Consider the following 56309-nt stretch of genomic DNA (forward strand, 5'->3'; position numbering starts at 1 on the left):
ATGGTTCCCCCAGGGACACGCGGAGCGCCGGGCCGCCAAGACTGAGGGGACTGTCATGTCGATGATATCGGCGCGCATCGAGCGCCTTCCGTTCGCACGCTTCCACAAGCATCTGCTGCTGATGGGCGGGCTCGGCTACATGTTCGACGCGATGGACGCGGCGGTGCTGGCCTTCATCCTGCCGGTGCTGCGCACGGCGTGGAATCTGTCGAGCGTGCAGATCGGCGTGCTCGGCAGCAGTACCTATATCGGCTTCCTGTTCGGCGCCTTGTTCGCCGGCACGCTCGGCGATTTGATCGGCCGCCGCGCGGTGATGATGTCGGCGCTGGCGCTCTATTGCGCGGCATCGATCGTGAGCGCGATGGTGGACAGCTGGCCGACCTTCTTCGCCGCGCGCGTCGTCGCCGGCATGGGCACCGGCGCGGAGAGCGCGATCATCGCGCCTTATCTTGCGGAGTTCGTGGCGCGCCGCTATCGCGGCAGCTTCACCGGCGCACTGGCCGGCTTCTTCTCCTTCGGCTTCGTCGCCGCGGCCTTGCTCGGCTACTTCATCGTTCCCGCTTATGACAATGGCTGGCGGATCGTGCTGGTCATCACGGCGGTGCCGGTCGTCATGCTGTTGTGGTGGCGGAGGGCCCTGCCGGAATCGCCGCGCTGGCTCGAAAGCCGCGGGCGGGAGAAGGAAGCCGAAGCCGTGCTCGACCGGATCGAAGCGAGCTTTGCGCGCGCAGGCCATGTCCTGCCGCAGCCGGTGGTCGAGGCCACGGCGCCGGCCGGAGCGACCGGAACGCTGCTCGCCAACTTCGCCGCGCTGCTGGCAGGACGGCAGGCGCGCATCACCATCATGACCTGGATCATGTGGCTGGCGATCACCTTCAGCTATTATTCCTTCTTCGTCTGGATCCCTGGCCTGCTGGTCCAGAACGGCATGAGCATCACCAAGAGCTTCGCCTATTCGATCGCGATCTATTGCGCGCAGATTCCCGGCTATTTCAGCGCGGCATATTTCAACGAGCGCATCGGCCGGCAGGCGACGATCGCGACCTACATGGTGCTCGGTGGCGCCAGTGCGCTCGGGCTCGCCTTCGCGCAGACTGACCAGCACATTATGCTGGCGGGAATCTTCCTGTCCCTGTTCATGAACGGCACCTATGCGGGCGTCTATGCCTATACCGCCGAGGTATTCCCCACGCCGGTCAGGACCACGGGCGCCGGGCTTGCCTCCGCAATCGGCCGCATCGGTGCGATCGTCTCGCCGATCCTGGTTGGCTATCTCTATCCGAATTTCGGCTTCGCCGGCGTGTTCGGCGTCACCACCACGGTGCTGCTGCTTGGGGCAGTCACCGTTGTGCTGATGGGCGTGCCGACGCGCGGCCGTTCGCTGGAAGAGATCGCGGCGGGTGAAGTGGCATGACGCGCACGAAAGTTACAGCTGATCCCTTGCTCTGCGCCGTCGCGGCGGCGCAGGGGAGGGTCGATCAGCCGGATGCGCTGTTCGGGGCACTCGACGAAGCTATGAAGGCGGCGATCGGGCACAAGCTGTTCACGATCCTGACTTACGATGGCGACAGCGGAGAAGCGGCGCGGGTCTATTCCAATCTCCCCGGGCCGTATCCGACCGGCGGACGCAAGCGCCTCGCGCCGGGCCCGTGGACCGAGGCTGTGCTCGACCGCGGCGAAGCCTATATCGGCCGTACGCAGGATGATCTGAGCAAGGTGTTCTCCGACCACGAGCTGATCGCCTCGCTCGGCTGCGAGAGCGTGCTCAACATGCCCGTGCGCTGGCGCGGCCGGACGCTCGGCTCGCTCAATCTGCTTCACGAGGCGGGCTGGTACGGCGAGGATGACGTCGCCGCGTGCCTTCCCTTTGCCCAGCTCACCCTGCCGGCGCTGCTTGCGCCGGCCTCGCTCTGACAGGATTCCGCGATGCCCAGCATCCTCTTCAAGAACGCCGCACTGCTCGATCCGCTTCAGCCGGACTTGCTGGCAGGCCATGACGTGCTGGTCGAAGACAATTTGATCAAGGAGGTCTCTGACCGCCCGATCCAGGCCAGCGCCGATCGCACCATCGACCTCAAGGGCAAGACGCTGATGCCCGGCCTGATCGACCTGCATGTGCATGCGATCGCCGTCGAGCTCAATCTGGCGCAGCAGGTGCACATGCCGAACGTGCTGGTGACGCTGCGCTCGACGTTGCTGCTGCGTGGCATGCTCAGGCGTGGCTTCACCACGGTGCGCGATGCCGGCGGCGCCGGCCATGCGCTGAAGCAGGCGATCGAGACCGGCTTGACCGACGGACCGCGGCTGTTCGTCTCCGGCCGTGCGCTCAGCCAGACCGGCGGCCACGGCGACATGCGGGCACGATCGGATTACCTCGCCAGCGACGCACCATGTCCGTGCTGCGTGCGCGTCGGCGCGCTGGCGCGCGTCGCGGACGGCGTCGACGGCGTACGCAAGGCCGCGCGTGAAGAACTCCAGATGGGCGCCGACCAGATCAAGATCATGGCCTCCGGCGGCGTCGCTTCCCCGACCGATCCGGTCGGCGCCTTCGGCTACTCCGAGGACGAGATCCGCGCCATCGTCGAGGAGGCGCGCGGGCGCCAGACCTATGTGCTTGCCCACGCCTACACCGCTGCCGCGATCGAACGCGCGGTTCGCTGCGGCGTGCGCACCATCGAGCACGGCAATCTGGTCGATGCTGCGACCGCGCGGCTGATGGCCGAGAAGGGCGCCTACGTGGTGCCGACGCTCGTCACCTACGAGGCGCTGGCCAACGAAGGCGCCCAATATGGCTTGCCGCTGGAGAGCGTGGCCAAGATCGCCGACGTCCGCGACGCCGGCCTGCGTTCGCTCGCGATCTACCGCGATGCCGGCGTGAAGATGGGGTATGGCAGCGATCTGCTCGGGCCGTCGCAGCGCCTCCAGAGCGACGAATTCCGCATCCGCGCCGAAATCCTCGGCCCCCGCGCCGTCATCGCCAGCGCGACATTGATTGGCGCCGAGGTGCTCGGCATGGAAGGCAAGCTCGGCCGCATCGCGCCCGAGGCCATCGCGGACCTGCTGGTGGTCGACGGAAACCCACTGCGCGATGTCGCCTGCCTGCTCGGCCAGGGCGAGCACATTCCACTGGTGATGAAGGCGGGCAAGGTTCAGTTCGACCGGCTGAACGCGTAAATTCCCGACACCGTGTGCCGACGCGTCTTATTTCGAGATGCGCACGACCATCTTGCCGAGCGCCCCGCGCGTCTGCATGGTCCTGAACGCTTCCCGGAAATCATCCAGTGCGAAGACGCGACCGACCACAGGCTTCAGCTTGCCCTCGGCCAGCCAAGCCATCAGCTCCGACATCAGGCGCTTCTGCACCTCGGGCTCGCGGATTGGAAGCTGCGCGAGGTCGACGCCGAGCAGGGCGCCCCCCTTCAGCAATGGCAGGTTGAACGGCAAAGCCGGGATCGCGCCGGCGGCAAAACCGACCACGAGATGACGGCCGCGCCAGGCGATGGAGCGAAAGGCCTGCACCGAGACTTCGCCGCCGACGGGATCGAAGATCACGTCGGCGCCGTGTCCTCCGGTCAATTCCTTCAGCGTGTCGCGCCAGCCGGGCTGCGTGTAGTCGATCACAGCGCCAGCGCCGTGCTGTCGCGCGAATTCGCGCTTGTCCGGGGTCGATGCCGCCGCGATCACACGGGCGCCGAGCAACTTGCCAATCTGGACGGCCGCTATTCCCGTGCCGCCGGCTGCGCCCAGCACCAGAAGCTGCTCGCCTGCGCATAGCGAGGCTCGCGCGCTCAGTGCATAGAGTGCGGTCAGATAATTGGCGCGAAACGAGGCGGCGACCTCGGCCGCGACGCCGTCCGGCAGGGGACAGAGCGCTGCGGGGCTAACGACGATCTCTTCGGCAAGCGCGCCCGAGCGCGTCATCCCCATCACGCGCATGCCGGGTTGATAACCTCCCGGCGCGCCGGGTGCGTCCGTCACAACGCCTGCAAACTCGGTCCCGGGAATGAACGGCAGGGGATACTTGGTCTGATAGAGGCCCTGAATCTTCAAGCCATCGACAAATCCGATTCCGGCTGCCTCCACCCGGATGCGCAATTGTCCGGGCTCCATGGGCGGGTGGGGGATGTCCTTCAGCTCGATCTGATCGATGGGGGCGTATTGCTCGACGACGACGGCTTTCATGGCGGACCTCTGCGGTTCCAGTTATTCTGACAGGTCCGGACGCCAGTCTCTTGCGTCTACCGCCACATCCCCCGCATCCGCGCCCCGATGTCGACCTTCGGCCCTTGCGCGGGGGTGCGTGCCGCGCCTGCCGCGGCCTTCGGCCAGGCGGTGCGCTCGAACAGATAGACGAGGGATTCCGGGATGAAGCGGGTCCGCGAGGCGTAGACGTGGCGGTCGCCCTTGGCGGCCTGGCCGTGGACGAAGAAGCGCTGCGGCACGACGAGGTGGAGATCGTCCTTGGCGCGCGTCATCGCGACATAGAGCAGCCGGCGTTCCTCCTCGAGCTCGGCAGAGGTTCCGGCACCGAGATCGGAGGGCATGCAGCCGTCGACGACGTTGAGCACGAACACGGACTTCCACTCCTGGCCCTTGGCGGAATGGACAGTGGAGAGGATCAGATAGTCCTCGTCGCGCAGCGGTGGTCCGGATTTGTCGCTGGTCGCGTCCGGCGGATCGAGGGTGAGCTCGGTCAGGAATTTTTCGCGGCTGGAATAGCCGCTCGCGATCTGCTCGAGCTGCATCAGATCGGCGCGGCGCGTCTCGGAATCCTCGTGGATGCGATCGAGATGCGGCTCGTACCAGAGCCGGACGCGCTCGAGATCGACAGGCCATTCCGAATAGCGCAAATTCTGGGTCGTGCGGACGAAGGCGGTCCAGTCGTCGCCGGTGCGCGCCGGCACCGGAAGCGCCCTGAGCGCGGCAAGCGGGTCCATGCTCTCCGCCATCTGGTCGAGCACGCGCTGCGCCGTCGCGGGGCCGATGCCCGGCAACAGATGCAGGATGCGGAAGCCGGCGACGCGGTCGCGCGGATTTTCAGCAAAGCGCAACAGCGCCAGCACATCCTTGACATGCGCGGCGTCGAGGAATTTCAGCCCGCCGAATTTGACGAACGGGATGTTGCGGCGGGTCAGCTCGATTTCGAGCGGACCGGAATGCGAGGACGTGCGGAACAGCACCGCCTGATGCTTGAGCAGCGCGCCTTGCTCGCGATTGGCCAGCACCGCTTCGACGATGTAGCGGGCTTGGTCGGCCTCGTCATGCACGGTGACGAGGTGCGGCTTCTGCCCGGCGCTGCGGTCGGTCCAGAGGTTTTTGGTGAAGCGCTCGCGCGCCAGGCCAATGACGCCATTGGCCGCGGCCAGCACGGCTTGCGTCGAGCGATAATTGCGGTCGAGCGTGATCATCTCGGCGCGCGGCGAAAAACTCTGCGGAAAATCCAGGATGTTGCGCACGGTGGCGGCGCGGAACGAATAGATCGACTGCGCGTCGTCGCCGACGACGGTCAGTCCGCAACCGTCGGGCTTGAGCGCCAGCAGGATCGAGGATTGCAGTCGGTTGGTGTCCTGATACTCGTCGACCAGCGCATGATCGAAGCGGCCGCCGATCTCTTCGGCAATCAGCGCATCGCTCATCATCTGCGACCAGTAGAGCAGGAGGTCGTCGTAGTCGAGCACGTGCTGGGCCTGCTTGGCCTCGACGTAAGCCGCGAACAGGCCCTTCAGCTCGGCGGCCCAGCCCGCGCACCAGGGATAGTGCGCCCCCAACACCTTCTCGATCTCCATCTCGGCATTGACGCAGCGGGAATAGATCGAGAGGCACGTGCCCTTGGCCGGAAAGCGGCTCTCGGTCTTCGACAGGCCGCGCTCGTGCCGGACCAGGTTCATCAGGTCGGCGGAATCCTCGCGATCGTGGATGGTGAAGGCGGGATCGACGCCGATCCGCTCGGCATATTCGCGCAGGAGCCGCGCGCCGATGCCGTGGAAGGTGCCGGCCCAGGTGAGGGCATCGCGCATGATCGCGGCATTGCTCTCGCCGAGCACTTTTCGCGAGATGCGCTCGACCCGGCCGGCCATCTCGGATGCCGCGCGGCGGGAGAACGTCATCAGGAGGATGCGGCGTGGATCGGCGCCGGCCACGATCAGATGCGCGACGCGGTGGGCCAGCGTGTTGGTCTTGCCCGAGCCGGCGCCGGCGATGACGAGCAGGGGGGCGCCCACGGTCGCGCCGTCGGCCACGCCATGCTCCACGGCGCGGCGCTGCTCCGCATTGAGCGTGTCCAGATATGTCGCCACGAATCGCCCCGGTGAAACCGCAAGAGTCGGCGATCTCGTTGCGAATCGCAATGCGGCTGGACGGAACCTAAGTTAAGACCTAGGGAAAAGGCGCTCCGAAGTTCCAGCCCGAAAGTGCGGCATGACCGAGCTCAAGCCCGAACAGTTCGAGATGCGGCGGCTGGAATCGCTCAGCAACACCATTTTTGGCGTCGCCATGACGCTGTTGGCCTACGACCTGCCCAAGGCCGCGGTCTTCTCCGGCGCGCCGGACTGGAACGATCTTGCCCGGGTCTATTCGGGTAAGCTGATCGGCTTCGCGCTCAGCTTCATCATCGCCGGTGTGTTCTGGATCAGCCATCACCGCCGGCTGGCGCGCCAGCCGGTGGGCAGCCGCGGTGCGGTGATGCTCAACCTGTTTTTCCTGCTGTCGATCGTGCTGCTGCCGGTGACCAACGGCCTCTACACCAATTACCCCATGAGCAGTGCGGTCGCCGTGCTCTACGGTCTACACCTCACCGCAATTGCCGGCCTCAATGCCTGGCTATGGTGGACCATCATCGGCGGCTGGAGCCGCGAGATCATGGCCTCGCTGTTTCCGCTGCTCGTGTTCATTCCGGGCACGATCGTGGCGGCCTTCGCGCCGCATGTCGCGCCCTTCCTGTGGTTCATTGCTTTCGGCGGGCTGCTGATCCAGCGCTTCTATGTCGCGCCGAACCCGTCGGCTGGCACGTAAAGCTTGACCGGGCGGATTTCGTAGACCGCCGACGGGTTGACCTCGCGCAGCTTTCGCGCCGCCGCAATCGCCTCCTCATCCGTGTCGTATTCGACGAGGTGGAAGCCGAGAAGCTGCTCCTTGGTCTCGGCAAACGGGCCGTCCAGCACAATGCCGGCGCCGGGACCGCGCAGGGTGCGGGCCTTTCTTGTGTCATCCAGACGGGCGGCCGGCCCAAGGTGTCCGCTGGCCCGCAGCGGCGCCTGAACCTCGATGACCTTGGCCACCACCGCGGCGTCCTGCTCCGGCGTCCAGGACAACAGCTCGTCTTCCACATGATAGGCCAGGATGGCGTAAAGCATCGTCACCTCGTTGATTTTTTGCAACGCACGTCCAAAGGACGTATCACCGCGGCCGCTGCCGACAATCCCCCTCCACAAAATATTGCGTCATGCAGGTCCCGACGAAACCATCCTGAAACCCGATTGCGGCGCCCCGGAGTGAACGCCGCCTGAAGCCGATGCGACTGATGACCACTGAGAAGGCTGAGGAATGCGGAGGCGGCTATGTCGGGTCATACCATCAAGATCATCTGCGACGCGCGGCGGGCGGCAGAATCGGAGCCTGCCGATCTGCACGACCACACGGGTCATCACCGCTATTACGGCAGCTCGGTCGAGAACGGCGGCGAGCGCATCGTCGAAAGCCGCCGCGGCAAGCGTCCGCGCGCGTCTAACGTCTGCGGCTTCTGAAGCCACGCGCCGTGAACCGACACGCCACAAATGATGGTCCTGCAAATTTCGATCGCCGCGCTGCCGTTCCTGCTTTCGCTCGCGAGCCGGAGCAGCAAGGCGATCGCGCCGTGCCTGCTCGCGAGCATCTTCACCGTGCTCCTCGGCGATGAGCCTCACCGGGCGGTCATCGCCTGGTGCGTCGGCGTGCTAATCGCCGCCGTTGCCCTGCGCGAACGGCTCCGCGCGACTTGAGACGGCACTGTCACGGCGCGCTCAGGACCTGCTTGACGAGCGCCTCCCGCAACGTAGCCAGTTCGCCGCTTGCCTCCATCTGCGCGATCACGTTGCCGACCTTCGGCACCAGATCGCGATGACGTTCATGCAGGTAGTGATAGATGTGGATGCGCTCGAGCGGTGGCGCGAGCGGGTAGATCCTGGCCTGCAGATTGAGCTTCCTCACCGCGACGAGACCGCTGAAGAGGTCCGTGACCATGACGTCGAAACGGTCGGCGTCGAGCATCTTGACCATGCTCTCGAGGCTGGTTGTCGCCGTGACCTGGGCCAGGCCGCGCGTGCCGGCTTCCGAGGAGCCGACGCCGCGGACGATGCCGATGCTGTAGTCCCTGATCGAACTCCAGCCGGCGACGTCGAAATGCAGCTTCGTCGTGAACACCGCGGGCTCGATGTAGTTGATCGCCGGCGTGACCTGGACCAGCGTCGGGTAGTCGCGGGACAGCGTTCCGATCCGCTGGATCTCGCCGTCGACCTCGCCGGCGCTCGACAGCGCGAGCGCTCGTTTGCCGGGGACGTCCTCGAATTCGAGCTTGATGTTGAGCTTGGCGTAGACCGCGCGCAGCATCTCGCCACCGACATATTGATCGGGGATGCCGGCGATCCGCGCCAGCCGGATCAACTCCTGCGCCTGCGATGGAGCGGCTGCGAGCAACGACAGGCAAGCGACGGCTATCCGCCACATCACGCGTCTCCTCGATCGTGCATTGCTACCACTGGATTCGGAGTCCCGCGAAATCTACCGGGGGTGGCGCCTGAGCGCCGACTGCAACTGTCATCCCTCGCCCGCGGTGCAGGCGACTCCGAACTTTAACCGATGTCATTCTAGCATGCGAAGTGGTAGTTTCTGCGAGAATCCTGCTGCTGGGCGCAAGATATGACCCCGCCGACCTCAAGCCGCCCATGGGCCGACAGGATCGCGACGCCGGTCGCGTGACGGGAAAGTCTCAACGATCGAATTGCTCGCGGCCGCGACCGGCCGGCCGGAGCAGGGTGTCGCCATTGCGGGGACGTGGTGCATGGGCAACTCAGGCGACGAGAATTCCAAGCGCAGCCGCGCCGTTGCCCCGGCGGCTGCGAAGCCGGATTTGAACGGGATCGGCGCTGCGCTTGCGCCGGCGATGATAGGGGCGTTGTTGTCGCGGATATTCAACTGGTCGCGGAGCGGCGTCGGGCCGCGCCTGCTGGCCGCCGTGCTGCTGTTCAGTTCGATCGTCACGCTGATGCTGACCGCGCTTCAGCTTTATCTCGATTACGATCGGGAGGTCGGCGTGATCGAGACGCGGCTCGACGAGATCGGCCGGAGCACCACCGGCAGCCTCGGCGAGAGCCTGTGGAATCTCGACCAGAACCAGCTTAAGCTTCAGCTCGATGGCCTCCTGCGGCTGCCCGACATCCGTGCCGCCGAGGTGCGCGAGATCGCCGATCGTCCCAATCCGATCCGTGTCGCGGTCGGTGAGCCGGGTGCCCGGTCGATCGTGACGCGCGACTATCCGCTGAACACCACCGTGCAGGGCACCGCGCGCGCGATCGGCGTGCTCCACGTCGAGGCGACGCTGAGCGACATCTACCAGCAATTGCTGAACCGCGCCCTGGTCATTCTGGCGAGCCAGGCGGCGAAGACCTTCCTCGTCTCGTTGTTCATCATCTACATGTTCCATCTACTGGTGACGCGGCACCTGGTCGCCATCGCCGACTTCGTCAGCAAATACAGCCTGGCGCGGCCGCCGCCGCCTTTGCACCTGGAGCGCCGGCCGCCCTACGATCCCGACGAGCTGGACAAGGTGATCGACGCCTTCAATGCCATGTGCGGCAATCTCGAGCGTGCCTATGGCGAGCTGCGCGAGGCCAATGCCAATCTCGAGCGCGACCTCAAGATCCGCCAGCGTGCCGAAGACGACGCGCGCGAGAGCGAGCAGCGTTTCCGCAATTATGCCGAGACCGCGTCCGACTGGTTCTGGGAGACCGGACCGGATCACGTCTTCACCTATATCTCGGAACGGTTCGACGCCTTCGGCATGAATCGGGAAGCCACGATCGGCCGGCGACGCTTCGATGCCGCATTCGACCGCGAGTCCGAGCCGGAGAAATGGCGCCAGCACATTGCGCTGCTGGATCGCCACGAGCCGTTCCGGAAGTTCGAGTATCGCGGCCGTGACGCGGCTGGACGGGTGCGCTATTTCAGCGTCAACGGCCAGCCGGTGTTTGCCGCTGACGGCCGCTTCATGGGGTATCGCGGCTCCGCCACCGACCTCACCGAGCAGCACGAGACCGAGGAGCGGCTCCGCCAATCCCAGAAGATGGACGCGATCGGCCAGCTCACCGGCGGCGTCGCGCACGACTTCAACAACGTGCTGACCGTCATCACCGGCACCATCGAGATCATCCAGGAGGAGCTTGCGGACAGGCCCCAGTTCGCCGCGATCGCGCAGCTGATCGACGATGCGGCCGCGCGCGGCGCCGAGATCACCTCGCAGCTCCTGACCTTCGCGCGCCGCCAGCCGCTGGAGCCGCGCGAGATCGACGTCAACGCCCTCGTGGTCGAGACGGCGAAACTGCTCCGGCCGATCCTGGGCGAGCATATCGAGATCGTGACCCGGCTCGCCGACGACGCCTGGTCCGCGATGGCGGATCCCTCGCAGCTCTCCTCGGCGATCGTCAATCTCGCCGTCAATGCGCGCGATGCGATGCCGGGTGGCGGCAGGCTGACGATCGAGACCGCGAACCGGGAGCTCGATGGCATGCGTAGCGCCGCCGACGGCGACGTCATGCGCGGTGCCTTCGTGATGATTGCGGTGACCGACACCGGTCACGGCATTCCGGCCGATATCCGCGAGCGCGTGTTCGAGCCGTTCTTCACCACCAAGGGGGTCGGTCGCGGCACCGGGCTCGGGCTGAGCATGGTCTACGGTTTTGCCCGCCAGACCGGCGGCACCGTCGCGATCGAGAGCGAAGAGGGGCGCGGCACGGTGATGCGGTTGTTCCTGCCGCGATCGAAGGGCGAGGCGCCGGCGAGAACGGCTCCCGTTCAGGCGCCTGCCGCGGCGCGCGGGTACGAGACGATACTGGTCGTCGAGGACGATCCGCTGGTGCAGGGCTATGTCATCGCCCAGCTCGGCAGCCTCGGCTATCGCACGCTGGTTGCCGGCGACGGCGCAGCGGGGCTTGCGCTGGTGGACCAGGGCGCGAAATTCGATCTGCTGTTCACCGACATCATCATGCCCGGGGGCATGAACGGGCGGGAACTGGCCGAAGCAGTCCGCCTCCGCCGGCCGGGAACGAGGGTGCTCTACACATCAGGCTATACCGACAACACCATCGTCCACGAGGGTCATCTCGACCCCGGCGTGGCGCTGCTCCGCAAGCCATACCGGAAGTCGGAGCTGTCGGAGAAGCTTCGCGAGGTGCTCGCGGGCGAGCCGCCCGCCTGAGGGCGCCCACGTACGAAAAAGGCGCGGCGGGGAGGCCCCGTCGCGCCCGATTTCTTGCTCGCTGGTCCAGGGCTGAGAGCGCCCCGATGCTAAGCCTCAATTCAAAGCCTAGCGGGCGATCCCAGCGAGGTGACAGCGCTTGAGATAAGACACTGGATCACCTCCTTTCGTTGGTTTCGGGAGACCTAATATAGGACGAAATCGCCTCGCCGTTAAGGGGGAGGGCGAAGGGCCGGGAACAAGCCCGTTCGCGAGGCGGGAAAGACCGGCCAGGGGCAGTTGAGACCGTCGCCCGGCCGTGTTAGGGAGCCCCTGACGCGGGTGTAGCTCAATGGTAGAGCAGCAGCCTTCCAAGCTGAATACGAGGGTTCGATTCCCTTCACCCGCTCCAAAGCTATTTCAATAGCTTAGCCAGGAATTTCAAACTTCCACTCTGGCGCCATGCCGACAGGATCAGCACGCCCTGGCTGAAGGCCGGTGCAAGTTCGCGAATGTTTTCGGGCTCTGCTTAAATTCGTTTTTGTTCATGGTCCGCGATAGGCTTGGCTCTTGGCCAGCATGGCGACGATTACCGATGTCCTTGGATGGGAATGATCGCGACTCGCAGATGAGACGCGAGCTTCGAGCATGGTCATCCCGTCTTGTCTGCGGCGACTCTATTCCAATCATGACGGGAGGCGGCGACGTTCGAAGCTGTCGATGCGCGTGGCGCGACTTAACATTATTTGAAGTCGAGGTCCTAAAATATTGGTTTGCCTTTTGTCGAGCGTCGGCTCCGAATGGGGATCGAGCTCTACGCCGCTTCCGGCGAGAAGGATGATTTCGATGGACATGAGGCTGTCGCCCGAGCAACTCAAGCTCCGTACCGCAGCGCGGGAGCTGGCCGGCACATTCGCGCCCAAGGCGGCGGAGATCGACCGAACGGAAGCCTATCCCTTCGACAACGTTGCGGCTCTCAAGTCCGCAGGCTTCATGGGCTATACCATTCCCGCGAGCTATGGTGGCCGCGGGGGGAGCTTCTTCGAGGCCGCGCTGATCATCGAAGAGATGGCGCGGGTCTGCGGCGCGACCGGACGGATTACCGTCGAAGCCAACATGGGCGCCATTTCCGCCGTCATGCAGTATGGCACGGAGAAGCAGAAGCGGCTGGCGGCGGAGCTCGTGCTGTCCGGTGACAAGCCCGCGATCTGCATCACCGAACCGGATGCCGGATCGGCGGCAACCGAGATGACGACCCGCGCGGACAGGCGCGGCAACACCTACGTCATCAATGGCAAGAAGCACTGGATCACGGGTGGCGGCGTCTCCAAGCTGCATTTGATCTTCGCCCGGATATTCGACGAGCGCGGCGAGGAGCAGGGGATTGGCGGGTTCATTGCCCTGGCAGGGACGCCGGGCCTGATCATCGGCAAGCGTGAGCCCGCGATGGGGCTTCGCGGCATTCCCGAAACCGAGGTGATCTTCGAGGATCTTGCGGTTCAGGAGGATATGCTGGTCGTGCCGCCGCGCGGTCTTCGGCGTGGCTTTGCGGATCTCATCAACGCCTATAACAGCCAGCGGGTTGGCGCCGGCACCGTTGCTCTTGGAATTGCGCAGGGGGCGTTTGAAAAGGCGGTGGCATTCGTGAAGGAGCGCAAGCAGTTCGGGCGGCCGATCGCCGAATTCCAGGGGCTGCAATGGATGCTGGCCGACATGGCGGTGGCGCTCAATGCCGCGAGGTTGTCACTTCACCAGGCTGCGCTGAGCGCGGATCCGTTTCCGGATCCGCTGCTCGCGGCACAGGCGAAGATCATCGCTTCAGAGACCGCCAACACCGTTACGAACCAGGCGCTCCAGCTCTTCGGTGCGAGGGGCTATTCGCGAGATTACCCACTCGAGCGCATGGTTCGAGACGCCCGCATGTTCACGATTGCCGGCGGCACGGCGCAGGTGCTGAGGACATTGGTGGCGTCCAGAATCCTCGACACGAAGATTCCGCAGACCCGCGACGGATACGTGGAGTCAACTCAAAGTCCGTCTCTCGCGGCGACGTGATGTCGTCGATCGGATCGTCGGTGAACGCCCGCAGCTACTATTTGCCTGCCTTTTTCCTCACCGCAAGGCCCCGTCGTGCCGCGGCGTGATTTTGCGACGCGACCTGGCGAAACGCTGCCACGAGGGGATCGTGAAGCACCAGCGATCCCGACGTTCGCCGGGTGATCAGAGCGAGCGTCCGATTGAGCGGCCTGCCCAGGCTTTCCGTCCAGACCACCCGTCCCTGACCATAGCGGCGTGCTTCGGGTTCGGGGATGATCGTCACCCCCATGTTGAGAGCCACGAGCTCGACGATCGCTTCCAGCGAATCCAGCACCATGCCCTCGCGGATCTCGATCGACCGATCGGCCAGAAAGGCATCGACCAATTGTCCGATGCCTGTCCGCGCCGCGAAACGAATGAACGGGCGCGTGCGGAGCAGATCGATCGACAATCGCCGCCGCTCCGATTTTGCCGCGACCAGCACGAAGGGCTCGACCAGGATCGGCGTGACCGCGAAAGCATTTCCGAGGTCTTCGGTTCCCGTGACGATGGCTGCGTCGAGCCGGCCGTCGGCGACCCTGTCCACCAGATCGATCGAGAGAGCACTTTCCACCCGCAGCTTGAGTAGTGGAAATGCTGACATCAGATGTTGAGCGACTGCCGGGAGCAGGCGGATGCTCGCCGTCGCGACCACGCCAAGCGCGAGCTTTCCCGAGAGCGGCTGGCTGCTCCGCAAGACGATCGGAAGATCTTCATAGGCCGTGACGATATCTCGTGAGGCATCCGCCAGCGTGAGCCCCGCCCGCGTCAATCGGGGCGGACGGGTGGAGCGGTCAAACAGAGCGACCTGGTAGGATTCCTCCAATTGCTTCATCTGCATGCTGACCGCAGACAGGGTCATGTTGAGTTCGCGCGCGGTCTCCTGAAAGGAGCGTCCGTCGCGGATCCAGAGAAGCGTCTTGAGGGCTCGGACCGACATGGGGCCTATCTTAAGAGGTCCTGAATATAGACATCAATATATTTCGGTTGCGTTGATATGATTTCTGTCATGTTCTTCTCATGAAGGAGATCAATCACATGGACGCCAGCCCACCGCGTGCCGCCGATATTCTCGCACGCCGCCTCTATGATGCCGGATGTCGGCATGCCTTCGGAATGCCGGGAGGCGAGGTCCTCACCATCGTGGACGCGTTGGAAGCTGCCGGAATAACCTTCCATCTCTGCAAGCACGAAAATGCCGCCGGCTTCATGGCCGAAGGGGCCTATCACAGGACGGGCGCGCCCGGGATCCTCGTCGCAACGGTCGGCCCGGGCCTTGCGAACGGTCTCAATGTGGTCGCGAATGCGCAGCAGGACCGTGTCCCACTGATCGTGATTTCCGGCTGCGTCGATGCCGACGAAGCTCTGACTTACACTCACCAGGTGTTCGACCATCGCGCCGTTCTTGCGCCGATCACCAAGGCGACGTTTACGCTGACGGCGGAGGGCGCCGACATCATCGCCGACAAGGCGGTGCTGATGGCGACGTCGGCGAGGCCAGGCCCCGTCCATATCGACATCCCCATCTCGGTTGCGGATATGCGTGTGCCGCGACCGCTCGTGTCGCGCCATCGGCCGGTGGCCAAAGTTGCTCCTGCCGAAGGCAAGGACCTGACGCGCGGGCGCACGTGGCTCGGCGAAGCCTCGCGTCCGGTCATGATCGTTGGCCTCGACGCATTGAACGACGGCGCGGAAGAGCAGATACGCAGCTTCGCCGAGACGTTCGGCGTTCCCGTCATCACGACCTACAAGGCGAAGGGCATCCTGCCCGAGGACCATCCGCTTGCGCTCGGCGGCGCGGGATTGTCGCCGCTCGCCGACAAGCTCCTGGTCGAATTCGTGCGTGAAGCCGATCTCATTCTTCTCGTCGGCTATGACCCGATCGAGATGCGCATTGGATGGCGCGATGTCTGGGACCCAGCGAAGCAACGCATCATCGAATTCGCGGCCGCTCGCAATGATCACTACATGCATCACGCCACGCTGGCCTTCATCTGCGATGCCGGCGAGGGGCTCCGCGCCATTTCCAGGGAAGCCAAGCCCTGCAGAACATGGACCGGCGACCGCGCCGCCGGACTTAAGCGCGCGCTCGGCGACGCCTTTGCCAGTCACGGCGAGTGGGGGCCGTCGGCCGTCGTGGAAGGCGTGCGTTCCATTTTCCCCAAGGACACCGTCGCAACCGTCGATTCCGGGGCGCACCGGATTCTCCTGTCGCAGCTCTGGGAGGTCTATCAGTCGCGTGGACTGCTGCAGTCGACGGGACTTTGCACCATGGGGTGTGCGCTTCCCCTGGCGATGGGCGCCAAGGTTGCCGATCCCTCACGGCCGGTCGTCGCGTTCACCGGCGATGCGGGTCTGCTCATGGTGATTGGCGAACTGTCGACGCTGGCCGAGATGCGGATTCCCGTGACTGTCATTGTGTTCGTCGATGCGTCCCTGAGCTTGATCGAGATGAAGCAGCGGGGCCGCCAGATGGGAAATTTGGGCGTGGATTTCGGCCGGCACGATTTCGCGGCGATCGCAAACGCGTTCGGGGGTGTCGGTGTGACGGTTGCAGATCGTCCTTCGCTTGAACAGGCGTGCCGCGAGGCGGTGGCACGCGAGGACGGCTTCACGCTGATCGCTGCGACAATCGACCGGCGCGCTTACGACGGACGTATCTGACAGCTCGGGCTGCCTCGCAGGCCTGCGCTTCCTCGATCTGTCCTGCATCCTTGCCGGCGTCAAAACCGTAATCGGAATCGAAGATGAATAAAGTTGCGCAACGGATGGGTCGTATCAACCCGTCGCCCATTCTCTCGGTCGTCGCCAAGTCGGCGGAGCTGAAGGCGCAGGGCGTCGACGTCATCGATCTCTCGATCGGGGAGCCCGACTTCGAGACGCCCGACAACGTCAAGCGGGCAGGGATCGAGGCCATCCAGACCGGCGCGACGAAATATACCTCCATCACCGGGCTGCCTGAGCTTCGCAAGGCGATCGTCGAGAAGTTCAGAAGAGAGAATGGCCTCGACTACGCGGTTCAGGAGGTCACGCACGGCTGCGGCGGCAAGCAGGTCATCTTCAATGCCATGCTGGCGACGCTGGACGAGGGGGACGAGGTCATCGTGCCGGCCCCCTATTGGGCGAGCTATCCGGACATCATCCGGCTTGCGGGAGGACATCCTGTCATCGTGCCGTGTGGCCAGGAGGCCGGATTCAAGCTGAAGCCGGAGCAGCTCGCGGCTGCGCTCAGCTCGCGAACCCGTTGGCTGATTCTGAATTCGCCCTCCAACCCAACAGGGGCGGTTCTGGATCGCGATGAACTGGCTGCCCTGGCGGCCGTCCTTCGCGGGCATCCAGACGTGATGATCCTGTCCGACGAAATTTACGAGCACATCCTGTACGACCGGCGGACCTATGCGTCTTTTGCCGCGCTGTTTCCCGATCTGCGCGATCGAACGCTGACCATGAACGGCGTCTCGAAGGCCTATTCGATGACCGGCTGGCGGCTCGGCTATGCGGCGGGGCCCCGCGACCTGATCCAGGCGATGAACGATGTGCTGGGCCACACGGCGACGCACACCTCTACAATTACCCAGTACGCGGCCATCGAGGCGCTTCGTGGTCCGCAGGGAATTGTTGTCGAGCGCTGCAGTGCCTTCGAGCGCCGGCGTGACCTGATCGTACGCTTGTTGAACGCCATACCCGGCGTCCGCTGCCTCGCGTCCGAAGGAGCGTTCTACGTCTATCCGTCGGTTGCTGGTCTGCTTGGTTCGGTTCGTCCCGATGGCCGTCCCTTGCTGAATGATCAGGACGTCGCCTTATATGTCCTCGAGGAGGCGCACGTCGCCACGGTGCATGGAGCCGGCTTCGGACTGTCGCCACATCTGCGCCTGTCCTACGCGACCTCGGAAGAAGCGATCCGGAATGCGTGCCGGCGGATTGCGGCTGCTGTTGCGAAGCTTGAGAGTGGGGTGCGCAAGTGAGCCGGATCTCTCCCACCATCTCCTTTGATGAGCCGGGCAGGCATGTCGGCTTCCTGCGGCTGCCCCATTCAACGCACGAGTCGGCCTATGGCTGGATACCAATCCCGATCATATGCATTGCTGGTTCAACCGGGCCGACTGTGCTGCTTGTTGCCGGCAATCACGGTGACGAGTATGAGGGCCAGGTCGCGCTGGGCGAGCTTTGCCGAACCCTCGATCCGGCGAGCGTCCGGGGCCGCGTCATTATCTTGCCGGCCGCAAATTATCCGGCCGTGATGGCCGGGCGGCGGGTCTCGCCGATCGACGGCGGCAATCTCAATAGAAGCTTCCCAGGTAGCGAGGGCGGTTCTCCGACGGAGATGATTGCCCATTTTATCGAAGCCAAACTGCTGCCGATGGCGGACTGTGCCATCGATCTGCATTCCGGCGGGAGCTCGTTGCAATACTGTCCGACCATTCGTGCCCGTTCGAATCCCGATCCGGAGATCATGGAGCGTACGCTCACGCTTCTCCGCGCGTTTGGAGCTCCCTATGGTTGCGTGTTCAAGCCGCTCGGAGGCGAGAACCGCACCATGGCGGCGGCCGCCGCGCGCTGCAATGTCCCTTATCTCTGCATCGAGATCGGTGGGGGCGGCAGCATTCAGCAGGACCATCTGGCGCTCGCCAGTGCGGGCGTGAACAGGATCCTGGTCGCCTCCGGCGTGACGAATGGCGAGGTCGAGCTCGCGGGCGAAACCCGGATCCTTTCCGTCAATGGCTTCGACAATTACGTCTATGCCTCCGAAAACGGATTGTTCCAACCGCTTGCTGATCTGGGTGAGATTGTCGCGGCGGGGCAGCCGGCAGCACGCATTCACTTCCCGGACACACCGTGGCGTGAACCGGCCATCGCCACGTTCCAGTCCGCCGGCCGCGTTCTGTGCCGGCGGTTTCCAAGTCTCACCAAACGCGGTGACTGTCTCTACGAGATAGGGGCCGAGACATGACTGGCTCGATGCGTCCGCGCATTGGTTGAAATCATCCACGTTTCAAAACAGAGAGCATCATCATGCAGGAAGCGATTGCGGGTAGCACCGCGCGCGTAGACGCGCCACGCCTGGGTGCCAAGGGCGTTGCCGCGGCTGTCGTCGGCAATGTGCTCGAGTTCTTCGATTTTACGAGCTACTCGTTCTTCGCCGTCATGATCGGTCGGGCGTTCTTTCCGTCGGAGTCGGAAATCACGAGCCTGTTGTTGTCGGTATCGGCATTCGGCGCAGGATTCATCACACGTCCACTTGGTGGAATTGTGATCGGTGCTTATGCGGACCGGGTCGGGCGCAAGCCCGCAATGTTGCTGACGATCGCGCTCATGGCGGTCGGAATGCTGATCATCGCGGTCACGCCGTCCTACGCCATCATCGGACCTGTGGCTCCCGCGTTGGTCGTGTTCGCACGTCTGGTTCAGGGCTTTGCCCTCGGAGGCGAGGTTGGACCGGCGACAACATACCTTCTCGAGGCGGCACCGCCCGACAAGAAGGCGCTCTATGCGAGCTGGCAGCTCGCCAGTCAGGGCATCTCGGTGATCTGTTCGGGATTGCTCGGGGTTGCCCTTTCAACGCTCCTCTCCCAGGCGGAGATGCAGGAATGGGGCTGGCGAGTGCCTTTTGTGATCGGGCTTGCAATCATTCCGATTGGACTCGTGATCCGCCGGAGCCTTCCTGATGATGTGGAGGCGCCTGTTCATGCCACGGCGTCGGCAGTGCTCGGCGAATTGGTCGTCGGTCACACACGCACCCTGGTTCTTGCGATTTTGGTCATTACGGCAACGACGATCGCGATCTATGTCGGAAATTACATGACGTCCTACGCGCTGACGACGCTCAAGATGGATGCGACGGTTTCCTTCATGGCGACCCTGACGATCGGCATCGGTCGGGTCGTGGCGAGCCTCTCCGGCGGCTATCTGGCCGACCGGGTTGGTCGAAAGCCAATCATGATCTTGTCGCAAGTCGCATTGGTGGCCGCGGCTTATCCTGCCTTCCTCCTGCTCAGCAGCCACAAGAATTTGGCCGCGCTGGTGATCGCCTCGGGAACGCTCTCGGTGCTGACGTCATTCGGAGGCGCGGTCGGCCTGACGCTGATTCCCGAAAGCTTTCCGGCCTCCGTTCGAAGCACCGGTCTGTCCATCGCCTACGCGACGGCCGTGACCGTGTTCGGCGGTAGCGCACAGGTGATCGTCACCTGGCTGATCGTTGCCACCGGAAATCCGCTGTCACCTGCCTGGTATCTCATCGCCAGCAGTCTGGTCGGAATCGGGGCGATGTTCCTGATGCACGAAACCGGGAAGCATCGCGCGACCTGAAGCGTGTCAGGGACTCACAAATGCCGCCACTCGCAGGCTCGGCAGTTAGGCTTCGGCTACCAAGCTGAATACGAGGGTTCGATTCCCTTCACCCGCTCCAATGGTTTCAATAGCTTAGCGCGTCGAGACCTTTTCGTTCTGACAAGTTGCGCATTCCCATTCCGACACTTTCCCTTCGCTTGTTCTGCACGCCGCTTGATGCGCTTCATTTGCACGTCTTGCTTGGCTTCATCATCCTCGTGGGGATAGTGCGCCATGGCGATTGTCGACGACCACTGACCCTTCTTCATCCTGCAACGCTCCGCCATCGGACCCGTATCAGGGCGAGCAAAACGGGCTCTCTGAGAGTGAAGCGAATACAGGTTCACGCCTGAAACACTTGCCGAGGTGAACGCGTCAGACGTTCATGCCCGGTCTCCGTGACCAGTACCGTCTCGCTGATCGCGATCCCGTCGGCGGACACGTACATGTGGAACACCATGCCTTCCTCCAACGTCCAATTTGCCGTCGGTAGGAAGATGCGTGAGAAATCGCTGGTGCGTGGAGTATGGAGCGGATAGCAGCCGAGAGAATAGCCGGTGATATTGGGATAGTCGGGCCGCAATCCGTCGGAGAGCATGGCCTTTCGCGCCAGCGCGTCGACGTCGGCGGCGTGGACTCCGGGCTTGATCGTCTCGAATTGCCGGTCCTGAATCTCGATCAGGCGCCGGGCGAGCTGTGACCGGCGTGGCTCGATCTCACCGATAACCGCGGAGCGCATCAGGCGGGCGCTGTAGCCGTCGACATATGGCAAAAGTTCCAGATGCAGGATATCGCCCTTGGCGAGCGGCTGTTTGGTCAATCCGCCATGCAAGAAGGCGTTGCCGACGCCTGCCGTGATGATGCCCGCGCGCGCGGCATCTGCGCCCTCCTGCATGAACACCCGGTAGACGGCTGACGCGGCGTCGCGGGCCGAACGGCCCTCGCAGGAAGCCTCTACAGCCGCAGCGATGCCGAGATCGCCGATCTCGGCAGCGCGCCTGAGCACGGCGATCTCCCTGGCACTCTTCCTCGCGCGGAGGGTGGCCATCACGCCGGAAAAATCCATGAAGCGCGCGTCCGGGAGTTCGGCGGAGAGCTGCTTGAAGCGGGAAAGCGTCATGCAGTAGGAGTCCTCGTCGAGGCCGACGCGGCCTTGAGCGTAGCCGAGGCGGCGAACTGTGTCGGCGACCACCCGGATCGGGTCTTCCCAATCGGCAAAAGCGACGGAACGCGACAGCCACGAACTGTCCGTGAACGGGCCGAGATCCACGGCGCGCAGGATCATGATCGGCTCGCCGTCGCGCGGGAGCAAGCACGCCCGGTACATGTTCTCGGAGATGGAGAAGCCTGTGAGGTAGGCGAGAAACTCGGTCTGGTCGATGATGAGAACGTCGAGCTCACGTGCGGCCATATGTTTGCGCACGCGCGCCACGCGCGATTCATATTCGTCTTTCGGGAACACCATTGGAAACTCACCTTTCGCGCGACTAGATGCGCGCCTTGGAGCGCGCGGAGAGCATGTTGGCGGCCACGAGGCAGAGCGCTGACGCAAGGATCAGAAGCGTGCTGATGGCGGCGATGGTCGGATCGAGCTGGAACAGCACTGAGTTCCAAATGCGGACCGGAAGGGTCTGCGTTGAAGGGCTCGCCATGAACAAGGCGATGATCAATTCGTCGAAGGACGACAGGAAAGCAAAGATCGCTGCGGAAGCGATGCCGGGGGCGATCAGTGGCAGCGTGACGCGGCGGAAGGCTGTGAACCGGTCGGCACCGAGGCTGAGCGCTGCGTCCTCGAGGCGGCCGTCGACCCCTTGTAGGGTCGCACACAGGATGATGACGGCGACCGGCACGGCGAGGACGGTGTGTCCGATGATGATCGGCAGTGTGCCGGCCCCGATGTGGACGTCGGCAAAGAAGAAGAACATCGCGATCGCCGAGATGATGTTCGGTACGATCATCGGCAGCAGGATCAGCGCATAAACGGCCTGTTTGAAGCGGATCCTTCCGCGGACCAGCGCGACAGCCGCAAGCAGGCTCAACGACACCCCGAGCAGCGTCGACCACAGCGCGATCTGCAGACTGGCTGCGGCTGATCCCATCCAGGCCGAGCTGCCAAGCACCGCGTTGAACCAGCGCAGCGAGAAGCCCTGCGGCGGAAAGCGCAGATAGTCGGATGAGTTGATCGCGAGCGGGATGATGACGATGATCGGGATCGCCAGGAATGCCAGCGCAAGTACCGCGCACAGCCTGGTGAACCATCCGGTGTTGAGCTGGGTCATCGCTTGGCCTCGAACAAGCGGTTGAGGCCGACCAGACGGTCATAGGCGAAGAACAAGAGCAGCGTGCAGACGAGCAGGATGCTGGCCAGCGCCGACGCAAAGCCCCATTCGAAATAGGTTTCGACCTGCGCCTCGATCAGCATGGAGATCATGCTGTCCTGCTGATTGCCCATCAGCGCCGGCGTGATGAAGAAGCCGATCGCCAGGATCGCGACCAGCAGGCTGCCTGCCGCGACGCCCGGCATCGAGAGCGGGACGAATACGCGCCAGAACGCCCGGATGCGGCCGGCGCCGAGACTCTCGGCGGCGTAGAGCAGGCTGGTATCGATGCCGCGCATCACGCTGTGGAGCGCGAGCACCATGTAGGGCAGCAGGATGTAGGTCATGCCGATCACGACGCTCAGACGCGTGTACATGATGGAAAGCGGCCGCGTGATCAGGCCGAGTGCGAGCAGCATCTGGTTGAGGATGCCTTCGGTGCCAAGCAGCACCATCCAGGCATAGGTGCGGACCAGCACGCTGGTGAAATAGGGCACGATAACCAGCACCATCAGTAGACCTGCGGTGCGCGGCTTGAGCTGCGAGAGATGGTAAGCCAGCGGATATCCGATCAGCAGCGCGCATAGCGTCACCGCGAGCGAGATCTCGAAGGTGGTCCAGAGCACGTGCAGATAGACCGGCTCATTGATCAGCCTGACATAATGGCGCAAGGTCGGAACCGGATCGATGACGCTGCGCGCCAGCATCCCGGCAAGCGGATAGAGGAAGAAGATGCCGAGGAAAATCAGCGCCGGCGCCAGCAGAAGCCAAGGTCCGGCCGCTTGGCGAGATGGGGTCACGCCGCGTCCTCCGCAGCCGGGATGCACCAGAGCGGACCATCGCCGAGGCTGAGCTCGACGGCGCTGCCTGGCAATGGCACCGCGCCGGCAAGTGCCGCGCTGGTGCTCTGCGTCATCAGCGTTGTGCCGTCGGCAAGCCGCACCTCGAGCTTGATGGTGTGGCCAAGATAGAGCGCGTCCGAAACTTGGCCGGAGATTGTCTTTCTGTCCGAAACTTCCGGCTTCCCGCGGTGGATGGCGAGGCGCTCGGGCCGCACCACCGCCAGCACCTTGTTGCCGGGCGCGGGGGCGTGCCGCCCACGGCAGCTGAGTTTCTCACCGCTCGCCAGCTCGACCGTGAAGCCATCATCGTCCCGGCCGAGCACCGTTCCGGGCAGGAAGTTCGACTGGCCGATGAAGCTCGCGACAAAGCGGCTCACCGGCTCTTCGTAGATCGCACGCGGGGAGGCGATCTGCGCGATCTTGCCCTTGTCCATTATGGCGACGCGGTCCGACATCGTCAGCGCCTCTTCCTGGTCGTGGGTTACAAACACGACGGTGGCGCCGAGTGAGGCGTGGAGCCGCTTGATCTCCATCTGCATGTGCTCCCGCAAATTCTTGTCGAGCGCGCCGAGCGGCTCGTCCATCAGCAGCGCCTGCGGCTGAAAGATGATCGCGCGCGCCAAGGCGACGCGCTGCTGCTGGCCGCCGGAAAGCTCGCGCGGATAGCGCTCCGCCTTGTCGGGTAGATGCACCATCTGAAGCGCCCGCGCCACCGTGGCCTTGATCTCGGTCTTGCCGACCTTTCGCATCTCGAGCGGAAAGGCGAGGTTCTGCGCGACCGTGAGATGCGGAAACAGCGAATAGTTCTGGAATACGACGCCGAGATCGCGCTTGCCCGGCGGCAGTGCGGTAACCTCCCGCCCTCCAATCGAGATGCGGCCGCTGTCGGGCTGGGTGAAGCCCGCGAGCATCATCAGCGTCGTCGTCTTACCGGAGCCGCTGGCGCCGAGCAGCGTGACGAACTCGCCACCGGCGACCGTCAGATCGAGCCGGTCCACGGCGGCGGAGCCCTGGTAGAGTTTGCTGACGTCTTCGAGCTTCAGCTCGGTGCCGGACCTCGCGTCACCTGTCATCGGCTGAGCACCCAGGATTGCCAGCGCTGGCCGACGCCCGAGAGGTTGGCCAGCCACCATTCTGCGTTCTGCTCGAAGGACTGCGTGAAGTGTTCCGGCAGGCTCGGCAGTTTGGCGCGATCGGCGTCGTGCACGAACTCGAAGGCCTTCTTGTTGGTCGGTCCGTAGGCGATGTAGCGGGTCAGTTCGGCCTGGACCTTGGGTTGTAGCGCGAAGTCGATGAACTTCTGCGCATTGGCGGCGTTTGGCGCGCCCTTAACGATGCCCCAATACTGGACCTGCTGCTTGGCCTCATTCCATTCGATGGCGAGCGGCGCGCCCTTGTCGATCAGGGCTTGCGCGCGCCCGTTCCAGATCCCGCCGACGACGGCCTCCTTGCGCTCGAGCAATTCGGCGGAGACGGCGCCGGTGTCCCACCATTTCACGACGCTGCCCTTGACCTTGTCGAGCGAGGCGAAGGCGCGGTCAAGGTCGATCGGATAAAGCTTGTCGCGCGCGGCGCCGTCGGCGAGCAGAGCGAATTCGAGCTCGGCCGCACCGGCCTTCTGGTCGGCCAGCGTGCGTGCGCCCGGAAATTTCGCCACGTTCCAGACCTCAGCCCAGCTTCGCGGATGCGTGCCCGGTTTGAAGACGTCGGTGTTGTAGGTCAACACCGTCGCGAAATAGAGGTTGCCCACCATGTTGGGACGGCGGATCGTCGGCTGCAGATCATCGGGGTGGCAAAAGCGCATCGACGCGTAGTCGATGGGTTCCAGCGCGCCGATCTTGTCGAGCGAGTACAGCGAGATGTCGACCAGATCGATCACGTCCATGCTGACGCGCTTGGCTTCGACCATCGCGCGCACCTGCGCGGCAGTCGCCGGCTGGACGGTGACCTCGATGCCGGTCGCAGCGGTGAACGGCTTGTAGAGCGCGGCGGCCATGGCATCCTGGTAGGCGCCGCCGAGGCCGCGCACGATCACCTCTCCTCCGGCGGCCCGGACGGCCGGCATGCCGAGGCTGCCAGCGCCAAGGGCAAGGCCTCCGGCGGCCGAAGCGGTCAGGAAGCGGCGGCGAGACAAGCGGATATTGGCTGACATGGTGCGGCCTCTCTTATTGGAGTTGAAGTCAGGTTGCATCGTCTGCAGTGCCGGGGTCGTCGGCGTCACGCCGAGTCCGCCGGCGACGCTGTTCGAGCGACAATTCACGATCGGTCTTCCAGTGGCCGAGGCGTTTCCATTCCTCGTCGGAGCGGCGGAGATGGGCGAGCGTGCTGTCGTCGCGCGCCAGCACCAGCGCATTGAGCCAGTCGGCGATGAACATGGTGCCGGTCTGCGACCACCATGCGGGGGCGGTGGTGGTGCGCGCCACGTAGAGCGTGTGATGCGCGAGCCGTGCCAACGGCGAGGAGACACGATCGGTGATCGCGACGACGGTGGCACCGGCATCGCGTGCCAGCTTCAATATGTCGATGGTGTAGGGCAGGTAGCGCGGATAGCCGATGCCGACGAACACGTCCTGCGGGCCGATGGAGCGAAAGCGATCGGCGAGGTCGCCATGTTCGACGTTGAAGACCTGCCCCTTGTCGAGCGATTGGCGTAGTTGCATGGCGAGGTAGGCAGCCATCGGATAGGTCGTGCCATGGCCAGTGACGTAGATGCCGCGAGCGGCGATCAGCAAGTCGGCCACCGTGGTGACGGTCTCCTGCGCGTTGAGGCGCGCGGTCTCTTCGATCAGGGCCGTCCCGGCCGTCACCAGTTCGCGCGAGAACGCATTGGCATCGCTCGCCGACGTCCGCATTCCACTGGCGCCGACATCGTCGAGCAGGCGCGCCCGCACTGCCTCGCGCATGTCCGGAAAGCCACCATAGCCGAGCGCCTTCGCAAAGCGGATGATCGCAGCGTCGCTCTGGCCGACTGCCTCGGCGAGCTGGCGGCTCGTCATGAAGGCGACGCGCTCGCCGAGTTCCAGCACGCGGCGCGCGAGGTCCTGCTGCGCCACCGTCAGACGGTCGAAATGCGCCGAGACTTGATCACGGAAGGCTGTCATGGCTTCCTATGTCGCAAATGCTACATTTATATGTAGTTTGGTAGCAAACGCGACATGATCGCGCAAGCCTAAAGCGCGCCGCCTGAGCGCTCGGTTTGTTTGCGGCGGGGGCTAGTCCTGGAGGTCGCTGTCGAGGGCTGACCTTCCGGAATCCAGCCCGAGGCCGGCATCCCGGATTTGTAGCCGTTACGTCACCGCGCGGGCGGAGAGAAAGCGCGTGATCGCCTGCCCAAGCCTCGCGCTATCGAGCGGTTCGGATAGCGACTTCTTGGCGCTGGCGACCACCGCATCGGGAGCAATGCCTTCGCGCGCTTCGCAGAGCGCCGTGGCGTAATCCACGTCGAATTCCGGATGCGGCTGTACCGACAACGTCGTGCCATTGGCGTAGAGCAAGCCGGCATGCGGCGTGAATGGCGAGAACATGATGGTCTCTGCCCCCTCCGGAGCCTCGACGACCTGGTCCTGATGCGAGCAGGCGATGGCGATGCGCTCGCCTCCAATGACGCCGTTGCCTGGCGTCACCTGGTAGACGTGCCGTCCGATACCCCAGCCTTTATCCGACTTGCGCACCACGCCGCCCATCGCCTGCGCGATCAATTGATGGCCGAAGCAGACGCCGACCATCGGAGTGTTGTTCGTATAGGCCACACGGATGAATTCTTCGCAGGGCGCGATCCAGTCGAACGCATCATAGACGCCAGCGGACGAGCCGGTGATAAGGATCGCCTCTAGTTCGTCCGGATGTGGCAATGGCTCGCCATTAACGACGCTGACCACGTCGAAGCCGATCGACGCGTCGTCGGCGCAGATCAGGCGCTTGAACATTTCCGCATAGGAACCGTGACGCTCGCGATGGTGCGGGCGGACGAGTCCCGTTTCAATGATCGTGATGCGTGGCATGGCGAGTCGTGAGCCGACATAGACGATTGCCAAGGCCAGCGCAACTTGTTGCCGGATACTTAGTCTGCCAGTGACTCGAACGCCATTCTGACAAAAGCAAATTCTGTAGCGATTCAACGAGCAAAACGGCTGTGAATGGTCAGAATCTGCGTTGAGCGTTCAAGGGAAATTCGCGCAGGATCTGGACAGTGCGCTATTGCCTCATAGCCGGGGCTCGCAACGTTCACCTGCGTTGCGGCATGCCGGCCGGAACGATCGTCTGAACGATCGACGAATCGAGCGCTTCGTAGTCGTGCAGGCCGATTGTTGCGTAGAGCTCCGCCCGCGTCTGCATCCGATCGACGACCCCATGTGTGCCGCCGTCGCGCGAGATCGCCGCGTAAAGCTCGGCCTGGGCCTTGTTCGCCATTCGAAGTGAAGACACCGGCCAGATCACCATCGCGTAGCCCATGGCTTCGAACTCTGCGGCCGTGAAGAACGGCGTCTTTCCAAACTCCGTCATGTTTGCGAGCAGGGGGACGTCAGGCATGCGCTCGGCAAAGGCGCGGAACATCTCGGCCGTGTTGAGCGCTTCCGGAAAGATCGCATCGGCACCCGCCTCGATGTAGAGCTTTGCGCGGGCGACCGCCCCGTCGAGGCCTTCGCTTGCGGCGGCGTCGGTCCTGGCGATGATCACGAGATCGCGCCGCGCTTTCGCTGCGGCCGCAACCTTGGCTGCCATGTCATGCGCATCGGCAATCTTCTTGTCGTTCAAATGGCCGCACTTCTTGGGCAGGATCTGGTCCTCGAGATGAAGCGCGCCTGCGCCGGAATCCTCGAAGACGCGGGTCGCGTGCATCACATTCAACGCTTCGCCATAGCCGGTGTCGGCGTCGACCAGGAGAGGCAGTCCCGCCGCGCGGACGATCTGGCGGACGAAGAAGGCGACCTCATCCACGGCGATGATGCCGAGATCGGGCAGGCCCATCGACGCCGTCATCGCTGCGCCCGAAAGATAGAGCGCGTCGAAACCGGCCGCTTTGGCCTGCAGCGCCGACATGCCGTTGTGGGCGCCCGGCAATTGCAAAATGCCGGGCCGCTTCAACAGCTCGCGAAAACGCCGGCCGGCGGATTCGCGGGGAAGATCGGCGGCAACGAGATAAGTCATCGTCTGGAACTCCGGAAGTTATTATGCGCTGCGCCGTGCTTGCGCGGTCGCCTTGGCGGTTCGATAGAAAACGTTGCCCTCGAACAGATGCCTCGCGGTGCGGTACACCGCGCCATGAATGGCGCGCGCCTTCGCAGGATCGTCGGCATGTTCGACGGCGGCATCGACCACGGTCGTGCCGGAGGGATGAGCGATGGTGATCGGGCCATCTCCGGCGCGCGCCATCTGGTTCGCAAGCGTGCCCTTGATGCGCACCGCGATGGCCAGGCAGGTCGCGCCGGTAATCGGGACCGCGCGGTGCGGCTGACCGATCGAGATCATCCGGATGCCCAGCGACATCTCCGAAGATTCCAGCCGGCGCCCCGACAACGTCGTCATCTGCCGCGGTGCCACGATCATCGCTACCTTGGGCACGCTCGGGATTTTGGCCGCTTCCGCAACATCAGGCGCAAGCCCCATCGCCACCGAGGCCGCGCAGCGAATCGCTTCCATCCGTTCGAGAAAGACCGGATCGCTCTCGAGTGCCTCGGGCATCTCGCTGCCGTCCTTGCCAAGCGAGGCGGCGGCGACGAAGACGCAAGGGTTGGCGGCATCGACGAGCGACGCTTCGACGGAACCAAGGCCGGGGATATCGAAATGATCGCACGGTCGTGCCGTCGGGAGCAGGCGCCCGGTCCTGGTCCCGCCGGGATCGACGAATTCGAGCCGGACGGGCGCTCCCTGTCCGCCGACGCCGTCGATTGTCATCTCGCCATCGGTCTCGACGTTCCCGTCAGCCATGGGGAAACGTGCAACGATGATCTTGCCGGTGTTGGTGTTGTGGATACGCACGACGGCTTCGCCGTTCGCGGGCGCCGTCACCAGGCCTTCGCTGACGGCGAACGGACCCATCGCCGAAGACATGTTGCCGCAATTTGCGCTGTAATCGACTGCGGCGCTCTTCACTGAGATCTGCGCGAACGTGTAGTCGATGTCGGCATCCGGCCGCGTCGGCGAGCCGACCACGCATACCTTTGATAGGGACGACAGCCCGCCGCCCATTCCATCCAGCTGGCGCCCATTGGGATCGGGCGAACCCATCACGGACAAGAAGATCGGATCCCATTGTGCGGGATCTGCCGGCAGGTCCTGTCTGTTAAACACGACGGCCTTCGACGTGCCGCCCCGCATGAAAGTGGCTTTGAGCTTGTTCTGTGGCATGACGTTGCTTCTTCTGCATACTGATGTATACGCTGGATACCAGTGTATACATTCGTGGAGCGGGCTGCTACTCTTAATTCGGTGGACGCCTATTGCCTCGTTCCAGACAGGCGACGCGACGCCGAATATCCTGCGTCTTTCGCGCGCCTTGTACGGTCGGAAAGATCGGACGCAGATCATTGATGGACGGTTTGGCGCGTCACGCTCGTACGAGCAGCTCCTGCCGAATGAGATCGGAAAAGACGTCATGACCGACGAGATGCTGTTGCCGGACCGCACGAAATTCGCATCCGCTGCCGACTACGCTTACGCAGCACTGCGGCGTGAGATCGTCGAAGGGCGCTTTGCGCCAGGACGGCGCATGCGCGAAGTCGAATTGGCGGAACACCTCGGCATCAGCCGAACGCCGACGCGTCAGGCGCTGACGCGGCTCGAGCTCGAGGGCCTGCTCGACCTTCGCCCGAGAACCGGGCTCGTCGTTTCCGTTCTCGACATGGATGCGGTCGAAGAACTCTACGAGATGCGCGCGGCGCTCGAAGGCACCGCGGCTGCGTTGGCTTCGAGGCATGCAAGTCCGAAAGATCTTGCCGCATTGGCCCGGCTCGTCGCCGAAGGTGAAAAGCTCGGCCGCGAGCCCTTCAATCTTTATCGGCACAACAGGGAACTGCACGACGCGATTCAAACGGCCGCGCACAATCGCTATCTCGAAAAGAGTTTGTCGGCCCTGCAGGATGCGATCGCGCTTCTGGGGCCGACGACATTGGCAGAGAAGGGCCGTTTCGCTGTCGCTCAGGCCGAGCATGCCGCCATCGTGCAGGCCATTTCGCGAAGAGAGGGCGAGAAGGCCGAGCGCCTGGCACGCGCGCATGTTCTCAGCGCGCTCGAGACCCGTCGGGCGATCCTGGCGAAAGAGCGCGAGCTGGAGACGCGCGGCGAGCAGGACGGCGCCTGAATGATGATGCGAGCGGCGTAATATTCGCGGCTCGCAAGCGCGCTTTCGATCTCCCGCCAAATCCCAATCTTCGTACAACCCGCTGCTCGAACGGCATTTTCCGCGCACGACGGAGCCGCATTATTTTGCCTTGCATTCCAATGTATACATTGGTATTCACAAGAATACAGAAGCGCAAAAGCGATGGTTCGGCGGGAAGGAACGGAAATGCACGAAGAGTTCGATGTGATCGTCGTTGGCGCGGGAAACGCTGCTTTGGCTGCGGCGGTCTCGGCGAAAGAAAACGGCGCAGATCGTGTGGTCGTTCTCGAGAAGGCTCCCCGCGAAATGCGCGGCGGAAACACGCATTGGAGCGGCGGTGTCCTGCGCTTCGCCTATGACGAGCCACGCGAGATCGGCGCTCTGCTGCCCGGCGTCGAGGATGAATTCGAAAACTTCTACGACGGCATTTCCCCCTACACGCAGGAAGATTTTCACGGCGATCTGATGCGCGTCACCAATGGACGTACGGACCCGATTTTGTCGCGTCTTCTCGTGTCGAACTCGCAGGCGACCGTTCGCTGGATGAAGGACACCGGCGCCATCAAGATGGAGCCGGCGATCAGCCTGTCCGCGGTCAAGAAAGACAACGTCATGGTCTGGGCGCGCGGCCTCGTCGTGCGCGCGGCGCACGAAGGCGTCGGTCTCTCGCGCAGCTGGTTCTCGACCTGCGAGCGCATGGGCATCGAGGTGCGGTACGGCAACGCCGTTTCGGAGCTGCTTCAGGACGAGAACGGCAGTGTCGTCGGCGTCAAGACCAAGGACGACGATGGGGTGCGCTCGCTCGGCGCGAAGGCCGTGGTGCTCGGCTGCGGCGGCTTTGAAGCGAACGTCCAGATGCGCACGCAGCACATCGGTCCTCTGGTTGGCGCTGCGAAGGTTCGCGGTACGCCTCACAACCAGGGCGACGGCTTGCGCATGGCGCTCGCCATCGGCGCCATGCCGTGGGGGCAGTGGAGCGGCTGCCATGCCACGCCGATCAGCGCGGACTGGGGCGACTTCGCTCCGCGTGAGATGACCGACCGCAGCAACCGCCTGTCCTACGTCTATTCGGTGATGATCAATCGCAAGGGCAAGCGCTTCGTCGACGAAGGCGAGGACGGCGCGCTCTTTACCTACGCCAAATTCGGCCGCGCCATCCTGGCCGAGCCGGGCGCCAAAGCGTATCAGCTGTTCGACAGCAAGGTGATCCATTTGCTCGAGCCGCGATATTCGACCAGCGACCCGATCAAGGCCAACTCGCTCGAAGATTTGATCGCGCAGCTCGATATCGACGACAAGGCGCAGGCGCTCAAGACCGTCCAGAACTACAACGATCATGCGCGCTCTGTGGACGACGGCTTCGACCCCACGAAGAAGGACGGCCTCTCCACCAAGGGGCTCGATCTCGAAAAGACCAACTGGGCGCTTCGGCTCGACAAGCCGCCTTACTATGCTTACAGCGCGACCGGTGGAATCACCTTCACGTTCGGAGGCCTGAAGATCAACGAGAACGCCGAGGTGATCGGCACCGACTGGCGTCCGATCAAGGGATTGTACTGCTGCGGCGAGCTGGTCGGTGGTCTGTTCTACGACAACTATCCCGCAGGCACCGGTCTGGTCTCCGGCGCAACATTCGGCAGGATCGCGGGCCGCAATGCTGCGAGTCAACAGAGCATCGCGCCGGCCGTGGCGGTGGCAGCGCGATGAGCGTCAGCACCATCATGCCGGGACCTGAGGCCTGGGCCGAAAGCCTGGCCGAGCGGATCAGCGCCTACGATCCTCGGCAGCGGGATGCCAAAACTGTGGGAAGGGCCAGGGCGGCGGTCATCACTGCGTTCGGCCGGACGCTGTCCGGCGTGCCGGCGAGCATGACGAAAGCGCTGCTGGCCACATCCGGTGTCGCAATGACCGGAGGATCGTCGCTCGTGTTCGGAACCGAACGGCGTACGAGCGCGGTCGACGCCGCGCTGATCAACGCCACGGCTGCCGTCGCAGGCTCCGAAGCTTCGCGCGATGCTGCGAATTCGGCCTGCATCGTGGCGCTGTTCGGGCTCTGTGAGGAGCGTGGAAAGACAGGGCAGGACGTCCTCGACGCATTGACGTCAGGCGCGGCGATCGCTCCTTGCCTTGCGCCGACGCTGTCACCGGCCGCCGGCCAGCTCGGATTCGCCCTGTTCGGTGGCGTCGCGGCAGCTGCGCGCGTGCTCGAATTGAGCCGCCCGAAAATTGCAGCTGCGCTGTTGATGGCCGGGATGGCCAACGTTGACAGTCCTCCGGCCGGGCAGGGCGGCGCAACATCGCTCATGGTCGGTCTGAGCCTTCGAAGCGGATTGCTGGCCGCTCTGCTTGCCGAAGCCGTCGACGAAGCCTCCTGCGCCGAGATGGTCAGGAGCGAAGGGCGCGCGATCCCAAGTCTGGCTGCGGACAACGGAGCGCGAGGGGAGGCCGCTTTCGATCTTCTTGCAGTTCCTTCGCCGCCGGGAGCCGATCTCTGGGACCAGTTCGAACGGCAAGCTGGCGCCGTTCTGCCGCGCGATCATATCGCTCCCCTGTTTGAACGGCTCGAGACGATCGACAAGGTCAAGGACCTCGCGACGGTTTCGCGTCTGTTGCAGGGGCGCGGCGCTCCGGCAGCTGCCACGAAGGTCGTCTTTGCCGCGCGAGGAACGCACGAGCCGGAGGAGACGAATTGGGTCCCCTGACCCGCGAATGATACGAGGCGGCCGAGCCGAGCCGCGTCGCAACGACAAGCCTTACCTGACAACAAGAGCAAGGCCGATAAAAGCAACATCTGGGGAGAGATTGGAATGAAGCGTTTTGAGTTGGTCGCCGTACTCGCCGCATCGGTCGTGTGTTCTGCGGCCCAGGCCGAAGACAGTGTCACGATCGGCGTGCACGCCAGTTTTTCCGGTGCGGGCGCGGCCTTTGCCGAGGGCATGCTCGCCGCTACCGACTTTGCCGCCGAGGACGTCAACAAGGACGGCGGCCTCGATGTCGCCGGCAAGCGCTACAAGATCCTGTTCAAGCAATACGACGATCGCTACCGCGCCCAGGATGCGGTCACGGCGATGGACCGTCTCATGATCCAGGACGGAATCCGTTTCGTCGTCGGCCCGATGGGGTCGGCCGCGGCGGTCGCGACCAAGGATCAGACCACCTCCGGGAAAGTCATCACCATGACGCTCGCCTTCACGCCGCGGGCGCTTGGCGCCGATGCGCCGTATGCGTACCGGCCGGTGATCACGACAGGCGAATTCTCCGATCCGCAGGTGGCGTGGCTGATGAAGAACACGTCGGCCAAGCAGGTCGTGTCGCTGCTTCCCAACGATGAAACCGGCCAGCAGATCGGCGTGGCGAACTTCAACTCCTACGCCAAGACCGGTGCGAAGCTGCAGGTCGAGTATTTCGAGCGCGAGCGCGTCGACTTCGTGCCCATTCTGACCCGCATTCTGATGAAGGCCGACGGGCTCGAGCTCGGCGGTAACTCTCCAACCACCGCCGGGCTCATTCTCAAGCAGGCCCGCGAACTGGGCTACAAAGGCCCGGTGTTCGTCACCGGCGGCGATGTCGCCGCCGAGATGCTCAAGGTGGCGGGCAAGGATGCGGCTGAAGGGACCTATGTCCATCTGCCGATCGATACCGGCCTGCCGGACACCGCGGCCTATGTTGCCCGCTTCAAGGCCAAATACGGCCCGAACATGAACGGGTTCAGCCCGTTCTTCTACGCCGGCTTGCAGATGCTGTTCACGGCGATGAAGAAGGCCGGCACCGTGGACGACACGACCAAGATCGCAGCGACGCTCGACGGATTGTCCGACGTTCCGACCGCGATGGGCAAGGCGGGTTGGACCGGCGAGCAGAAATACGGGATCAAGCACCAGATCGATCTTCCCTTCTACGTCGGGCAGATGAAAGACGGCGTCGTCGCCAAGGTGGCAACCTGCGACGTCAACGCGTGCAAATAAGCGACCGCTGGAACAGGCGAGGCGCCTCGCGCCTCACTGAGGTGATTGGAGTCGTCGTCCCGTGAGCATGGAAATCATCCTGGTCCAGACCATCGTGAATGGCCTCATGGTCGGCATGATCTATGTGCTGATGGCCATCGGCTTCACCATGGTGTTCGGCATCATGCGCATCGTGAATTTTGCGCATGGTGAGTTCTACATGGCCGGCGCGTTCCTGTTCGCGATCCTCTACGGCAGCAACAATCTGCCGTTCTTCATCAGCGTCTTGCTTGCCGTAGGGGCCACGGCCCTGCTCGGACTGCTGATGGAGCGGATCGTGTTCCGCAAGTTTCGCGGCAACGAGCTGAACGGGATGATTGCCTCCGTCGGCGTCGCTCTCATCCTCCAGAACAGCGCGCTGCTGCTGTGGGGGGCGTCCGCACGCACCGTGCCGCCCGTCATATCCGGAGTCCTGTCCGTCGGCGGGATCGTATTCCCCTGGTCGCGGCTGGTGGTCATCATCGGCGCGATTGTTGCCGTCGTGTCGCTCAATCTATTGATCGGCCATACAAGAATGGGACGCGCCATGCGCGCGGTGGCGCAGGACGCCGAGATCGCGCAGGTGCAAGGCATTCGTGTCGACGTCATCTTTCCCCTCGCGTTCGTGCTGGGCGTGAGCCTTGCGGCTTTCGCCGGCGTCCTCATGGCTCCGGTGTTGTCGGTCTCGCCCTTCATTGGCCTTGCGCCAACATTGAAGGCTTTCGTGATCGTCGTCATCGGCGGGCTTGGCAGCGTTCCCGGCGCCGTCGCAGGCGGGTTGCTCATCGGCCTGATCGAGAGTTTTGCCGGCACGTTCGTGAGCGCTTCGCTGTCCGAGATCCTTCAATTCCTGGTCGTGATCGCCGTCGTGCTGCTGCGTCCGCAAGGTCTGCTCGGCCGAAAGGAGCGTGAAGCGTGAATTCCCCTGCAACCAAGCCGATGCCTTATGTTGGGATCGCGGTCGCTGTTGGTCTTGCAGCGCTGCTGCCGTGGTTCGCGCCGAACCAGTTCTATGTCCATCTGGCGACAATCGGCTGCATCAACCTCATGCTCGTGCTCGGCCTGGCCATCATTGCGCGGGCGGGGCAGCTCTCCATGGGGCACGGTGGTTTTGCGCTGGTCGGCGGATATGTCTCGGCACTGCTGTCCATGAAGGGCTGGCCGCCGCTGCTGACCCTCTTCATCGCAGGGCTGGTCGCGGCCGTCATCGCCGCCGCCCTTGGCTGGATCATCCTGCGTCTGCGCGGCGTCTATTTCGTGCTGGTGGCCTTTGCGTTCAGCCAGATCGCTGTGCTGCTGGCGCTGGACATGAGCTCGGTCACGGGCGGCGCAAACGGGCTCGTCGGTGTGCCCCCGATCTCGATCTTCGGCTACGTCCTTCGTGCCAAGCCGCAATTCTATCCCTTCGCGCTGGTCTGCGCGCTGACGACACTGCTCCTGACCTGGCTGCTCTATCGGTCGCCCTTGGGCACGATGATGGCGGCCACCGCCGAGAACCAGCGTCTCACTGAATCGAGCGGCATCGACACGCACCGCGTCCAGGTGATCGCCTTTACGATCGGGTCCGGCATCGCGGGCTTCGCCGGTGCGCTGTCCACGCACTATCTCCGCTTCATTTCGCCGGACTCATACACGTTCTGGGAGTCGGTGTCCTACCTGACCATGCTGGTTGTCGGCGGACGGGACGGGGTGCTGGGCCCGGTCGTCGGCGTCCTCGTGCTGACGCCCTTGCCGGAGTTGCTGCGCTCCACCGAAGGGCTACAGCACATCATCTACGGGGCCGTGCTCGTGCTCTGCCTGATGTTCGTTCCGAACGGCCTGGCAAGCCTGGTCCAGACCTGGCGTTCGCGCCAGCGAGTTGCGAGGGCGAGCACAGCGCTGGTGGCCGAGGAAGTGCCATGAGCATGCTCGAAGTCGAGAGCCTGAAGCGTTCCTTCGGCGGGCTTGTCGCCGTTCGAAACGTGTCCTTCGACGTCGACGAGGGCGACTTTCTAGGCCTCATCGGTCCGAACGGTGCAGGCAAGACCACGCTGTTCAATGTGATCTCTGGCGTTCTGAGGCCGTCGGCGGGGACGGTGCGGTTTCTGGATCGCGATATCTCCGGGCAGCCGGCCAATCAGACGGTTCGCCAGGGGCTGTCACGGACCTTCCAGGCCGCAACCATCTACCCGGAGGCGACAGTCATTGAGAACGTCGCGCGCGGCACCTTGGCGTCGGGGCTGACTGGCCTGTGGGGCGGCTTTTTCTCGAACAAATGGCGCCTCGCGGTGGAAGAGAAGGCGCTTCATGTGCTCGACCTGTTCGGGCTGACGCGCCGCGCGGGTTTGAAAGCACGCGAGCTATCCTATGGCGAGCAGCGGCGCCTCGGCGTCGCGATCGCGCTCGCCAGCGAACCCCGGCTTTTGATGCTCGATGAGCCCGTCGCCGGGCTCAATCCCGAGGAGGCGGCCGAGCTCGCATCGGTTCTGCGGCGGGTGAAGGCGGAGCGCGGCGTCACCATGATCATGGTCGAGCATCACATGCGCACCGTCATGGGCCTCTGCAATCGCGTCGTGGTGCTGGATCATGGCACGCTGATCGCGCAGGGAACGCCTGCGGAAATCGTATCGAACCCGATCGTGATCGAGGCGTATCTCGGCAAGGAAGCCGTCCATGCTTGACGTTCGCGGGATCAATGTCGCTTACGGTCCGCTCACGGCGGTCCGTAATTTGAGCCTGTCCGTGGCCGATGGAGCCATTGTCTCGCTCATCGGATCAAACGGCGCCGGCAAGACCACCACGATGAAGGCCATCATAGGCCTCAAGCCGGTGAGCGGCGGAGAGATCTACTTCGATGGCGAGCGCATCGATGGCAGATCGGCGCCGCAGCGCGTGGGACGCGGGATCGCGTTGTCGCCCGAGGGCCGACGGGTTTTCCCGCAGATGAGCGTGCTCGACAATCTCCTGGTGGGTGGCTATTCGCAGCGCGACAAGGCGCACCAGAAGAAGACGCTGGACCAGATCTACGGCTATTTTCCCCGCCTTGTAGAGCGCAGGAGCCAGATGGCTGGCTCGTTGTCGGGCGGCGAGCAGCAGATGGTGGCGATCGGCCGCGCCCTGATGGCGAGGCCACGCCTGTTGCTGCTGGATGAGCCTTCGCTCGGGCTTGCGCCGATCATCGTCGATGAGATCGCGCGCATCATCGTCGAGATCAACCGCGACATCGGCATGTCGATCATCCTGGTCGAGCAGAATGCGAAGCTTGCTCTCAATCTATGCAACGAGGCCTTTGTGCTGGAAACTGGCGCGGTCGCGCTGAGCGGGAAGGGCAAGGACCTTCTGGCCAGTGACTATGTGCGGCGCGCCTATCTCGGTATCTGAAATATTTCGCTGTCTGGAAATTCCGGAGTTTTGACATGACTGGCTCTTCGACCTTCGGCTTCATCGGTTTGGGCGTCATGGGTGAACCGATGTGCCGGCACCTCGTGCAGAAAACCAAGCAGAAGGTGCTGATTCACGACATCAACGCGGAGCCCGTGGCACGCCTGGTCCAGGCCGGTGCGGTCGACGCCGGCTCTATCGCCGCGGTGGCCAAGGCCGACATCGTTTTCATTTCGATGCCGAGCGGCGCCCATTTGAAGAAAATCTGCGAAATGTCGGGCGGGCTTCTCGAGTTCGCCCGTGCTGGTCAAACCATCGTCGATCTCTCCACGAGCCCGCTGAAGTTGACTCGCGAGCTGGCCGGCGCCTTCACCGTAAAGGGCGCCGATTATGCCGATGCGCCTGTCGCACGGACGCGAGCAGCGGCAGAGGCGGGGACGCTTGCGATCTCGGTCGGGGCAGCAAAGGATGTGTTTGCCGCCATAGAGCCGCTGCTGCGCTGCTTTGCCTCCGAGGTCACCCATTGTGGCGATGTCGGATCTGGCCAGGTCGTGAAGATCCTGAACAACATGGTCGTCGTAGGTACCGTCACTGCGCTGTGCGAAGCCGCCGCGATCGCGAATTCGGCCGGCGTGTCAACCGAGACTTTGTTCGATGCCTTCTCGAAGGGCTCCGCCGACAGCTTTGCGCTGCGGAACCACGGCTACAAGGCGGTCGCTGCGCGGGAGTTTCCCGAGCGGGTCTTCTCGACCGACTACATGCACAAGGACATCTCCTACGCGCTCGACATGGCCAGGGACGCCGGGATCGAGGCGAGGGAGGCCGCGCTCGGTGCCAGCCTTCTGACCGAGGCCTCCCAGGCCGGTTTTGGCGCAAATTACTGGCCGGTCATCGCGAAGATCATCGAAGGCGCTTCGAAGAAGTCATGATCAACATCGCCCGGGTTCGAGCAAAAGCGAAAAATAGGGGAGGGTTCTGTGCGAGTGTTGTTGTTGACGATTGCCCTGCTGCTTTCGCAGCTGAACCAGGCAGGGGCGGAGACCTATCCCTCACAACGCATTACGGTGATCGCGCCGTTTGCGCCGGGCAGCGGGACCGACGGGGTTGCGCGCATCGTGTTTCAGCGGCTGTCGGAGCTGCTGAAGACGACGATCATCATCGATAACCGCGTTGGCGCAAATGGCGCGCTGGGTGCGACGGCCGCCGCGCGATCGGCGCCAGACGGATACACCTTGCTGGTCGGCGGAACGTCGACGCACGCGGCCAATCCCAGTCTGCTGAAATCGATCCAATACGATCCCATCGCTGACTTCGCTCCGATTTCGCAGTTTGGCTTGTTTCCATACTTTCTGATCGTCGACCCCGGGCTGCCCGTCAAGAACGTGGCCGATCTCGTGGCGCTGGCGAAAAGCAAGCCCGGCACGTTGACGTTCGGATATGCCAATGCGCTTGGCCAGCTGTCCGGCGAAGCGTTCAAGCGGCGGGCAGGCATCGATATTGCCGCCGTGCCCTATCGAAACAGCCCGCAGGTCGTGACCGACATCATCGCCCAGCGCGTCTCCATGACGTTCATGGACATGGCGCCCGCGGTCTCCCAGGTCGAAGCCGGCCAGGCCCGCGCACTCGCAACGACAAATCCCGACCGCGCTTCGCGTTTCCCCGAGATTCCGACCATGAGGGAGGGAGGCGTTGCATTCATCAATATCGCGGCATGGACGGGGCTTTTCGCGCCCAAGGACACGCCGCCCGAGATTGTCGCCAAGCTCGCCGATGGCGTTCGCGAGGTGTTGGCGGAGCCGGAGATACGCAACCGGCTCGCCGATATCGGCTTCGAGGCGCAATGGATCGGACCGACGGAGTTCGGCAAGCATGTCAAGGACGACATGGAATTGTGGGCGACGACAACGAGGGAAGCTGGCATCGAGCGCCAGTGAACGACGACATGTCCGAGTATGAAATCTACGCGATCCGATACGCCAAGAAGGACGAGCGTCGGTCATCGGAGAACTTCATCGACAACAATGATGTGCCGGATATGCCGATGCCGCTGGATTTCTTCGTCTGGGCGCTGGTCGGCCGGGGCCGCACCGTGATCGTCGATACCGGCTTCGACGAGAAGGCGGGCAGGCCGCGTAATTATGCCGTCACGCGACCGGTCGCCGAGGGCTTGAAGCAAATCGATATCAACCCGGAGAGCGTCAAGGATGTCATCCTGACTCACATGCACTGGGACCATGCCGGTAACCACGACCTGTTTCCCAGAGCCCGGTATCATGTGCAGGAGCGTGAGATGCATTTCTGTACCGGCCGCTGCATGTGCGACGCCGAACAGAAGAAGGCCTACAGTGCCGAGGACGTCAGTCACATCATCAGGCGGAATTTCGAAGGGCGCGTGACCCTTCACGATCCGAATTCCGATTTCGACGACGGCATATCCTTACACTGGCTGGGCGGCCATACCGCGGGGCTTCAGGTCGTCAGGGTGAAGACGCGGCGAGGCCACGTCGTGCTCGCTTCGGACGCCTCGCACTATTACGCCAACATTCTTCAGCGCCGGCCATTTCCGGTGCTGTTCGACATGAACCAGATGCTGAACGGATTCTCGGTCATCCATAAGCTGGCCGATAGCCCGTCCCACATCATTCCAGGTCACGACCGGCAGGTGCTGTCGCTGTTTCCTGCCGCGCGCGAAGGGCTCGACGGGATTGCCCGACTGGACGCTGATCCCAGCGGGCCTCCTGTCTGAATTTCGACCATCCCCCGAAGTGAATTCGGCGCAGGACGCGCGGGATCAGAAAACAACAATTCGCCAGTTGCGGAGATAAATGATCATGTCGAAGACGTATGGACTTGCGATCGGCAATGAAACCGTGAGCGCATCGAACCAGGAATGGTTCCCCGCCATCAACCCCTATAGCCGCGAGCAATGGGCGCTGGTGCCGCAGGCGACGCCCTCGCAGGTCGCCGACGCGATCGCCGCTGCCCGAAGGGCCTATGATTCCGTCTGGAGCAAGACGACGGGCCTCGCCCGCGCGACATTGCTCAACAGGCTGGCTGACCTGCTCGATGCCCAGGCCGAGCGCATGGCCATCATGGAGAGCACCGACAACGGCAAGATCATCCGGGAGACGCATGGGCAGATGCATTTCGCCGCTCGCGCCTATCGGTTCTTCGCAGGCTGCGCCGACAAGATCTTTGGCGATACGATTCCGCTCGACCAGCGCGATGTCTTCGATTTCACGCGCCGCGAGCCGATCGGCGTTGCGGTTCTCATTACGGCCTGGAATTCTCCGATGGGCCTGCTTGCCAACAAGCTTGCCCCGGCGCTGGCGGCGGGCAATTGCGTCGTCATCAAGCCTTCTGAACATGCATCCGTGACCACGCTGGAATTCGCCGAGCTGATCCATGAGGCGGGGTTTCCGGCAGGTGTCGTCAACGTCGTGACCGGCGACTACAGAACGGGGCAGGCGCTGCTGTCGAGCGGTCGCATTGATCGCGTCAGCTTCACGGGCAGCCCGAATGTCGGCCGCCAGATTGCCGCGGAGGCGGGGCGTTTGCTCGTTCCGGTCACGCTGGAACTGGGTGGAAAGTCTCCGAACATCATCTTCGAGGACGCCGATCTCGATAAGGCCACCGTCGGAGCACTCGCCGGCATTTTTGGCGCAACCGGACAAACCTGCATCGCCGGCTCGCGGCTGCTTGTTCAGCGTTCAGTCCACGATGAGATCGTGAAACGGCTCGTCGCTCGCGCTGGGAAAATAAGACTGGGCAATCCCCTGGAGAAGACGACGGAGATGGGAACGGTGGCCAACGAGCCGCAGTTCGCTCGGATCCTCAAATGCATTGACGATGCGCAAGGTGAGGGGGCGGTGCTCGCTTGCGGCGGAAGGCCTGCGACGGGGAATGGTCTGGGAAGGGGCCTGTTCATCGAGCCGACCATCTTTACCGGCGTGGAGAACAAGATGGCGATCGCCCAGGAGGAAGTGTTCGGACCGGTATTGTCGATCATTCCCTTCGACACCGAGGAGGAAGCGATCGGCATCGCCAACGATACCAAATACGGCCTGGCGTCCGGAGTCTGGACGACGAATTTATCGCGTGCCTTGCGCGTGTCCCGGGCCGTTCAGGCAGGCACGGTCTGGGTGAACACCTACCGCGCGTCCAGTGCAATGGCTCCATTCGGCGGGTTTAAGGAGTCCGGATTCGGTAAGGAGCGCGGCGTCGCGGCGCTGGATGAATTCTTGCAGACGAAGAACGTGATGATTGATTTTTCGAACGAGGAGCGTGATCCATTTGCCCTCAAGATGTGAGGTAACCGTCGTAGGTCAACTTGATCAACGGGCAAGGGGCGTATCGAGGGACCTAGGTGGAAGGTCTTAGCACGAGCTGGTCGCCGGCCTTCGTAATTGTGCTCCAGTCGTACAACATCGGCACCATCTGGACGGATGCCCATAGCGCATGCTGATCGGCAAAATGCGGGCTCGCGGGGTGCCCCGAGGTGCCGTGGAACACGACCCAGGCGCTGTTGTCCCAGTTGCCCACGTCGAAGACATAGCGCGCCACCGCGCCATAGGCCGCAGTGAGGCCTGACGAGGCCCAATAGCATCCATTGGCCATCACGGTATCGTTGTCGCCGCCAACCGGAAGCCCCGGCGGTTCGAGCTGCGACGCAGCCTGCGGGAAGGCCGCCGACAACGGGTGCGCCATGCGGACGTGATGCAACTCCGACCAGGTCTTGTCCTTCCATGTCTTGTCCTTGTCGGTCTCCGCTGCCCGCTCGAGCGCAGCCGCCAGCGCGCGATCCCAATCCCAGCCGCCGAGGAATGCGGTATCGTCGTTGCGGAGCAATGACGGGAGCGCCCACCAGATCTGATTGAGTGGTGCCACGCCGGGGGCAACCCGGGCGACGGGATCTCGCGACACCGCGCTCAAACCCGACCGCTCGAGAACGATCCGCGCAAGTTCGCGCCGCGTCCGCGCATAGGCTGCAGCCGCCTTCGAGTTGGCAGCCATGCACGCGTCCCAACCTCCAATGAGGTCGCGCAACGCGGCAGCCGGTCCTTCGATCGTCGGCAGCCGGTTCAGGCGAGCGATGAATTCGCGCGCCGTGAAGCTGTGCGTGTCGGCATGGATGCTGCCCATGTCGCTGACAGTGGCAGCCGGAAGTTCGGCCAGCCGGTCGGCGATCCGCTTGGCCCGGTACGGAGGATGACAGTCGGTGCACAGATAATCCGGAGTCTCGTCCGTGACGACACGGTTGTTCGCGGTGACCAGAAAGCCGTCCGGCGGGTCGAAGGCGCGCGGCATGTCTTCCCAGGGAATGACGCCCTGCCATTCATACTCTCCCGTCCAGCCCGGCACCGGCAGCCAGCCATTCAGTCGCGGGCGCCGCGGCACGATGGCGCGCACGAGATTTCCGATCCGCCCGGTGGTATCGGCCGCGACCAGATTGTGATCGATCAGGCCCCAGCCGCGCGTCGCCTCGTAGAGCGCGTCGACGCTTTGTGCGTGCAGCATCGGCAGCAGGCAATCAAACGACCGATCAAGCTCGGCGAACTGCACCGACCGCAGCGTCAACGCTGCTCCCTGATGCGGATCGCCCGCGATCACTGGCCCGTGGTGGGTCGCGATCACCTCGGCATCGACGGGCGATCCACCGCGAACCGCGATGCGCTCGTGACGGATATCGCTGTTGCGCCATTCGTTCCGGAACAGATAGCGGGACGCGTCACCGGGCTTGAATTTCTCGACATAGACGTCGTGGATATCGACAAAGGCGTGAGTCACGCAAAATGCGACATGGCCGTTGTGGGCAAAATGCGGGAACGCAGGCACGCCCGGCACCGAAAGCCCGATGGCATCGAACGTGTCGCAGGCGAGGTGGAACTGCGAATACAGGCTCGGCATTTCGAAGGCGCGGTGTGGATCGCCGGCCAGCAATGGCCGGCCGGTCGCGGTCCGCGACGGCGCAACCGCCCAATTGTTGCTGCCACCATCGGTGGCCTCGGGCCCCGCGAGCGCTGCGAGTGCCTCGATCGCCGGCGCCAGATCCTGCAGCGCGGCGGTCCATCGCTTGCCTTCCGCGCCCGGCGGCGTGGCGAGAAAATCCTGGCCGCCATCGTCGTAACGCAGCTTGGCGACGTGATCCGGTCCGATTTGGCGCATGGCTGCCGCACGCCACAGCTTGAACCAGACCGAGCCCATCAGATAGCCGCGCTGCCGCATCACGAGGATGCAGTGCCATGGCTCCCAGCGTTCGACATCGCCGCCGACCAGGCCGTACTCGAAAGGCAAAGGCGCACCCTGCGCCAGGAAGGCGTTGACGCCGCTGGCATAGGCTTCGAGCATCGCCTGCGCTTCGCCCGACAAACCGGCGAAGTCGCTCTGCGACGCGCCTGCGACATCGAGCCGCCGCGCCAGCGTATCCGCCGCGACACCCGCGCTGCCCTCCCATTCCGCCCAACGGCCCAACATCCGCCGCCGCGCGGCGTCCATCTGCCAGAGCCGGTCCTGGGCGTGGACATAGCCTTGCGCAAAGAACGCGTCCGCCGTTCCGCGCGCGCGGACATGCGGGATGCCCCAGGCATCGCGATGGATTTCGACATTGTCCTCAAGACCGCGCAGCACGACGGTGCCTTTGGTCTGAGGCAGGCATGAAGGTTTGTCGTCGGCAGCGTTTGCCACGCTATTCTCCCATTCTTGTCAGGCTTGCACGCAAAGCTTCGTCGTCGGGTCTATCTTCACACGGGCGGCCGACGATCCGCCCAGGGGCGAACCCGCTCCAGGATGGCACCGAGGCGCAGAACGTCATTGTCCTTCCACCAGCGGCCGACGATTTGCAGGCCAGTCGGCAATCCATCGGCGCCAAAACCATTCGGCACCGATAGCGCCGGATTGCCGCTCTGGTTGAACGGATAGACGAAGGCATTCCAGCCGCGATTGAACAGAGCATCGACGGTCTTGCCGGCCTCGGCCGGAATCGCGGTGGTGGGCAAGGTGGGCGTGATGAGGAAGTCGTAGTCTTCCAGGAGCTTCTGGACGGCACGATAGAGCCGCGAACGCGCCACCTGGGCCTTGCGAAAATCGACCAAGGTGGCCTTGCTGCCCGCCGCAATCCATTCCACCAGGACCGGGTCCATCCGGTCGCGCCATTTTTCCAGATGGTGGCCGAAATAGACGTTCAGATTGGCGAGATACATGAGCCGCGCGGAGCCGGCGATCCAGTCCATGCCGGCCCCGGCCTCCTCGACCTCGGCACCAAGCGCCGCGAGGGCTGCCAGCGACGCCCTGGCGTTTGCGGCAACGTCCGCACTGCAGTCGCTCATGGCGGAGAGGTATCCGATCCGCAATCCCGACAAATCCTCCGAGATCAGGCTCGGCATCAGCGCTCCATTGCTGGGCGCACCGAGCGACCAGGGATCGAGCGTCGACGGGCCCACAAGGCTGTCCATCATCAGTGCGGCATCGGCGACGGTGCGTGTCAGCGGACCGGCTGCGGCATAATTGAAGAACGAGTCCGAGGTCTGCTCATAGGGCACCGCGCCCGTGGTCGGCTTCAGTCCGACCACGCCGCAGGCGCCGGCGGGGATGCGGATCGATCCGGCGCCATCCGTGCCGAGACCCAGCGGCCCAAGTCCGGCTGCCACCGCGACGGCCGCGCCACCGCTGGATCCGCCCGCGGTGCGCGCAGGATTCCAGGGATTGCGCGTGATCCCGAAGCTGGGTCCGTCAGTGTGGCCCTTGTGACCGAATTCGGGTGTGGTCGATTTGCCGACCATGATCGCGCCCGCGTTCTTCAGGCGCGTCACCAGAATGTCGTCCTGCGAGGGAACGTTGTCAGCGAGGATCGCCGATCCGTGCGCAGTGCGAACGCCCTTGGTGGCAAAGAGATCCTTGATGCTGACGGGTACGCCATGAAGCGGCCCGAGCTGTTCGCCGGCCATGACGGCCTGCTCGGCAATCCGCGCCTGCGCTCGCGCCGCGTCGGCGGTCACCGTCGCGTAGGCATTGAGCGTCGGCTGTGTCCGCTCGATCGCGCCGAGCACGGCGTCGACATACTCCACCGGAGACAAGGCGCGTTTGCGGATCAGGCTTGCGGCGGTGGTGGCGGGCATAAAGAGAAGATCGCGATCGGACATCTCGGAACTCCATCAATCGGCAAAGCGGCGGCAACAGCCGTCAGGCGGGGACGTCGTGAAGGTGGCAGGCGGCAAGGTGGCTTGGCGCGATCTCGCGCGGCTTCGGCTTCTCGGTCCGGCAGCGTTCGAACGCGAACGGACAACGCGGATGAAACGTGCAGCCCGGCACCGTGTCGATCTGGCTCGGCAACTCGCCGGTCACGACTGCGGCGCGGGCCTTGTTCGGCTTGATGCGGGGGATCGCCGCAAGCAGCGCTTGCGTGTAGGGATGCCGGGGAGCGGTGTACAGTTCGTGCCTGGGCGCGATCTCGACGATGCTGCCGGCATACATCACCGCCACCCGCGCCGAAATGCTGCGGACCACCGCGAGATCATGGGCGATGAAGAGATAGCTGAGGCCGAGCCGTTCCTGGAGGTCGAGCAGCAGGTTGACGATTTGCGCCTGCATCGACACGTCGAGCGACGATACCGGCTCGTCGCAGACGATGAAGTCCGGCTTCAGCGCCAACGCGCGCGCGATGCCGATGCGTTGTCGTTGGCCGCCGGAGAATTCGTGGGGGAAACGGTCGCCACACGAACGCGGCAGACCGACCATCTCCAGCAATTCCCGGACGCGATCGTTGCGGGCGGCGCGCGACAGGCCGCCCGCGACGTCGAGCGGCTCTGCGATCGCATCCTGCGCGCGCATGCGCGGATTGAGCGAATTCTGCGGGTCCTGAAACACGAATTGCAGCCGTCGCCGCACCGCCCTGAGTGCAGCCTTGCCGCTGCCCGGAGAAATCGCCTGGCCGAACAGCTCGATCGATCCGCTGGTCGCGGCTTCGAGCCCGACCAGGATGCGTCCCGTGGTGGATTTCCCCGAACCTGACTCCCCGACGAGGCCCAGCGTCTCGCCTTGCCCGACATCGAAACTGACACCGTCGACGGCGCGCAACGACGCGCCCCGTGCCGCAAAGGTCTTCACCAACTCGCGCACGACGACGATGGGCGCTTCCCTCATGCGGGTCTTCCCGCGGCGATGCGTGGCGGACAGCGCGCGAAATGGCCGCCACCGGCGTCGACCAGCGCCGGCGGCTCCGTCAAGCAAGATTTGACCGCCTCGCAGCAGCGCGGATTGAACCGGCATCCTGCGATCGACGTCGACGGATCCGGGATGTTCCCGGGAATGGTGGCGAGCCGGCGTACGTCCGCGTCGGGATCGGGCACGGCGCGGATGAGCCCTTCGGTGTAAGGATGCACCGGCCGTTCGAACAGGGCAGGGACGGCAGCGGACTCCACGACCCGCCCGGCATACATGACAACGACACGCTGTGCGAACTCCGCGACCACGCCGAGATCATGGGTGATCAGGATCACCGACATGCCGATCTCACGCTGCAGCTCGCGCAGCAATTCGAGGATCTGGGACTGAATGGTGACGTCGAGCGCGGTGGTCGGCTCGTCTGCGATCAGGAGCTTGGGGCGGCAAGCCACGGCGATGGCGATCATGACGCGCTGGCGCATGCCGCCGGAAAGCCGGTGGGGGTAATCATCGATGCGGCGCGAGGCGTCGGAAATCCGCACCATCTCCAGCAGCTCGACGGCCTGACGACGGGCGGCCCGCGCGGACAGCCCCTGATGCTGGCGCAACGGCTCCATGATCTGGTCGGCAATGCTCAGGACCGGATTGAGCGAGGACATCGGATCCTGGAAGATCATCGCGATCTCTCCGCCGCGAACCTGGCGCAGCCGGCGTTGCGAAACGGTCAGCAGATCATGTCCGCCGTAGTGGATCGTTCCCGATGCGTAACGCGTGTTGGCATGGCCATGCAGCTTGAGGATCGAAAGGGCGCTGACGCTCTTGCCGCTGCCGGACTCGCCGACGATGCCGAGGCATTCGCCGGCGCCAACGGCAAAGTCCACGCCTTCGACGGCATTCACCCAGCCGGTGTCGCCGCGGAACTGGACCGTGAGGTTCTCGACACTCAGAAGGGTTTGCTGCGCCATTCAGGTCTCGATCTTCAAGCGTGGATCGAGCACGTCGCGCAGGCCATCGCCGAGCAGATTCATGCCGAGCGCGGCGAGGCTGACCGCAAGGCCGGGAAACAGCATCACCCACCACGCCTCGACCGAGTAGTCGCGCCCTTCGGCAATGATGTTGCCCCAGCTCGGGGCCGGTGGCGGCGGGCCGATGCCGAGGAAGCTGAGGGTTGCCTCAGCAAGAATGGCGTAGGCAAAGATGAAGGTCAGCTGGACGATCAGGGGTCCCAGGCAATTGGGCAGCACGTGCTTGACGATGATGTGCGCGTCGCTTGCGCCGCTGACCCGCGCGGCCTGCAGATATTCCATCTCGCGAATGACCAGCACCGAGGCACGCACGATCCGCGCTGTCCGCGGCACATAGGCAACCGACAGCGCCACCACGATGCTGCTGGCCTGGGCGCCGAGTGCCGCGCCGATACCGATGGCCAGCAGGATCGCCGGAAACGCCATCAGCGCGTCCATCAACCGCATGACATAGGGATCGAGCGCGCGGAAATATCCCGCCAGCACGCCGATCATGGCGCCGAACACGCCTGAGAGCAGGGCCACCGAAAACCCGATTCCCAGCGACAGGCGGCCGCCATAAAGCACGCGCGTGAGGATGTCCCGGCCGTATTGATCGCTGCCGAACGGAAAGCGCCCCGACGGCGGCTTGAATCGGTAGCGAATGCTCATCGCGGTCGGATCGGTGCCGATCAGCATCGGCCCGATGATCGCGCAAAGCGCCAGGACGGTCACGAGCACCAGTCCGATCTTGAACGACCGGTGCGCGGCGAGCTTGCGCAGGACGCGAAATCGCCGGCGCTCCGCCAGTATCTGCGTGGATGGCGCAACGATCCCGACGTCAGTCATAGCGCACCCGCGGATCGACCAGGGTGTAGACAATATCCACGGCGACGTTGATCAGCACGAAGGCGAAGCCGAACAGCAGCATGGTGCCCTGGATCAGCGGGTAGTCGCGGGCCATGATCCCCTGCACCACGAGCCGGCCGATGCCCGGCAATGCAAACACCTGCTCGACGACGACCGAACCTCCGATCAGGAGACTCACGATGATGCCGCTGACCGTCACGACGGCGACCAGGGCATTGCGGAAGCCGTGCTTGCCGACGGTTCGCCACTCGCTGACGCCTTTGGCGCGCGCCGTCCGGATGAAATCCTGCTCGAGCACATCGAGCATCGCCGAGCGCGTCATGCGCGCCAGGAAGCCGATCTGAAACAGGCTGAGCACCATGGCGGGCTGGATCAGCGAGGCGAACCAGGCGCCGGGGCCGGCCGTCAGCAGCGGCGCATAGCCGGCGGACGGCACCCATCCGAGCTTCACGCTGAACAGGATGACCGACACGATCGCGATCCAGAAACTCGGAGCCGAAACCCCGATCAGCGCAATCGCCATGACGCCCGCATCGATCCAGCTGCTGCGGAAATAGGCGGCGAGGATGCCGAGCGCGATACCGATCGGCAGGGTGATGGTGAGCGACAGCGCGGCCAGCGACAAGGTCACCGGCAAACGCTCCCCGACCGCGGAGAGCACGGTCTGGTTCAGCATCAGCGAACTGCCGAATTTGCCCTGCGCCAGATTGAGGAACCAGGACAGCAATTGCCGCCAGATCGACTGATCGAGGCCGAGCTCGCGACGAATCCGTTCCACTGCCGCAGGCGTGGCATCGGCTCCGGCGATCACGACCGCGGGATCTCCCGGCAGCAGGTGCATCAGGATGAAAGACAGCACCGCAACCAGCAGCAGGACCGGTATGGATTGCATGAGACGGACGCTGATCGTGCGAAACATGAGATACCCGATACGACGCTTTCTGCTCCTGCCCAGCCCACCGTTTGGCCGACGACGCTATTTCAGCCAGACGTCCCAGAAATGAACGATATAATAGGGCATGAAGTTCACGACCTTGGCGGCGTTGTAGCTTCGCATCGTGCCCATATCGGCGATCTTGATCATGTAGGCCTGCTCCAGCACGCGCTTCTCGATATCGGCCCAGGCCGCGATACGCTTTTGCGGATCGAGCGAGGCGTAGAACGCGTCATAGGCGGCGTCGAGAACGTGGTCGTCCTTGACGTGCGGGAAGGTGTAGAACATCACTTTCCATTGCTGCGGGCCGAGCAGCGGATTTGAGCAATAGCCGGTGGTGGACACGTTCCAGACCCCGGTGCCGCGCTGCATGTTGCTGGCGTTGGTGGTCCAGTCGACGATGTCGACTGCGACGTTGAAGCCGGCGTCCTTCATCTGCTCGGACAGGACCAGGATGGCGTCGCGGAAGTTCGAATAGTTGGAGTTGGTCTGGAGCACGATCTTCTCGCCATTGTATCCGGCCTGCTTCAGCAACGCCTTGGCTTTGGCCGGATTACGCTGGTCGTAATAGGGCTTCATCGCATCGCCCTGATAATAAGGGCTCGATGCGTACACCAGCGAATGGCCCGGGCGCGAGATCTGCCCCATCGCGCCGGTGATATCGTCGACATTGACCACCGCCTCGATCGCCTGGCGGACAAGCGGATTGGTGGTCGGCGCGGCCTGCGTGTTCACCACGAACACCTGCATGCAATAGGGGAAAATCTGCTGTGTCGTGATGTTCGCCTGGCCGTCGAAACGCTTGGCCAGATCGCGGGGAACGTCGCCGATGACGTCGGCGTTGCCGGTCTGCAATGCGGCGACGCGGGCGTTCGCCTCGGGCACGAAATTATAGCGGACCTGGTCGAGATAGGCGGTGCGGCGCCCGGCCAGACCATCCGGCCCGGTCGCGCTCTCGTCGGGCACATAACCGTCGAAACGCTTGATGACGAGATGGCTATCCTTCACCCACTCGCCAAGCATGAACGGACCGGTTCCGATGATGTCGATCTCGCGCGCCGCCTTGTCCTTCTGCTCGGCCGGCAGGATCTCAAACGGATAGACCGGCGATTTCAGCACGTCGACGAACACTGCGTTCGGCCTCTTCAGGCGGATCACGAAGCCGTAGGGATCAGGCGCCTCGAAGCTGTCGACATCGGCGAGCACGGAGGCGTTGGGACTGACCTTGCGATAGCGCTCGAACGACGCCAGCACGTCGGCCGATGTCATCTCCTTGCCATTGTGGAATTTCACGCCCTTGCGCAGCGTGAAGGTGAACATCGTGGCATCGGCACTGGTCTCGATCTTGGAGGCGAGGACGGGCCTGGCATTATAGTTATTGTCGATCGCAACCAGCGGCTCGAACAGGTGGTGGATGACTTCGAGCTCGACGAGGCTCGAGGCAACATGGGGATCGAGCGTGCCCGGGCCCGAGAGATAGGCATAGACGAGGCTGCCGCCGCGGCTCGGTTCGGCGGCATGGAGCGGGGTTGCAAGCACGCCGAGCAGGGCAATCGACCGGCCCATCGCGGTGATCGTACGAAACATGGCCGAAAAGCTTGTCATTACAACTGCCTTCCTGTTGAGCTCGCGTATCAGTCGTCATTCACCCGTATGGATGTCCCCACCGCGTTCACCGGACCGCTTTCGTGGACTGGCGTCGGTCGAGCGAAGCGGTGACCTGCTTGAGGGCCCCGTCGGTCGCCTCGAGGACGCGATCGATGTCCTCGGCCCGATGTGCCGCGGACAGAAACATGTTGTGCCAGGGATGCATGTAGACGCCGCGCCGCAGCGCCTCCTGCACGAAACGATGACCGAGCACGAAATCCGGATCGTCCTCGAACATGATCATCGGCATCTGGACCGGTCCGCTCTGCCGCAATCGCACATCGTGCGCCCGTGCCTGCGCCGCGAGCCCGTCGCGCAGCCGGCGGCCCATGGCTTCCATTGTCGCGATCGCGCCGGTCGTGCGCAGTTTCTTGATGGTGGCCACCGCTGCCGCCATCGGCACGGCCGAGCACCAGAAGGAGCCAGTGACATAAACCTGTTGCGCGGCGTCGCGAAAGCGATCGGCGCCGGTCACCGCCGCAAGCGGATGACCGTTGGCGATCGCCTTACTCCAGGCACACAGATCGGGCCGCACGCCGTAGGGCTCCCAGCTTCCGCCGATGTGGAGGCGAAAGCCCGCCCTGACATCGTCGAGTATCAGCGCCGCACCAGCCGCGTCGCAGATCTTCCGGACTGCCTGTGCGAACGCTGGCGTCGGCGCCTCCTGATGGCGTCTCACATCATGCTTGAACGCCGTCACCAGCACTGCCGCGAGGTCACGGCCGGCCTCATCGGCTGCACGCTCCAGGCTTGCAACGTCGTTATAATCAAAGTGCAGGATGTGGGCGCGATCTTCCGTGGTGACGCCGGCCAGCGAGGGGGTGCACCACGGCGCCGCGCCATGATAGGAGCCCTTCGCCACCAGCACCTTGCGCCGCTGCGTGCCGGCACGCGCGATGGTTACGCAGGCCGTCGTCGCATCGGTGCCGTTCTTGGCGAACACCACCCAGTCGGCGTGCGGAATGGTCTCGACCACGAGCTCCGCGAGTTCAACCTGGCATTCCGCGGGCCCGGTCATCAGATCGCCGCGGGTGCGCTGCGCCGTGGCTGCGGCCTCCACATCCGGATCGCCGTAACCGAGCACGATCGGTCCGTAGCCGCACATCAGGTCGATATATTCCGTGCCCGCGATATCCCTGAGGCGACAGCCGCTCGCGCTGCGAAAGAACTGCGGATAGCCGGGAGGCAGCCGAGCGACGTTCATGTGGCCCCACATGCCGCCGGGAATGACCTTCAGGGCGCGTGCCCGCAACGCCTCGTCCTGCGCAAGGAGCCGGGATGCGGTGTCATCAGGTGCCATGGCAAGTCCTCGGCAAGTTCCTGGGCAAGTCCCTCGTGTCGGACGGCCTCGCCGTTGCGACATCAACATAATATATGATATATCATAACTGCGAAGACCTTTCTCGCCTTTTGATCTTGCAAAGACCGCCGGCAGACGTGCAGAGCACGCATAGAGATCGGTCGCCTTTCGACTGGAAAGCAGGCTCCCTCGATGTCCAACGATGCTGTCGGTCTGGTCGGCCGCGACAACCTGACGGCCCGCGTGTTCGGGGAATTGCGGCTTGCCCTGATGGAGGGACGATTCCGTCCCGGCCATCGCTTCAAGATCCGCGAGCTCGCCGAAACGATGGGCGTCTCGGAAACGCCGATCCGGGAAGCGCTGATGCAGCTGGTGCGCGCGCGGGTGCTCGACATGCAGGCAAGCCGCTCGATCGCGGTCGCCCGCCTGAGTGCGGCGCAATATGAGGAACTACGCAGTATCCGGATTCTGCTCGAAGGACTGGCGGCCGAACGCGCGACCACCCGGATCTCCAAGGCCGATATCGCCAGTCTCAAGAAGTATCATCAGGCGCTGGCCGCGGCGGAACGCGGCAGGCGCTGGCGCGAAGCCGTGCAGGTGAACTGGCAATTCCACCACACACTCTACAAGGCCGCCGACGCCCCCGAACTGCTCGAGATGATCGAGACGATCTGGCTTCGCAACGGACCTCTGCTCAACATGTTGTATCCGCATGCGACCCCGACCTATCCGGGACGACATCAGCATCTCAACGTGATCGACGGTCTGACCGCGAGAAATCCCGAGGCCGTGAAGCGATCGATCCAGGCCGATCTCATGGAGGGAGGCGCCAGGTTGCTGCAACTGCTTCAGGATATCGAAGCCGGTGTGACGCCGTCGGAGCTGGATGCGGCAATGACATAGTCAGCGAGAGATACCGCCTCGGACGAGCTATCGGGCCAGTTCGGTGTGCGTCACCGGTCGTTTCGGCGTGCAGCCACGATGATCCGATCCAGAATCTGGTCGAGGATCGGCATTGATGTTGCGAAATTGAGCCTGACAAACTGCGGACAATCAGGGTCAAAGGTTTCGCCGGCGCTAAATCCGATACGGGCGTTGTTCAGGAAGAATGGATGCGCCGCCGCCGACAGGCGGAGCTCGCGGCAGTCGAGCCAGGTCAGGTAAGTCGCTTCCGGAGCATGAAAGCGGATCTCCGGCACTTCTGCCGCGAGCACGTCCACGACTCTGTTTCGGGCCTTGTGAAGGTGGTCCATCACGGCGTCGAGCCAGGGCTGGCCCTCGGTCCAGGCCGCCACAGTTGCGTCGGCGCCGATGACATTGGCCTGACCCGTCAAGCGGAGCGGGATACGGCTGTGAAACCGCTTGCGCAGGTCCTCGCTGCCGAAGGCGATGACCGCGCAGCGCAGGCCGGGAATGTTGAAGCTCTTGGTCGCCGAATTGAGCGTCACGGTGCGTGCGGCGATCTCGGGTCCAAGCGAAGCAAACGGAATGTGCTGAAATCCCGGATAGACCAGATCGGAATGGATCTCGTCGGAGATAACGATCAGATCATGGTCGATGGCGAATTGGGCCAATGACAGCAACTCGTCCCTGGAAAACACCCTCCCGGTCGGGTTCTGCGGATTGCACAGCACGAAGATGCGGGTTCGCTGGTCCACCAGCGCCGCCAGTTCGTCCATGTCGAAGACGTATCGGGTCCCGTCGTCGCGCATCGGAAGCGTCAGAAGCCGGCGCTCTGTCGTGCTGATGGCGTCGCGAAACGGCGGATAGTTCGGGACCTGGAGGACGACACCATCGCCGGGATCCGAGAACGCCAGGATCGGCGCGTACGTGCCCTGCACCAGATCTGCCAAAGGCAGCACGAGATCGGGCGAGAGCTCCCAGCCGTAGCGGGACTTCATCCGGTTGGCGAAGGCGGCGGCGACGAGCCGGTCCGACTTCTGGCCGTCGCGCAGCGGATAGCCGTAGTCGCCATCCCGGACGATGCGCTCGATTGCCGCCTGGATCGGGGCGGCGACGGCGAAATCCATGTCCGCGACGAAGGCGGGCAGGACGTCGGAATCGTACTGATTCCACTTGGCGTTGCGGCGCGCTTGCAGCGCAGATTGCGACAGTTCGAAGCTGATCGTCTCTCGGCTGGTCATGATCTCTGTCCGCGGCGCTTTCGTTGGATGGGAGGCAATGTCAGACTACGCGAGATGGCAGGCGACTGCATTGCCATCTGCGAGTTTTCGTAAGGCGGGATCGTCGGTTTCGCACTGCTTGACGGCTACCGGGCACCGCGTCCGGAACCGGCATCCGCGCGTCGGAATACCCTGTCCGACCTCACCGGCCAGCACGGCCGCCGGCTTCCTGTCGAGGCGCGCCGATGGAATGGCCGCCAGCAGCGCGCGCGTGTAGGGGTGACGCGGGTTACGCCACAGCGTGGCATGGTCGGCGCTCTCGACGATCCGGCCGAGATACATCACGAGCACGCGATCGGCAAAATAGCGGACCACCGACAAATCGTGCGAGATGAACAGATAGGCCAGCCCGAGATCCTTCTTGAGATCGACCAGCAGGTTGAGGATTTGTGCCTGGATCGACAGGTCCAGCGCGGATACCGGCTCGTCGCACACCACGAGCCTGGGATTGAGAACCAGCGCGCGGGCGATCCCGATGCGCTGGCGCTGCCCGCCGGAGAACTCGTGCGGATAGCGCTGCAAGGCCTCAGGCGGGATGCTGATCTTGCCGGCGATGTCGAGAATCCGCCGTCGCCGCTCTTCGGGATCCCTGACGCCGTGAACCTTGAGTGGCGTGTCCAGGATGGTCCCGATCCGCTGCCGCGGATTGAGCGAGCCGAACGGATCCTGAAAGACCATCTGAACGGAGCGGCGAACCGGGCGCAGCGACCGCTCGTCGAGTTGGCTGATGTCCTGTCCGTCGAGGCGTATCGTGCCGTCGCTCGGCCGCAGCAGGCGGACGATGGTCTTGCCGAGCGTCGATTTTCCGCAGCCGGATTCGCCGACCAGCCCGACCGTCTCGTGCTCCGCGACCTCGAGCGAAACGCCGTCGACAGCATGGAACGTATGCCCGCGCGACGTATAGCTGGTGCGCAGGTTCTCAACCGACAGCAATGGCATCGGGGCGGCCTCCCACAGCTTGGAGTTGGCAGCATGCGACCGACCATCCGGCGCGGATGGCACCTGGCGTGATTGTCTCCAGCGCCGGCTGTGCGAGGTGGCAGGCGGCAGCCACCCGGGGGCAGCGGGGTGCAAACGAGCAGCCGGTTGCTCCGGCCGCAGACGCAACCGAGCCCTTGATTTCAGTCAGTCGCCGGTTGGTGTAGTGCGCCTCGTCGCCAACGGACGATGCGAGCAGGCCCTGCGAATAGGGGTGTCTCGGGCCCGCAAAGAACTCGCCGACCGAGGCCTGTTCGACAATCCGGCCCGCATACATCACCGCGACCCGGTCGGCCCATTGCGCCACGGCGCCAAGGTCGTGCGTGATCAGCAGCATCGCCATCGAGAGCTGGTGCCGCAGGCGATCGAGCAGTTCCATCACCTGGGCCTGGATGGTGACGTCGAGCGCCGTGGTCGGCTCGTCCGCGATGAGCAGCTGCGGATTGCAGGCAACCGCGATCGCGATCATGACCCGTTGTCGCATGCCACCGGAAAAATTGTGCGGAAACTGGTCGTAGCGGCGTTGCGGCTCGGCAATGCCGACAAGGTCGAGAAGTTCGATCGCGCGGGCTTTGGCCCTGC

Annotated in this window: 51 protein-coding genes and 1 tRNA gene (1 of these 52 only partly in view); 26 read left to right on the forward strand and 26 right to left on the reverse strand. The window is 63.9% G+C overall.

Annotated elements, in window-relative coordinates; translation table 11 throughout:
- Positions 1-55: 55 nt before the first annotated feature.
- From AC1RR3_RS12615 to AC1RR3_RS12625, 3 genes are read left to right on the forward strand one after another with little or no spacing between them, the layout of a single operon-like run.
- Positions 56-1414, forward strand: a complete 1359-nt coding sequence (locus AC1RR3_RS12615) for an MFS transporter (protein WP_492822864.1) — start codon at positions 56-58, stop codon at positions 1412-1414.
- Positions 1411-1914 carry a GAF domain-containing protein gene (locus AC1RR3_RS12620; protein ID WP_492822866.1) on the forward strand — a complete coding sequence of 168 codons (504 nt, stop codon included), beginning with the start codon at positions 1411-1413 and terminating at the stop codon, positions 1912-1914. Before AC1RR3_RS12615 ends, AC1RR3_RS12620 begins: the two co-directional genes overlap by 4 nt.
- Before the next feature lie 12 nt (positions 1915-1926).
- Positions 1927-3174, forward strand: coding sequence for a metal-dependent hydrolase family protein (locus AC1RR3_RS12625; protein WP_492822868.1), 1248 nt, complete (start codon positions 1927-1929; stop codon positions 3172-3174).
- Positions 3175-3201: 27 nt separating this feature from the next.
- Here AC1RR3_RS12625 and AC1RR3_RS12630 read toward each other — a convergent pair whose 3' ends face one another.
- Entirely contained in the window at positions 3202-4182 is a 981-nt protein-coding gene (locus AC1RR3_RS12630) for an NADPH:quinone oxidoreductase family protein (protein ID WP_492822870.1), read from the reverse strand.
- 56 nt (positions 4183-4238) lie between these two features.
- The gene (locus tag AC1RR3_RS12635) at positions 4239-6296 is read right to left on the reverse strand and encodes an ATP-dependent helicase (RefSeq protein WP_492822872.1); all 2058 of its coding nucleotides are present in this window, start codon (positions 6294-6296) and stop codon (positions 4239-4241) included.
- 121 nt (positions 6297-6417) lie between these two features.
- Between AC1RR3_RS12635 and AC1RR3_RS12640 the strand changes: the two genes are divergently transcribed.
- Positions 6418-7011 (forward strand): TMEM175 family protein, encoded by a 594-nt coding sequence (locus AC1RR3_RS12640; protein ID WP_492822874.1) that lies wholly within the window; start codon positions 6418-6420, stop codon positions 7009-7011.
- Here AC1RR3_RS12640 and AC1RR3_RS12645 read toward each other — a convergent pair.
- Positions 6978-7352: a YciI family protein gene (locus AC1RR3_RS12645; protein ID WP_492823159.1), complete on the reverse strand. Its 375-nt coding sequence runs from the start codon at positions 7350-7352 to the stop codon at positions 6978-6980. The genes AC1RR3_RS12640 and AC1RR3_RS12645 overlap by 34 nt on opposite strands.
- A 204-nt stretch (positions 7353-7556) precedes the next feature.
- Between AC1RR3_RS12645 and AC1RR3_RS12650 the strand changes: the two genes are divergently transcribed.
- Together AC1RR3_RS12650 and AC1RR3_RS12655 are read left to right on the forward strand one after the other, a co-directional pair.
- Positions 7557-7742 carry a hypothetical protein gene (locus AC1RR3_RS12650; RefSeq protein WP_492822876.1) on the forward strand — a complete coding sequence of 62 codons (186 nt, stop codon included), beginning with the start codon at positions 7557-7559 and terminating at the stop codon, positions 7740-7742.
- Positions 7743-7772: 30 nt separating this feature from the next.
- Positions 7773-7976 carry a hypothetical protein gene (locus AC1RR3_RS12655; protein WP_492822878.1) on the forward strand — a complete coding sequence of 68 codons (204 nt, stop codon included), beginning with the start codon at positions 7773-7775 and terminating at the stop codon, positions 7974-7976.
- Between the two features lie 10 nt (positions 7977-7986).
- Here the strand turns inward: AC1RR3_RS12655 and AC1RR3_RS12660 are convergent, their stop codons facing one another.
- A complete protein-coding gene (locus tag AC1RR3_RS12660) occupies positions 7987-8700 on the reverse strand; it encodes a substrate-binding periplasmic protein (RefSeq protein WP_492822880.1) in 714 nt (237 codons plus the stop codon).
- 334 nt (positions 8701-9034) lie between these two features.
- Between AC1RR3_RS12660 and AC1RR3_RS12665 the strand changes: the two genes are divergently transcribed.
- Positions 9035-11446, forward strand: coding sequence for an ATP-binding protein (locus AC1RR3_RS12665; RefSeq protein ID WP_492822882.1), 2412 nt, complete (start codon positions 9035-9037; stop codon positions 11444-11446).
- A gap of 317 nt (positions 11447-11763) precedes the next feature.
- A tRNA-Gly gene (locus AC1RR3_RS12670) sits at positions 11764-11837 on the forward strand.
- 274 nt (positions 11838-12111) lie between these two features.
- Here AC1RR3_RS12670 and AC1RR3_RS12675 read toward each other — a convergent pair.
- The gene (locus AC1RR3_RS12675; protein WP_492822884.1) at positions 12112-12279 is read right to left on the reverse strand and encodes a hypothetical protein; all 168 of its coding nucleotides are present in this window, start codon (positions 12277-12279) and stop codon (positions 12112-12114) included.
- Between AC1RR3_RS12675 and acdA the strand changes: the two genes are divergently transcribed.
- The gene (gene acdA / locus AC1RR3_RS12680; protein ID WP_492822886.1) at positions 12272-13480 is read left to right on the forward strand and encodes a 3-sulfinopropanoyl-CoA desulfinase; all 1209 of its coding nucleotides are present in this window, start codon (positions 12272-12274) and stop codon (positions 13478-13480) included. The two genes, AC1RR3_RS12675 and acdA, sit on opposite strands and share 8 nt — an antisense overlap.
- Before the next feature lie 37 nt (positions 13481-13517).
- Here acdA and AC1RR3_RS12685 read toward each other — a convergent pair whose 3' ends face one another.
- Positions 13518-14441 (reverse strand): LysR family transcriptional regulator, encoded by a 924-nt coding sequence (locus AC1RR3_RS12685; RefSeq protein ID WP_492822888.1) that lies wholly within the window; start codon positions 14439-14441, stop codon positions 13518-13520.
- 98 nt (positions 14442-14539) lie between these two features.
- On the opposite strand from AC1RR3_RS12685, the gene AC1RR3_RS12690 reads away from it, so the two are divergent.
- The 4 genes from AC1RR3_RS12690 (at position 14540) to AC1RR3_RS12705 (ending at position 19807) form a co-directional block, all read left to right on the forward strand.
- Positions 14540-16165 carry a thiamine pyrophosphate-binding protein gene (locus AC1RR3_RS12690; RefSeq protein WP_492822890.1) on the forward strand — a complete coding sequence of 542 codons (1626 nt, stop codon included), beginning with the start codon at positions 14540-14542 and terminating at the stop codon, positions 16163-16165.
- Between the two features lie 83 nt (positions 16166-16248).
- Complete coding sequence (locus tag AC1RR3_RS12695) at positions 16249-17466, forward strand: pyridoxal phosphate-dependent aminotransferase (RefSeq protein WP_492822892.1); 1218 nt, start codon at positions 16249-16251, stop codon at positions 17464-17466.
- Positions 17463-18452 carry a succinylglutamate desuccinylase/aspartoacylase family protein gene (locus AC1RR3_RS12700; protein ID WP_492822894.1) on the forward strand — a complete coding sequence of 330 codons (990 nt, stop codon included), beginning with the start codon at positions 17463-17465 and terminating at the stop codon, positions 18450-18452. The genes AC1RR3_RS12695 and AC1RR3_RS12700 overlap by 4 nt, the downstream gene beginning before the upstream one ends.
- A gap of 62 nt (positions 18453-18514) precedes the next feature.
- Entirely contained in the window at positions 18515-19807 is a 1293-nt protein-coding gene (locus tag AC1RR3_RS12705) for an MFS transporter (protein WP_492822896.1), read from the forward strand.
- Positions 19808-20171: 364 nt separating this feature from the next.
- Here the strand turns inward: AC1RR3_RS12705 and AC1RR3_RS12710 are convergent, their stop codons facing one another.
- The 9 genes from AC1RR3_RS12710 to AC1RR3_RS12750 form a co-directional block, all read right to left on the reverse strand.
- A complete protein-coding gene (locus tag AC1RR3_RS12710; RefSeq protein ID WP_492822898.1) occupies positions 20172-21260 on the reverse strand; it encodes a M24 family metallopeptidase in 1089 nt (362 codons plus the stop codon).
- Between the two features lie 55 nt (positions 21261-21315).
- Positions 21316-22107, reverse strand: coding sequence for an ABC transporter permease (locus tag AC1RR3_RS12715; RefSeq protein WP_492822900.1), 792 nt, complete (start codon positions 22105-22107; stop codon positions 21316-21318).
- Positions 22104-22946, reverse strand: coding sequence for an ABC transporter permease (locus AC1RR3_RS12720; protein ID WP_492822902.1), 843 nt, complete (start codon positions 22944-22946; stop codon positions 22104-22106). Before AC1RR3_RS12720 ends, AC1RR3_RS12715 begins: the two co-directional genes overlap by 4 nt.
- The gene (locus tag AC1RR3_RS12725; protein ID WP_492822904.1) at positions 22943-24061 is read right to left on the reverse strand and encodes an ABC transporter ATP-binding protein; all 1119 of its coding nucleotides are present in this window, start codon (positions 24059-24061) and stop codon (positions 22943-22945) included. The genes AC1RR3_RS12720 and AC1RR3_RS12725 overlap by 4 nt, the downstream gene beginning before the upstream one ends.
- Complete coding sequence (locus AC1RR3_RS12730; protein WP_492822906.1) at positions 24058-25140, reverse strand: ABC transporter substrate-binding protein; 1083 nt, start codon at positions 25138-25140, stop codon at positions 24058-24060. The genes AC1RR3_RS12725 and AC1RR3_RS12730 overlap by 4 nt, the downstream gene beginning before the upstream one ends.
- Positions 25141-25168: 28 nt before the next feature.
- Positions 25169-26089 (reverse strand): MurR/RpiR family transcriptional regulator, encoded by a 921-nt coding sequence (locus tag AC1RR3_RS12735; protein WP_492822908.1) that lies wholly within the window; start codon positions 26087-26089, stop codon positions 25169-25171.
- Positions 26090-26275: 186 nt separating this feature from the next.
- Positions 26276-26989, reverse strand: a complete 714-nt coding sequence (locus tag AC1RR3_RS12740) for a type 1 glutamine amidotransferase (RefSeq protein ID WP_492823161.1) — start codon at positions 26987-26989, stop codon at positions 26276-26278.
- Between the two features lie 223 nt (positions 26990-27212).
- Positions 27213-28136, reverse strand: a complete 924-nt coding sequence (gene prpB / locus AC1RR3_RS12745) for a methylisocitrate lyase (protein WP_492822910.1) — start codon at positions 28134-28136, stop codon at positions 27213-27215.
- Between the two features lie 21 nt (positions 28137-28157).
- Positions 28158-29336, reverse strand: coding sequence for a 2-methylaconitate cis-trans isomerase PrpF family protein (locus tag AC1RR3_RS12750; protein ID WP_492822912.1), 1179 nt, complete (start codon positions 29334-29336; stop codon positions 28158-28160).
- Between the two features lie 247 nt (positions 29337-29583).
- On the opposite strand from AC1RR3_RS12750, the gene AC1RR3_RS12755 reads away from it, so the two are divergent.
- The 12 genes from AC1RR3_RS12755 (at position 29584) to AC1RR3_RS12810 (ending at position 41962) form a co-directional block, all read left to right on the forward strand.
- On the forward strand, positions 29584-30288 hold the full coding sequence (locus AC1RR3_RS12755; RefSeq protein WP_492822914.1) for a GntR family transcriptional regulator: 705 nt from the start codon (positions 29584-29586) through the stop codon (positions 30286-30288).
- A gap of 207 nt (positions 30289-30495) precedes the next feature.
- Positions 30496-32016 (forward strand): FAD-dependent tricarballylate dehydrogenase TcuA, encoded by a 1521-nt coding sequence (gene tcuA, locus AC1RR3_RS12760; protein WP_492822916.1) that lies wholly within the window; start codon positions 30496-30498, stop codon positions 32014-32016.
- Positions 32013-33011 carry an MmgE/PrpD family protein gene (locus AC1RR3_RS12765; RefSeq protein ID WP_492822918.1) on the forward strand — a complete coding sequence of 333 codons (999 nt, stop codon included), beginning with the start codon at positions 32013-32015 and terminating at the stop codon, positions 33009-33011. Before tcuA ends, AC1RR3_RS12765 begins: the two co-directional genes overlap by 4 nt.
- Before the next feature lie 105 nt (positions 33012-33116).
- On the forward strand, positions 33117-34274 hold the full coding sequence (locus AC1RR3_RS12770) for an ABC transporter substrate-binding protein (protein ID WP_492822920.1): 1158 nt from the start codon (positions 33117-33119) through the stop codon (positions 34272-34274).
- Positions 34275-34341: 67 nt separating this feature from the next.
- Positions 34342-35211 carry a branched-chain amino acid ABC transporter permease gene (locus tag AC1RR3_RS12775; RefSeq protein ID WP_492823163.1) on the forward strand — a complete coding sequence of 290 codons (870 nt, stop codon included), beginning with the start codon at positions 34342-34344 and terminating at the stop codon, positions 35209-35211.
- A complete protein-coding gene (locus tag AC1RR3_RS12780) occupies positions 35208-36194 on the forward strand; it encodes a branched-chain amino acid ABC transporter permease (protein ID WP_492822922.1) in 987 nt (328 codons plus the stop codon). The genes AC1RR3_RS12775 and AC1RR3_RS12780 overlap by 4 nt, the downstream gene beginning before the upstream one ends.
- Positions 36191-36952, forward strand: coding sequence for an ABC transporter ATP-binding protein (locus AC1RR3_RS12785; RefSeq protein WP_492822924.1), 762 nt, complete (start codon positions 36191-36193; stop codon positions 36950-36952). Before AC1RR3_RS12780 ends, AC1RR3_RS12785 begins: the two co-directional genes overlap by 4 nt.
- Positions 36945-37652 carry an ABC transporter ATP-binding protein gene (locus AC1RR3_RS12790; protein WP_492822926.1) on the forward strand — a complete coding sequence of 236 codons (708 nt, stop codon included), beginning with the start codon at positions 36945-36947 and terminating at the stop codon, positions 37650-37652. The genes AC1RR3_RS12785 and AC1RR3_RS12790 overlap by 8 nt, the downstream gene beginning before the upstream one ends.
- Before the next feature lie 35 nt (positions 37653-37687).
- Positions 37688-38581, forward strand: a complete 894-nt coding sequence (locus AC1RR3_RS12795) for an NAD(P)-dependent oxidoreductase (RefSeq protein WP_492822928.1) — start codon at positions 37688-37690, stop codon at positions 38579-38581.
- A 63-nt stretch (positions 38582-38644) separates the two neighbouring features.
- Complete coding sequence (locus AC1RR3_RS12800; protein WP_492822930.1) at positions 38645-39586, forward strand: Bug family tripartite tricarboxylate transporter substrate binding protein; 942 nt, start codon at positions 38645-38647, stop codon at positions 39584-39586.
- Positions 39583-40398 (forward strand): N-acyl homoserine lactonase family protein, encoded by an 816-nt coding sequence (locus AC1RR3_RS12805; RefSeq protein WP_492822932.1) that lies wholly within the window; start codon positions 39583-39585, stop codon positions 40396-40398. Before AC1RR3_RS12800 ends, AC1RR3_RS12805 begins: the two co-directional genes overlap by 4 nt.
- Positions 40399-40477: 79 nt before the next feature.
- The gene (locus AC1RR3_RS12810) at positions 40478-41962 is read left to right on the forward strand and encodes an aldehyde dehydrogenase (RefSeq protein WP_492822934.1); all 1485 of its coding nucleotides are present in this window, start codon (positions 40478-40480) and stop codon (positions 41960-41962) included.
- Between the two features lie 52 nt (positions 41963-42014).
- Here AC1RR3_RS12810 and AC1RR3_RS12815 read toward each other — a convergent pair whose 3' ends face one another.
- From AC1RR3_RS12815 to AC1RR3_RS12850, 8 genes are all read right to left on the reverse strand, one after another.
- On the reverse strand, positions 42015-44336 hold the full coding sequence (locus AC1RR3_RS12815) for a penicillin acylase family protein (protein WP_492822936.1): 2322 nt from the start codon (positions 44334-44336) through the stop codon (positions 42015-42017).
- A 56-nt stretch (positions 44337-44392) separates the two neighbouring features.
- Positions 44393-45790, reverse strand: coding sequence for an amidase (locus AC1RR3_RS12820; RefSeq protein WP_492822938.1), 1398 nt, complete (start codon positions 45788-45790; stop codon positions 44393-44395).
- 40 nt (positions 45791-45830) lie between these two features.
- Positions 45831-46790 carry an ABC transporter ATP-binding protein gene (locus tag AC1RR3_RS12825; RefSeq protein ID WP_492822940.1) on the reverse strand — a complete coding sequence of 320 codons (960 nt, stop codon included), beginning with the start codon at positions 46788-46790 and terminating at the stop codon, positions 45831-45833.
- Positions 46787-47776 (reverse strand): ABC transporter ATP-binding protein, encoded by a 990-nt coding sequence (locus AC1RR3_RS12830; RefSeq protein WP_492822942.1) that lies wholly within the window; start codon positions 47774-47776, stop codon positions 46787-46789. The genes AC1RR3_RS12825 and AC1RR3_RS12830 overlap by 4 nt, the downstream gene beginning before the upstream one ends.
- On the reverse strand, positions 47777-48664 hold the full coding sequence (locus tag AC1RR3_RS12835) for an ABC transporter permease (protein ID WP_492822944.1): 888 nt from the start codon (positions 48662-48664) through the stop codon (positions 47777-47779). It abuts the gene before it with no gap.
- Positions 48657-49604 carry an ABC transporter permease gene (locus AC1RR3_RS12840; RefSeq protein WP_492822946.1) on the reverse strand — a complete coding sequence of 316 codons (948 nt, stop codon included), beginning with the start codon at positions 49602-49604 and terminating at the stop codon, positions 48657-48659. The genes AC1RR3_RS12835 and AC1RR3_RS12840 overlap by 8 nt, the downstream gene beginning before the upstream one ends.
- A 57-nt stretch (positions 49605-49661) precedes the next feature.
- Positions 49662-51185: an ABC transporter substrate-binding protein gene (locus tag AC1RR3_RS12845; RefSeq protein ID WP_492823164.1), complete on the reverse strand. Its 1524-nt coding sequence runs from the start codon at positions 51183-51185 to the stop codon at positions 49662-49664.
- 106 nt (positions 51186-51291) lie between these two features.
- Entirely contained in the window at positions 51292-52566 is a 1275-nt protein-coding gene (locus AC1RR3_RS12850) for an aminotransferase class III-fold pyridoxal phosphate-dependent enzyme (protein ID WP_492822948.1), read from the reverse strand.
- Positions 52567-52758: 192 nt separating this feature from the next.
- Between AC1RR3_RS12850 and AC1RR3_RS12855 the strand changes: the two genes are divergently transcribed.
- On the forward strand, positions 52759-53469 hold the full coding sequence (locus AC1RR3_RS12855) for a GntR family transcriptional regulator (RefSeq protein ID WP_492822950.1): 711 nt from the start codon (positions 52759-52761) through the stop codon (positions 53467-53469).
- 50 nt (positions 53470-53519) lie between these two features.
- On the opposite strand, the gene AC1RR3_RS12860 is transcribed toward AC1RR3_RS12855, so the two are convergent.
- The 3 genes in view from AC1RR3_RS12860 to AC1RR3_RS12870 are tightly spaced (at most 45 nt apart) and all read right to left on the reverse strand, a layout consistent with a single transcriptional unit that may run on beyond the window.
- On the reverse strand, positions 53520-54710 hold the full coding sequence (locus AC1RR3_RS12860; protein ID WP_492822952.1) for a MalY/PatB family protein: 1191 nt from the start codon (positions 54708-54710) through the stop codon (positions 53520-53522).
- A gap of 45 nt (positions 54711-54755) precedes the next feature.
- Positions 54756-55688: an ABC transporter ATP-binding protein gene (locus AC1RR3_RS12865; RefSeq protein WP_492822954.1), complete on the reverse strand. Its 933-nt coding sequence runs from the start codon at positions 55686-55688 to the stop codon at positions 54756-54758.
- Positions 55669-56309: the 3' portion of an ABC transporter ATP-binding protein gene (locus AC1RR3_RS12870; RefSeq protein ID WP_492823166.1), read on the reverse strand. 382 nt of this gene lie beyond the right edge of the window; the window shows 641 of its 1023 coding nt (coding positions 383-1023); its start codon lies beyond the right edge, outside the window — the gene reads right to left on this strand; its stop codon occupies positions 55669-55671. Before AC1RR3_RS12870 ends, AC1RR3_RS12865 begins: the two co-directional genes overlap by 20 nt.

It is taken from the genome of Bradyrhizobium sp. GW821-FHT13H05 (assembly GCF_058804065.1).

Excerpts from the sequence above, each read along its gene's own strand:
- AC1RR3_RS12615 (WP_492822864.1), top strand. The coding sequence starts at position 56 with ATGTCGATGATATCGGCGCGCATCGAGCGCCTTCCGTTCGCACGCTTC.
- AC1RR3_RS12620 (WP_492822866.1), top strand. The coding sequence starts at position 1,411 with ATGACGCGCACGAAAGTTACAGCTGATCCCTTGCTCTGCGCCGTCGCG.
- AC1RR3_RS12625 (WP_492822868.1), top strand. The coding sequence starts at position 1,927 with ATGCCCAGCATCCTCTTCAAGAACGCCGCACTGCTCGATCCGCTTCAG.
- AC1RR3_RS12630 (WP_492822870.1), bottom strand. The coding sequence starts at position 4,182 with ATGAAAGCCGTCGTCGTCGAGCAATACGCCCCCATCGATCAGATCGAG.
- AC1RR3_RS12640 (WP_492822874.1), top strand. The coding sequence starts at position 6,418 with ATGACCGAGCTCAAGCCCGAACAGTTCGAGATGCGGCGGCTGGAATCG.
- AC1RR3_RS12645 (WP_492823159.1), bottom strand. The coding sequence starts at position 7,352 with ATGCTTTACGCCATCCTGGCCTATCATGTGGAAGACGAGCTGTTGTCC.
- AC1RR3_RS12650 (WP_492822876.1), top strand. The coding sequence starts at position 7,557 with ATGTCGGGTCATACCATCAAGATCATCTGCGACGCGCGGCGGGCGGCA.
- AC1RR3_RS12655 (WP_492822878.1), top strand. The coding sequence starts at position 7,773 with ATGATGGTCCTGCAAATTTCGATCGCCGCGCTGCCGTTCCTGCTTTCG.
- AC1RR3_RS12660 (WP_492822880.1), bottom strand. The coding sequence starts at position 8,700 with ATGTGGCGGATAGCCGTCGCTTGCCTGTCGTTGCTCGCAGCCGCTCCA.
- AC1RR3_RS12665 (WP_492822882.1), top strand. The coding sequence starts at position 9,035 with ATGGGCAACTCAGGCGACGAGAATTCCAAGCGCAGCCGCGCCGTTGCC.
- acdA (WP_492822886.1), top strand. The coding sequence starts at position 12,272 with ATGGACATGAGGCTGTCGCCCGAGCAACTCAAGCTCCGTACCGCAGCG.
- AC1RR3_RS12675 (WP_492822884.1), bottom strand. The coding sequence starts at position 12,279 with ATGTCCATCGAAATCATCCTTCTCGCCGGAAGCGGCGTAGAGCTCGAT.
- AC1RR3_RS12685 (WP_492822888.1), bottom strand. The coding sequence starts at position 14,441 with ATGTCGGTCCGAGCCCTCAAGACGCTTCTCTGGATCCGCGACGGACGC.
- AC1RR3_RS12690 (WP_492822890.1), top strand. The coding sequence starts at position 14,540 with ATGGACGCCAGCCCACCGCGTGCCGCCGATATTCTCGCACGCCGCCTC.
- AC1RR3_RS12695 (WP_492822892.1), top strand. The coding sequence starts at position 16,249 with ATGAATAAAGTTGCGCAACGGATGGGTCGTATCAACCCGTCGCCCATT.
- AC1RR3_RS12705 (WP_492822896.1), top strand. The coding sequence starts at position 18,515 with ATGCAGGAAGCGATTGCGGGTAGCACCGCGCGCGTAGACGCGCCACGC.
- AC1RR3_RS12715 (WP_492822900.1), bottom strand. The coding sequence starts at position 22,107 with ATGACCCAGCTCAACACCGGATGGTTCACCAGGCTGTGCGCGGTACTT.
- AC1RR3_RS12725 (WP_492822904.1), bottom strand. The coding sequence starts at position 24,061 with ATGACAGGTGACGCGAGGTCCGGCACCGAGCTGAAGCTCGAAGACGTC.
- AC1RR3_RS12730 (WP_492822906.1), bottom strand. The coding sequence starts at position 25,140 with ATGTCAGCCAATATCCGCTTGTCTCGCCGCCGCTTCCTGACCGCTTCG.
- AC1RR3_RS12735 (WP_492822908.1), bottom strand. The coding sequence starts at position 26,089 with ATGACAGCCTTCCGTGATCAAGTCTCGGCGCATTTCGACCGTCTGACG.
- AC1RR3_RS12740 (WP_492823161.1), bottom strand. The coding sequence starts at position 26,989 with ATGCCACGCATCACGATCATTGAAACGGGACTCGTCCGCCCGCACCAT.
- prpB (WP_492822910.1), bottom strand. The coding sequence starts at position 28,136 with ATGACTTATCTCGTTGCCGCCGATCTTCCCCGCGAATCCGCCGGCCGG.
- AC1RR3_RS12750 (WP_492822912.1), bottom strand. The coding sequence starts at position 29,336 with ATGCCACAGAACAAGCTCAAAGCCACTTTCATGCGGGGCGGCACGTCG.
- AC1RR3_RS12755 (WP_492822914.1), top strand. The coding sequence starts at position 29,584 with ATGACCGACGAGATGCTGTTGCCGGACCGCACGAAATTCGCATCCGCT.
- tcuA (WP_492822916.1), top strand. The coding sequence starts at position 30,496 with ATGCACGAAGAGTTCGATGTGATCGTCGTTGGCGCGGGAAACGCTGCT.
- AC1RR3_RS12765 (WP_492822918.1), top strand. The coding sequence starts at position 32,013 with ATGAGCGTCAGCACCATCATGCCGGGACCTGAGGCCTGGGCCGAAAGC.
- AC1RR3_RS12770 (WP_492822920.1), top strand. The coding sequence starts at position 33,117 with ATGAAGCGTTTTGAGTTGGTCGCCGTACTCGCCGCATCGGTCGTGTGT.
- AC1RR3_RS12775 (WP_492823163.1), top strand. The coding sequence starts at position 34,342 with ATGGAAATCATCCTGGTCCAGACCATCGTGAATGGCCTCATGGTCGGC.
- AC1RR3_RS12785 (WP_492822924.1), top strand. The coding sequence starts at position 36,191 with ATGAGCATGCTCGAAGTCGAGAGCCTGAAGCGTTCCTTCGGCGGGCTT.
- AC1RR3_RS12790 (WP_492822926.1), top strand. The coding sequence starts at position 36,945 with ATGCTTGACGTTCGCGGGATCAATGTCGCTTACGGTCCGCTCACGGCG.
- AC1RR3_RS12795 (WP_492822928.1), top strand. The coding sequence starts at position 37,688 with ATGACTGGCTCTTCGACCTTCGGCTTCATCGGTTTGGGCGTCATGGGT.
- AC1RR3_RS12810 (WP_492822934.1), top strand. The coding sequence starts at position 40,478 with ATGATCATGTCGAAGACGTATGGACTTGCGATCGGCAATGAAACCGTG.
- AC1RR3_RS12820 (WP_492822938.1), bottom strand. The coding sequence starts at position 45,790 with ATGTCCGATCGCGATCTTCTCTTTATGCCCGCCACCACCGCCGCAAGC.
- AC1RR3_RS12825 (WP_492822940.1), bottom strand. The coding sequence starts at position 46,790 with ATGAGGGAAGCGCCCATCGTCGTCGTGCGCGAGTTGGTGAAGACCTTT.
- AC1RR3_RS12830 (WP_492822942.1), bottom strand. The coding sequence starts at position 47,776 with ATGGCGCAGCAAACCCTTCTGAGTGTCGAGAACCTCACGGTCCAGTTC.
- AC1RR3_RS12835 (WP_492822944.1), bottom strand. The coding sequence starts at position 48,664 with ATGACTGACGTCGGGATCGTTGCGCCATCCACGCAGATACTGGCGGAG.
- AC1RR3_RS12840 (WP_492822946.1), bottom strand. The coding sequence starts at position 49,604 with ATGTTTCGCACGATCAGCGTCCGTCTCATGCAATCCATACCGGTCCTG.
- AC1RR3_RS12845 (WP_492823164.1), bottom strand. The coding sequence starts at position 51,185 with ATGGGCCGGTCGATTGCCCTGCTCGGCGTGCTTGCAACCCCGCTCCAT.
- AC1RR3_RS12850 (WP_492822948.1), bottom strand. The coding sequence starts at position 52,566 with ATGGCACCTGATGACACCGCATCCCGGCTCCTTGCGCAGGACGAGGCG.
- AC1RR3_RS12855 (WP_492822950.1), top strand. The coding sequence starts at position 52,759 with ATGTCCAACGATGCTGTCGGTCTGGTCGGCCGCGACAACCTGACGGCC.
- AC1RR3_RS12860 (WP_492822952.1), bottom strand. The coding sequence starts at position 54,710 with ATGACCAGCCGAGAGACGATCAGCTTCGAACTGTCGCAATCTGCGCTG.
- AC1RR3_RS12865 (WP_492822954.1), bottom strand. The coding sequence starts at position 55,688 with ATGCCATTGCTGTCGGTTGAGAACCTGCGCACCAGCTATACGTCGCGC.